Origin of the sequence: Pseudoxanthomonas sp. GW2 (assembly GCF_000283075.1) — a bacterium.
In the GTDB taxonomy this organism is placed as follows: Bacteria; Pseudomonadota; Gammaproteobacteria; order Xanthomonadales; family Xanthomonadaceae; genus Pseudoxanthomonas.
This window is the reverse complement of the sequence record NZ_ALIP01000156.1, coordinates 1-55123: the sequence shown is the minus strand read 5'-3', so window position 1 is coordinate 55123 and position 55123 is coordinate 1. Positions and strand designations below refer to the sequence as shown.

Sequence of the window (55123 nt, the reverse complement as noted above, 5' to 3'; positions counted from 1 at the left end):
CCAGCACCACCTCGCCGCGGTCGGTGAACTTGACCGCGTTGCCCAGCAGGTTGAGCAGGATCTGGCGTACCCGGCCCGGGTCGCCACGCACCGCCGGCGGCATGTCCGGCGCCACCCGCAGGTGGAAGGCCAGGCCGCGCTGCTCGGCCACCGGCGCCATCAGCCCGCCGACCTCGGCGGCCAGCGCGTGCGGATCGAAGTCCTGCGAGTCCAGCTGCAGCTTGCCGGCCTCGATCCGGGCCAGGTCCAGGGCGTCGTTGACCAGCCGCAGCAGGTGGTCGCCGGCGCGGCGGATGGATTCGACGTAGCTGCGCTGGCGCGCGTCCAGCGGCGTCTCCAGCAGCAGTTCGCTCATGCCCAGCACGCCGGTCATCGGCGTGCGCACCTCGTGGCTGAGGGTGGCCAGGAACCGGCTCTTGGCCATCGACGCCTGCTCGGCCAGCTCGCGCTTGTGCATGACCAGCTGCCACTGGCTGCGTGAACGCACCCGGCGCCGGTACAGCCAGGCGCTGCCGACGATCGCCAGCAGCACCAGCAACAGCGCGCCCAGCAGCGCCCAGCTGGTGCGCCACCACGGCGGCGCCACCGCGAACCCGAACTCCAGCACTTCCGACCAGCTGCTGTGGTGGCCCAGCGAGGCCTGCAGCTGCAGCCGGTAGCGGCCCGGCGGCAGCTGCGAGAACAGGCGCGCGCCGCCACGCATCTCCACCCAGTCGCTGTCGTAGCCCAGCAGCCGCGAGCGGTAGCGGTGCGAGCCGGGGTCGTCGTAGGACAGCAGGCGCAGCACCACTTCCAGGTCGTGGTCGTACGGGCCGAGGGTGAAGCCGCCGGACTGCGGCAGGCCCATCCAGCCCTCGCCGCTGCGCACGCGCAGGGCGTCGACCACCAGCCGCGGCGACACCGGCGGCGGATCCGGCAGGGTGGTGTCCAGCAGCAGCAGCGAGCCGTCGCCGGTGGAGGCCACCAGCACGCCGTCCTCGTCGATCGCGATCGCGCGTTCGACGAACTCCTGGCTGGGCAGGCCCTCGCGCACGCCGAACGGGCGCACCCGCGCCGGCTGCCCGCCGGCCGGCGGGTCCACCCGGAACAGGCCGCGGCGGGTGGCCAGCCACAGCCGCCTGCGCGCGTCCACGCGCATGCCGGTGGCCTCGGTCGCCGGGATGCCCTCGGCCACGCCCAGGCGCGCCTGCCGGGTCCAGCGCCCCTGCCGGCGTTGCCACAGCTCCAGCCCGGACAGGCGCTGCAGCCACAGCTGGTCCGGCCCGTCCAGGACGAAGCCGTAGATGGTTTCCTCCTCGCCCGGCGGGTTCAGCCCCGGCAGCGGCACGAAGGCCTGGGTGCGCGGCTCCCAGCGCAGGATCCAGGCGCCCTCGGCGATCAACGGCACGCCTTCCGGGCCGATCGCCACGGCGGAGAAGTCCGCGCTGTCCAGGCCCGGGGTGCGGCCTGGGCGCAGCTCGGCCAGCACCTTGCCCTCCGAGTTGCGTTGCTGCAGGCCGGCGCCGGTGAAGGCCAGCCACAGGGTGCCGTCGGGCGCCTCGAGGATCCATTCCAGCGGACCGCGGCCCATCACCGCGTCGACCGGGCTTTGCGCCGTCCACAGCTGCGACGCACTTCCGTCCAGCCGCACCAGGGCGCCGCTGCGCCCCAGCCACAACCGGCCGCGGCTGTCCTGCAGCGCGCTGCGCACGCTGGCGTGGCTGACCGTGCCGAGGGCGCCGAGGGTCTCGGCGAACTCGGCGCGCGAGGTGTCCAGGCGGCCGCCGGTACCGGCATTGCCGGTCAACCAGATGCCGCCGCCCACGGCTGGCGCCACCACGCGGTAGGCGCCGCCGGCGAAGCCCTGGCCGGGCCCCAGCACCGCGATGCGGCGCCAGTCGGCGCGCAGGTAGCCCAGGCCCTGGGCCGGCAGGCCCACCCACAGGCCGCCGTCCACGTCGTGCAGCATGGCCTGGATCACGCTGTTAGGCCCGGGCACGTCGAAGCCGTGGCCCACCGCCACCGGCTGCCCGCCGCGCGGCACGTGCCACAGCCCGACGGTGGTCGCCACCCAGTAGCCGCCCTGGCCATCGCCGCTCATCGCGCTGACCGCGCGCCGGCCGCGGAACTCCTCGGCCCATGCCGGGGTGTCCCAGGTGCCGTCGTCGCGCATCCGGTGCAGGCCGTGCGGGGTGCCGATCCAGGTGGCCTGGCCGTCGCGCCACAGCGCCGTCACCGGCGGGAACGGCTCGGGCCCGGGCAGCGGCAGGCGCCGCACCCGCGAGGCCTTGTTCATGCAGTAGGCCAGGCCGTTGAGCGTGGCCACCAGGATGGTTTCCCCCTGCGGGTCCATGGAGATGCCCATGACCGCACGGTCCAGCGAGGCGTCGATCTCCGGATCTCGCGCGCGCATGCGCTTGAGCCGGTCCTCGCCGTCGATCCGGTACAGGCCGCCGCCGAAGGTGCCCAGCCAGACCTCGTCGCCGCGCCCGGTGATGGTGAAGACGTCGTCGCTCTCCAGCTCCGGGTGGGTCGCGCTGCGGTAGTGGCGGAAGCCGCTGCGGCTGGTGTCCATCACGCTGACGCCGCCACCCTCGCTGGCCACCCAGATGCGGTTGCGGCCGTCCACGTACAGCGCCTGGATCAGGTTGCCGGGCAGCGAGGCCGGATCCTCCGGATCGTGCTGCCAGACGCGGAAGCCGACGCCGTCGTAGCGCGCCAGGCCATCCCAGGTGGCGACCCACAGGTAACCGTCATGGTCGCGGGCGATCGCCGGGACCACGGCCGAGGGCAGCCCGTCCCCGGGCCCGAGGACCCGGAAGCGCGGCAATTCGGGCACCGCGGCGCGCAAGGCACCGGACAGCGCCAGCAACAGGCACAGCCACAACAGCCGCATGGTGTCCTCGAGGCCAACCCCGGAACGAATCGTCGCAATGGCGGCAGGCAGGCGCAAGCCACGCCGCGCCCGCTGCACCTAGAATGCGGCCGATGCCGTCCATCCGCGCCCGTGTCGCCCGCTCCGCCGCCGCCCTGCTCGCGGCCTGCGGGCTGCTGGCCGCGGCCGCCGCGGCGGCGCCGGCGCGCTATGCCCTGGACCCGGTGCATACCCGGGTGCTGTTCGCCGTGTCCCATGCCGGGTTCTCGCAGGCGCTGGGCACGGTGTCCGGCAGCGAGGGCACGCTGGAGTTCGATCCGGAGGACTGGAGCAGCGCGCGCCTGGACGTGCGCGTGCCGCTGCAGCGCCTGGACCTGGGCGACCCGGACTGGAACCGCGCCACCCTGGCGCGCAACCTGCTCGATGCCGGGCGCTGGCCCGAGGCGCACTTCGTCTCCGAGCGGGTCGAGCCGCTGGGGCCCGACCGCTTCGTCGTCCACGGCCAGCTGACCCTGCGCGGGGTGACCCGGCCGCTGGCGCTGGAGGTCAGCTTCAACGCGCTGCGCCGCCACCCCATGCCGCCGTTCCGGCGCACCGCCGGGTTCTCGGCGCGGGGCACGCTCAGCCGCAGCGCATTCGGCGTGGATGCCTGGCCGACGATGATTGGCGACCAGGTCGAGCTGCGGATCGAGGCCGAGGCCGTGCGCAGCAGCCGCGCGCCGGAGCCGGGCCCCGCAGGCGCAGCCGATCCGCCCGCGGACGCTGGTGTGCCCCCGCCGCCGTCGCCCCTGCCACCCGAACGCCCACCCGAGCCCGAGGAACCCGTCCAGCCATGAGCCTGAAGAACACCGACCGCTGGGGCGGCATCAGCCAGCTGCTGCACTGGACCATCGCCGTGCTGATCCTGCTGATCGGCGTGGTCGGCCTGGTGATGGGCGAGCTGCCGCGCTCGCCGAAGTACTTCTGGGTCTACACCGCGCACAAGTCGCTGGGCCTGACCGTGCTGGCCCTGGTGCTGGTGCGGATCGGCTGGCGCCTGTACGCAGGCGCCCCGGCCCCGGTGCCCGGCACGCCGCGCTGGCAGGCCTGGCTGGCCGGCGTGGTGCACCTGCTGCTGTATGGCATGGCCCTGGCCATGCCGCTGTCCGGCTGGCTCTACGACTCGGCCAGCGGGCTGCGCCCGTTCCGCTGGTTCGGCCAGGTCGAGGTGCCCAAGCTGGTGGCCCCGGACCGGGCCCTGGCCGATGCCGCCCACGGCTGGCACGAGTGGCTGTTCTGGCTGCTGGTCCTGCTGGTGCTGGTGCACGCCGGGGCCGCGCTGTACCACCATTTCGTCAGGCATGATGCAACCCTGGCGCGGATGCTGCCGCGCCGGATGACCACGCAACCCCCGCGCGAGGACGCCCCGTGAAGCCGATGCTGACCACCCCTGCCGCCGTCGCCGCCCTGCTGGCCGGAATGCTGGCCGCCGCACCGGCCATCGCCAGCGAATACGTCCAGGCCGAGGGCTCGACCCTGGCCTTCGCCAGCCGTTACGACGGCGAGCTGTTTACCGGCCGCTTCCACGAGTTCAACACCCGCCTGCGCTTCGACCCGGCCAAGCCGGCCGAGGGCAAGCTGGAGGTGAGCATCAACCTGGCCAGCGCGGCCACCGGCAACACCGACCGCGACTCGACCCTGCGCACCGCCGACTTCTTCGACATCGGCCGCCATGCCCAGGCGCGCTACACCGCCAGCGGCTTCCGCAAGCTGGCCGACGGCCAGTACGCCGCCGATGGCACCCTGGAACTGCGCGGCGTCAGCAAGCCGGTGACCCTGACCTTCAGCTGGGATGCCTCGGGCCCGCAGCCGGTGCTGACCGGCCGCGCCGTGGTCCAGCGCCTGGACTTCGGCGTCGGCGGCGGCGACTGGGCCGACACCGACCTGATCCCCAACGCGGTCAACGTCAGCACCAAGGTGGTGTTCAAGCAGCCGTGACCGGCCCGCGCGCGGCCGCTCAGCCGGCCAGCCACTGGCGCAGGCGGGCCACGTCGAACGGCCAGTCCAGCTCGCGCCCGCCGGCGTCGCGCAGCACCGGCACGCGCGTGCCGTAGCGCGCCTCCAGCGTGGCGTCGTCGTCGATGAACACGCTCTGCGGCTCCGGCGCGCGCGCCGCGGCCAGCACGGCCAGCGCCTGGTCGCAGAGGTGGCAGTCGTCGCGCTGGTAGAGCACCAGGCCCATTCCCGATCCCCGTGAGGCTGCGTTGGGCGGCTACCTTAGCCGCTGGCCCGCGGCGCGTCATGTCCGTTTCTCCGGCAACCAATACAATGACGGCCCGTTCCCGTGGTTGCCGCGATGGCCGTCAGCACCTTCGACCTGTTCAAGATCGGCATCGGTCCCAGCTCCTCGCACACCGTCGGCCCGATGCGCGCCGCCGCGCGCTTCGTCGGCCACTGGCTGGTGGAACCGGGGCGGGTGGCCGAGGTGGCGCGGATACGCGCGGAGGTGTTCGGCTCGCTGGCCCTGACCGGCCGCGGCCATGGCACCGACAAGGCGCTGCTGCTGGGCCTGGAGGGCCACCAGCCGGACACCGTCGACCCGGACGCCATCCCCGGCCTGCTGGCGCGCATCCGCGGCGAAGGCAAGGTGCGCCTGGCGCCCGGCCATGCGGTGGCGTTCGACGAGAAGCGCGACCTGGTGATGAACAAGCGCCAGAAGCTGCCGTTCCACACCAATGGCATGCGCTTCACCGCCTACGACGCCGATGGCGCGGTGCTGGCCACGCGCGACTACTACTCGGTCGGCGGCGGCTTCGTGGTCAACCCGGACGAGGCGGCCGAAGACCGCATCGTGCCGGACGACACCGCCCTGCCCTACCCCTTCTCCAGCGGTGAGGAGCTGCTGCGGCGCTGCGCCGACAGCGGCCTGAGCATTGCCCGGGTGATGTTCGCCAACGAACTGGCCTGGCGCGGCGAGGAAGAGATCCGCGACGGCCTGCGCGCGATCTGGAACGCGATGCAGGCCTGCGTGGCTCGCGGCATCCGCGCCGAGGGCACCCTGCCCGGCGGCCTGCACGTGGCCCGCCGCGCGCCGGGCCTGTACCGCGAACTGTCGTCCAAGCCGGAGGCGGCCATGCGCGATCCGCTGACCACGCTGGACTGGGTCAACCTCTACGCGCTGGCGGTGAACGAGGAGAACGCCGCCGGCGGGCGCGTGGTCACCGCGCCCACCAACGGCGCGGCCGGGATCATCCCCGCGGTGCTGCACTACTACGACCGCTTCTGCCCCGGCAGCAGCGAGCAGGGCGTGTTCGACTTCCTGCTCACCGCCGCCGCGATCGGCATCCTCTACAAGGAGAACGCCTCGATCTCCGGCGCCGAGGTCGGCTGCCAGGGCGAGGTCGGGGTGGCCTGCTCGATGGCCGCCGCCGGCCTGGCCGCGGCGCTGGGGGCCACCCCCAACCAGGTCGAGAACGCGGCCGAGATCGGCATGGAGCACAACCTCGGCCTGACCTGCGACCCGATCGGCGGACTGGTGCAGATCCCCTGCATCGAGCGCAACGCGATGGGCGCGGTGAAGGCGATCAACGCCGTGCGCATGGCCATGCGCGGCGACGGCCAGCACAAGGTCTCGCTGGACAAGGTGATCCGCACCATGCGCGACACCGGCCGCGACATGCAGGACAAGTACAAGGAAACCAGCCGCGGCGGCCTGGCGGTCAACGTCATCGAGTGCTGAGCCGCGCGCGGCGGCTCAGGCGGCGATGCGCAGCACGTCGTCCAGCAGCGCCGCCGCGGTGATCTCCGCGCCCGCACCCGGGCCCTGGATCAGCAGCGGCTGCTCACGGTAGCGGTCCGAACGGATCGCCACGCGGTTGTCGGTGCCGGCACCGGCGGCCAGCGGATGTGCGGCCGGCAGCACCTGCAGCGAAGCCTGGGCGCCGTCGGCGTCGAAGCGGCCGACGAAACGCAGCACCCCGCCCTGCGCGCGCGCCTGCTGCAGGCGCGCGGCCAGCGCCGCGTCCAGCTGCGGCAGCGCCGCGGCCACCGCATCGGCCGGCAACTGCGCCAGCGCCGGCGGCACCAGCGATTCCACCTGCACCTGCCGCACCTCCAGCGCCAGGCCGGCGGCGCGCGCCAGGATCAGCAGCTTGCGGCGCACGTCCTCGCCGGACAGGTCCACGCGCGGATCCGGCTCGGTGTAGCCGGCGCTGGCGGCCTCGGCCACCAGCGCCGAGAACGGCCGGCTGCCGTCGTAACGGTTGAACAGCCAGGCCAGCGAGCCGGACAGCACGCCTTCCACCGCATGGATATGGTCGCCGCCGGCCACCAGCCCGCGCAGGCTGCGCAGCAGTGGCAGCCCGGCGCCGACCGTGGCGCTATCGCCGTAGCTGGCACCGGTGTGCGCCTGCGCCTCGCAGATCGCCTGCGAGCGCGCCAGCAGGCCACCATGGCCCAGCTTGTTGGCGGTGACCACGTTGACCCCGCGCGCCAGCCACTCCGGATGCCAGTTGGCCACCAGCTCGCTGGCGGTGGCGTCGACCAGCACGTCGCCGGGACGCAGGGCCTCCGCCTCGGCCCAGCCCTGCAGTTCGGCCGCGCGCGGCGGCGCGGCATTGGCCACCGCCAGCGCAGCCTCCAGGTCGCGCCCGGCCTTCAGCACCGCGCGCGAATTCGCCAGCCACGCCACCGGCGGCAGCGCCAGGCCGCGCTGCTGCAGCAACCGGTAACGGGCCACGAAGGCGCTGCCGACCGCGCCGGTGCCCAGCAGTGCCAGGCGCCGCGTGGCAGGCGCGGCGCGCGGACGCGGCGGCTGCAGGCCAGGACCGGCCAGCGCGCTCATGCGCTGGCCCGTTCCGGCTGCGCCGGGATCGCGGCCTCGGCCGCGGCCAGCGCGGCGGCCACGTCGGCAACCAGGTCGGCCTCGGCCTCGATGCCCACCGACAGCCGCAGCAGGCCGTCGGAGATGCCGGCCTTGGCGCGCGCCTCGGGCGTCATCGCCGCATGGGTCATGGAGGCCGGATGCGCGACCAGGCTCTCCACCCCGCCCAGCGATTCGGCCAGGGTGAACCAGCGCAGGCTGTCGACGAAGGCACGCACCGCCGGCTCGCCGCCGCGCAGCTCGAAGCTGAGCATCGCGCCGAAGCCGGCCTGCTGGCGCGCGGCCACGGCATGGCCCGGATGCGAGGCCAGGCCCGGGAAGTACACCTTCTCCACCGCCGGATGCCCGTCCAGCAGGGCGACGATCGCCGCCGCGTTCTCCTGGTGCACGCGCATGCGCGCATCGAGCGTGCGCAGGCCGCGTAGGGTCAGGAAGCTGTCGAACGGCGAGCCGGTCAGGCCCAGCGCATTGGCCCACCACACCAGCTGCTGGTGGGTTTCCGCATCGGCCGCCACCACCGCGCCGCCGACCACGTCGCTGTGGCCGTTGACGTACTTGGTGGTCGAATGCAGCACCAGGTCCGCGCCCAGCGCCAGCGGCTTCTGCAGCGCCGGCGACAGGAAGGTGTTGTCGACCACCACCCGCGCGCCGGCGCGGTGCGCGGCGTCGATCACCAGGCGCAGGTCGGTGATGCGCAGCAGCGGATTGGACGGGGTCTCCACCAGCACCAGCTTCGGCGAGGTCGCCAGCGCATCGGCCAGCGAGCACGGATCGGTGAGGTCGGCGGTGACCAGCTCGAAATGGCCCTTGGCGGCCAGCGCGTTGAACAGGCGCCAGCTGCCGCCGTAGGCGTCGTGCGGCACGACCAGGCGGTCGCCCGGCTGCAGCAGCGCGTGCAGCACCAGGCAGATCGCGCCCATGCCGGTGGCGGTGACCACGCCGCCGGCGCCGCTTTCCAGTTCGGACAGGGCCTCGGCCAGCAGGTCGCGGGTCGGATTGCCGCTGCGGGTGTAGTCGTACTGGCGCTTGTTGCCGAAGCCGTCGAAGCTGAAGTTGCTCGACAGCACGATCGGCGGGGTCACCGCGCCGTAGGCGGTGTCGCGGTCGATGCCGGCGCGCACCGCGGTGGTGGCCGGACGACAGGGGGAGGAAGGGGCGGGGAAGGACTGGGTGCTCATGCGGCGGCTCCGGTGCCGCGCAGGACGGCGGCGAGAATGAGGTCGATGCGGTCGGTTTCCTTGAGGAAGGCGTCGTGCCCGTACGGCGAGCGCAGCACGCGCAGCTGGCCGCGCCCGGCCAGGCCCTCGACCAGGTTCACCGAATCGGTCAGCGGCACCAGGCGGTCGCCTTCCACGGCGACCACGGTGACCGGCACCTGCACCGCGGCCGGATCGATCCGGTGCAGGTCGATGGACTCGGACAGGCGCAGGAAGGCGGTGACCGGGGTACGCGCCACGTACTGCGCGCCGGCGGCATCGAGGTAGTCCTCGGCGGCGCAGCGCACGCGGCCGTTGACGATTTCCGGCGCACTGTCGAAGCGCTCGCCGAACTCCTCCGGCGTGCGGTAGCTGAGCATGGCGAACTGCCGCGCCAGGGCCAGGCCGGCGGCATCGGCGCACTGCAGCTGGCCCAGCGCCACCGCGCGCCGCTGCAGCGCGCGCCAGGCACAGGCGTACGGATGCGGGCGGTGCACGCCGCTGACCGCCACCAGGTGGCGCAGGCGCGCAGGATGCCGCGCGCCGAACTGCAGGCCGACCATCGCCCCGTAGGAATAACCGACGAATGCGTGCAGCCGCCCGATCTCCAGCGCGTCCAGCAGCAACGCCGCGGCATCGGCCTGGTCGGCGGTGTCCACCGGCACGTCCAGGCGGCCGTCGGCGGCGACGTAATCGAACGCCAGCACGCGGAAGCGCGCCGGGTCCAGGGTGCGACCCGGCGCCACCAGCTCGTTGGCCCAGCCCTTCTCCGGGAACTGCGCGCTGGCCGAGACATGGCGGTGCGCGGAAATGCCACCGGCCACCAGCACCACCGGTGCGTCGGCCGGTCCCTGCAGCTCGTAGCGCAGCGCCACCGCCTGCACGCCGGCATGGCGCATCGGCAGGGCCACGGCGATCTCGCCGCGCTGGGCGGTGGTACAGGGAGGTTCGCGGGTGGCGGCGGAGGCGGTGTTCACGGGCGTGGCGGATCCGGGAAAGGTCACGCCACCGAGCCTGCGCGGCCCGCGTTCGACATGCCTGGCGGCACGTTCGAACCATCTTCCGGTGGACGCGGAGGTCCCCGCAGGATTTGGCACCGTTGCGCAACGCTTGCGCGTCCGCTGGCTGCCCCGGCATCAAAGGGCCTGTCCCTCCGCCGGTCTCGATGGCGCGGCCAGATTGCCACCCCCTCCCGGGCGTGTCAATCGCTTCATCTTGATGCAGAGATGAAACTAATTGCGCGTCGCGTCGGAAGCGTGCGGATAATCACGCCCATGCCCCCAGCCCGCCCCGCCCCGCTCCTCCCGCAGCTCGCCGGCCGGCACGCCGGAGGCAGCCGGTGAGGCGGCTACGCGCACGGCGCTGGCTGTTGCTGGTGCTGGCCGGCCTGGCCCTGGGCGCCAGCCCCGCCGGGGCTTCACGCTTCTGGCGCGGCGACCAGGGCGGCGCCGGACATTACCGCGAGGTTCCGCCTGCCGACGCCGCCGCCAACGAGGCCGGGCCGCGCTACCGCGGCGAGGACGGCCCGCCGGTGCAGCTGCGTCTGGTCGACCGCGGCAGCCACCACGAGGTGCGCGCCGGCAACCGCCTGCCCGGACCGGTGGAGGTGGTGTTGCGCCTGCGCGAGGGCGAGAACGTCACCAGCGCGCCGGCGATGCCCGTGCGCACGGTGGTGCCGGCGCATGCCGAAGCGGTGGTCGCCCGCCTCTATGCCAGCGACCCGCGCCGCGGCGGCAGCTTCGACGTGGTACTGGAACAGATGCCGGGCGACCCGCGCGCACGCCCGCTGGACTACGAATACCGCCTGCCGTTCGAGCACCCGCGGGTGCGGGTGGACCAGGGTTTCGGCGGCAGCTTCAGCCATGCCGACGCGCAGAACCGCTACGCGGTGGATTTCGCCATGCCCGAGGGCACCCCGGTGCTGGCCGCGCGCGAGGGCGTGGTGATGCAGGTCGAATCGGACCATGCCGGCACCGGCCTGGACCTCGGGCGCTACGGCGGCCGCGCCAACTACGTGCGCATCCTGCATGCGGACGGGAGCATGGCCCTGTATGCCCACCTCAAGGCCGACGGGGTGCTGGTGCGGGTCGGGCAGCGGGTGCGCCAGGGCCAGCGCATCGCCCTGTCGGGCAATACCGGTTTCAGCACCGCCCCGCACCTGCACTTCGCGGTACAGGTCAACCGCGGCATGCGCCTGGAATCGGTGCCGTTCCGCATGTTCGCCGGCCCCTCGGAACTGCGTTTCGCCCGCGACGCCGATAGCGACGGCCACTGATCCGGCGCGGGCCCTGCCCGGCCCCACTGCATCCCCCATCGAGCCCACCGCGCGTTGCATGGCTTGACACGGGCCAAGTGTATTGTTGCATTGATACACATGGATGCCTCCTCGCTGCACATCAACCCGGGGCTGCCGGACCCGATCTACCGGCAGATCGCCGAGCAGATCCGGCGCCTCGCCAGCGCCGGCCACCTGCGCCCGGGCGATGCCCTGCCCTCCGTGCGCGAGGTCGCCGCGGTCCATGCCATCAACCCGATGACGGTCTCCCGCGCCTACAGCCAGCTCGAGGCCGAAGGCGTGCTGGAGCGCCTGCGCGGGAAGGGCATGGTCGTGGCCCACGGTGCCCGCCCCATCGGGAGCGTGGCCGCACGCATGCAGCAGCTCGAGCCCGCCCTGCGCGAGGCCGCCCGCCACAGCCGAGAACTGGAACTCCCCGTCGACCGTGTGCTCGCGCGGTTGCGCCAACTCCTGGAAGAGGACGACGCATGAATGCCCTGGCCGTGCCCGCACCCGTACTGGACACCGGAATGCCGCTCTCCGCGCGTGGCATCCACCTGGCCTATGGCTGCCACGAGGTACTGCGCGGGATCGAACTGGACGTACCGCAGGGCGAGGTGCTGGCCCTGGTCGGCCGCAACGGCGCCGGCAAGAGCAGCCTGATCGGCTGCCTGCTGGGCCTGCTGCGGCCGCAGGCCGGCGAGGCGCGGGTGATGGGTGCCCCTGCGCTGGCCCTGGACGAGGTGCGCAAGGCGCGCCTGGGCTACGTGCCGCAGCAGCCGCAGGCGTTCTCGTGGATGAAGGTCGGGCAGCTGTTCGACTACCTGTCGCAGCTGTATCCGGACTGGGATCCGGCGCACGCCGCGGGCCTGTTGCGCCGCTGGGACATCGACCCGTCGCGGCCGATCGGCAAGCTCTCGCCCGGCCAGGCGCAGCGCCTGGCGATGGCGCGTGCCTGGCCCCGCGCCCGTGGCTGCTGGTGCTGGACGAGCCGGCCTCGGCGCTGGACCCGGTGGCGCGCCGCGAACTGCTGCGCGAGCTGGTGACCCAGGCCATGGACTCGGGCACCACGGTGCTGTTCTCCAGCCACATCGTCAGCGACCTGGAACGCGTCGCCTCGCGGGTGGCCTTCCTGCAGGAGGGCCGGCTGCTGCTCGACCGCGCCCTGGACGAGGTCAAGGACGAAGTCGTGCGCATCCACGTGCCGGCCGCCGCGGCCGCACGCGTGCCGGCCGCGCTCCCGGGCGAGCTGGTGCGCCGCCAGACCGCCGGCGGCGAGCTGCAGCTGGTCGTGGCCGGCCGCAAGGGCTGGCAGGACCTGCTGCTGGTGGAAGGCGTGCGCGTCGACCGCCTGGGCCTGGAAGACCTGTTCATCGAGGTGGCCGGATGAGCGCCGCCCCGATCACCCCCCGCACCGTCTTGCGCGTGCCCGGCCCGATGCGCAGCGCCGTGGCCACCGGCGGCTGGACCTGGGCCATCATCGCCGCGGCCAGCGCCATCGGCCTGGTGCTGGCGCTGCTGGGCGATCCCTCGCCCCGGGCGCTCCTGGTGCCCGTCATGCTGGCCGCGTGCCTGACCGCGTTCTGGTCGTTCCTGGCCGGCGGCCGCCTGGTCGCCCAGGCCGTGGCGGCGTCGCGGCTGCGCCTGCCGCATGCGCTGCGCCATGCGATCGCCACCGGCGTGGCCATGATGGCGCTGGCAGTGCTGCCGCCGGCCGCGGTGCTGGCGCTGGCAAGCGGCGGCGGCTTCGCGATGGCCGCGTCGATCCTGGCGATCGGCGTGGCGACCGGGTTGCTGTGGGCCAGCATGCCGCCGTGGACGATGCTGCTGATGATCAACCTGGGCCTGTTCGCACGGTGGCTGCCGGAACCCATCGCCGCAGCGCTCGCCGAGCTGCTGCGCAGCCCCGCCGGGCTGGGCATGGTCGCGCTGGGGATCCTGCTGGCCTGCCCCTTTGCTGGCTGTGGATGCCACGCGATCCCGAAGGCGGATCGCCCTGGCAGGTCCCGGTCGCGGTGCAACTCGGCCGCGGCACTCCTTTCGCCTCGAACGCCGGCCAGCAGGCCGGCGCCCCGACCCCGCACACCCCGGTGGGGCGCGACCTGGCGCGGGCCCCGGAGCAGGCCCTGGGCATCGCCCTGGGCCCGGGCTTCGGCCGCAACTCGGCGCGCAACCTGCTGGTGGCGCAGGCACCGATCCTCATGGTGATGCTGCTGTGGCTGCTGCTCGGCGCCGTGGTGGTCGGCGGCAAGCTGAACATGGCCCTGGTCTTGGCGCCAACCCTGGTCTTCGCCAACGGCATGACCCCATTGGCGCGGCGGCTCGTCCTGTTCTGGCAGCCACGCCGGGGCCTGCACGAACTGGCGCTGCTGCCGGGCCTGCCGCCGCAGCCGGTGCCGGCGCTGGCCAGGGCCCTGGCGAAACAGGTCCTGGTCCATGCCCTGCCCGCGCTCGCCCTGGTGCTCGCCGTCGCCGTGGCCAGCGGCGCGAGCGCGGAGTATTGCGCGCTGCTGGCCTGGGCGAGCCTGGGCAGCCTGTCGCTGGCCTGGGGCTGGACCCTGGTGGCGCTGCACAGCCACGCCGGCCGCTGGTCGGTCCTGGTGCTGTCGATCCTGCTGCTCCTCGGCGAGCCGGTCATGCTGGTGGCCAACGAGGTGGCTGGGCCGATCCGCTGGCTACCGCCGCTCTGCGCCGCCGCGCTGGTCGCCGGCCTGGTCCTGCAGGCGCTCGGCATCCGCCGCCTGCGCGCCCTGCCGCATCCCTGGCTGGGCAACTGAACCCGCCCGCGCGGGCCTGGCGGCGACGCCCGGCCCGCGACGGCGGCGGCCCGTATAATTGCCGGCTTCCTGCCCGACCCTGCGCCTCCCGGCGCCATCCCCCATGTCCGATGTCCCAACCGAAGCCGCGCGCCGGCGCACCTTCGCGATCATTTCGCACCCCGACGCCGGCAAGACCACGCTGACCGAAAAGCTGCTGCTGTTCGGGGGCGCGATCCAGATGGCCGGCTCGGTCAAGGGCCGCAAGGCCGCCCGCCACGCCACCTCCGACTGGATGGCGCTGGAGAAGGAGCGCGGCATCTCGGTGACCTCCTCGGTGATGCAGTTCCCCTACGAGGGCCGCATCGTCAACCTGCTCGACACCCCCGGCCACGCCGACTTCGGCGAGGACACCTACCGCGTGCTCACCGCGGTGGACTCGGCGCTGATGGTGATCGACGTGGCCAAGGGCGTGGAGGAACGCACGATCAAGCTGATGGAGGTCTGCCGCCTGCGCGACACGCCGATCATGACCTTCGTCAACAAGCTCGACCGCGAGGGCAAGGACCCGATCGAGCTGCTCGACGAGATCGAGACCGTGCTGGGCATCAAGTGCGCGCCGGTGACCTGGCCGATCGGCATGGGCCAGCGCCTGAAGGGCGTGGTCCACCTGGTCAGCGGCGAGGTCCACCTGTACGAGCCGGGCCGCAACTTCACCCGCCAGGACTCGACCATCTTCCCGTCGCTGGACGCGCCGGGCCTGGAGGAGAAGATCGGCGCGGACATGCTCGCCAGCCTGCGCGAGGAACTGGAGCTGGTGCAGGGCGCGGCCGATCCGTTCGACAAGGACAAGTACCTGCGCGGCGAACAGACCCCGGTGTTCTTCGGCTCGGGCGTGAACAACTTCGGCGTGCAGCCGCTGCTGGACTTCTTCGTCGAGCACGCGCCGCCGCCGCAGCCGCGCGCCACCACCGGCCGCGAGGTCGCCCCGCAGGAGGAGAAGCTGACCGGCTTCGTGTTCAAGATCCAGGCCAACATGGACCCGCAGCACCGCGACCGCGTCGCGTTCATGCGCGTGTGCTCGGGCCGCTTCACCGCCGGCATGAAGGCCTTCCACGTGCGCAGCGGCAAGGAAGTGAAGCTGGCCAACGCCCTGACCTTCATGGCCTCCGACCGCGAGATCGCCGCCGAGGCCTGGCCGGGCGACGTGATCGGCATCCACAACCACGGCACCATCTCCATCGGCGACACCTTCACCGAGGGCGAGGCGCTGTCGTTCACCGGCATCCCCAACTTCGCCCCGGAGCTGTTCCGCCGCGCGCGGCTGAAGGACCCGCTCAAGCTCAAGCAGCTGCAGAAGGGCCTGGCCCAGCTGTCGGAGGAGGGCGCGACCCAGTTCTTCCGCCCGCTGATGAGCAACGACCTGATCCTCGGCGCGGTCGGCATGCTGCAGTTCGACGTGGTCGCCTACCGCCTCAAGGACGAGTACGGCGTGGACGCCAGCTTCGAGCCTGTCGGCGTGGCCACCGCGCGCTGGATCCAGTGCGACGACGCGAAGAAGCTGGAGGAATTCCGCGAGAAGAACGCCATGAACCTGGCGATCGACGCGGCCGGCGAGCTGGTCTACCTGGCCCCGACCCGGGTCAACCTGCAGCTGGCGCAGGAACGCGCGCCCTCGGTGCGCTTCCTGGCCACCCGCGAGCATGCGCACAGCGTGAGCGTGGACTGACCACGGCAACGGCGGCCGGCCTTCCCGGCCGCCGTTCGATGGCGCGCCTTACCGTACGGGTGCAAAACGCGCTGCGTTTGCTATAACGTGCGCGCCATGCCGGTCGCCCCTTCGCCTGCGCCAGACTCCAACCAGGACGCGACGTCGCTGCGCGACGAGATCGCCAATGCGCTGACCCACGGGCTCGGCGCCGCCGCGGCCCTGGCCGCCGGCGCGGTGCTGATCACGCTGGCGGCAATCTACGGCGACGGCTGGCAGCTGGCCAGCGCGATCGTGTTCGGGTTGGCGCTGCTGCTGCTGTACACCGCCTCCACCCTCTACCACGCGATCCAGCACCCGGTGGCCAAGGGCCGGCTGAAGGTGTTCGACCACTGCGCGATCTACCTGCTGATTGCCGGCACCTACACGCCCTTCACCCTGATCGGGCTGCGCGGCCCGTGGGGCTGGAGCCTGTTCGCCGCGATCTGGACCCTGGCCGCGGCCGGGGTGGTGTTCAAGCTGTTCTTCACCGGCCGCTTCAAGCGCCTGTCCACCGCGATCTACATCGCCATGGGCTGGCTGGTGGTCGTGGCGGCCAAGCCGATGCTGTCCTCGCTCGACGGCTGGACCCTGGGCTGGCTGCTGGGCGGCGGCGTCGCCTACACCCTGGGCACGGTCTTCTACCACCGCGAGTCGATCCCCTACTCGCATGCGATCTGGCACCTGTTCGTGATCGCCGGCAGCGTCTGCCACTTCGTCGCCGTCAGCGCCCAGGTGCTGTCGCCGCGCCTGCACGCGCTCTGAGGTCCCGCGCGGCCCCCGCGTTCGCGTGCCGTGCACGGCGCGCGCCGATACTGGGCGCATGGAACGCGCGCCTCCCCCACCGTCGCGCTTCGCCCGCCTGCGCCGCTGGCGGCCCTCGCGCACGGCCGGCTACGTGCTGGGCGCGCTGGCACTGGCATTGCTGGTGCTGGTGCTGCTGTTCGACTGGAACTGGTTCAAGCGCCCGCTCGAGCGCGCGGTGGGCGCGGCGACCGGACGCGAGTTCCGCATCGGCGGCGACCTGGACGTGGACCTGGGCCGCACCATCACCGTTTCCGCCGACCGGCTGAGCCTGTCCAACGCGGCCTGGTCCAAGCAGCCGCGCATGGCCGCGGCCGAACGGGTGGAAGTCGACATCGCGCCCTGGCCGCTGCTGGCGCTGCGCCTGCGGATGAAGGAGATCCGGGCGGTGCGCCCGGACATCCTGCTGGAAACGGATCCGGACGGCGAAGGCGGCAACTGGGAGCTCGGCGACGGCGACGACGAACCCGATCCGGATCCGCGCTGGCGGCTGGAGCGGCTGTGGATCGAGGACGGCCGCCTGCGCTTTGCCGACGCGGCCGCGCGCACGGACATCGACATCACCCTGGACAGCGTCGAAGGCGGCGACCGCGGCCAGGCGCCGGTCGCGGTCGCCGGCAAGGGCCACTGGCGCGGCGCCGCGTTCCGGCTGCAGGGCCAGGCCGCCTCGCCGCTGGAACTGGCCGACAGCGACACCCCCTACCGGATCGACCTGGACGCCCGCGCCGGCCGCACCCGGGCCAGTGCCAGCGGCACGCTCACCAACCCGTTCCGCTTCCGTACGTTCGACCTGCGCATGAAGCTCTCCGGCGCCGACCTGGAGGAACTGTACCCGCTGCTGGGCCTGGCCCTGCCGCCCTCGCCGCCGTACGCACTGGACGGTCGCCTGCGCCGCGACGGCGAGCTGTGGCGCTACGAGGGCTTCAAGGGCACGGTAGGCGACAGCGACCTGTCCGGCGACGTGCGGATCGACGCCTCCGGCGAGCGCCCGCTGTTCACCGCGCAGCTGCTCTCGCGCAAGCTTGATTTCGACGACCTGGCCGGCTTCCTCGGCGCGCCGCCGTCCGCGGGCGGCGACGAGACCGCCACCCCCGAGCAGGCGGCCGAAGCCGCACGCCGCGCCGCCAGCCCGCGCCTGTTCCCCGACAAGCCCTACGACCTGGCCAAGCTCAACGCCATGGACGCGGACGTGCGCTGGCGCGCGCAGGCAATCCACGCCCCCAGCCTGCCGATGATCGAGGACATGGACGCGCACCTGGTGCTGCAGGGCGGCCTGTTGCGGCTGCAGCCGCTGGATTTCGGCGTGGCCGGCGGCAAGGTGCGCGCGGACATCCGCATGGACGCGCGCAAGGCACCGATCCGCACCCGCCTCCAGGCCAGCCTGCGCGGGCTGGAACTGCCGAAGCTGTTCGCCAATGCCGAACTGGCGCAAGGCACGGCCGGGCGCATCGGCGGCGAGGTGCGGCTGGCCGGCGCCGGCAACTCGGTGGCTGCGCTGCTGGCGCAAGCGGACGGCGACGTCGCCGTGGGCATGGGCCGCGGCCGGGTCAGCAACCTGGTGATGGAACTGGCCGGGCTGGACATCGCCGAATCGCTTAAGTTCCTGCTCACCGACGACCGCCAGGTACCGATCCGCTGCGTCTTCGCCGACTTCGCCGTGGACGACGGGCTGATGACCTCGCGCGCGCTGGCGTTCGACAGCACCGACACGATCATCGTCGGCGAGGGCACGATCAGCCTGAAGGACGAAAGCCTGGACCTGCTGCTGCGCCCGCGCCCCAAGGACCGCAGCATCCTCAGCCTGCGCTCGCCGCTGCGGCTGGGCGGCACGCTCAAGGATCCCTCCTTCCGCCCGGACATGAAGGCGCTGGGCGTGCGCGGCGCGATCGCCCTGGCGCTGGGCAGCATCACCCCGCCGGCCGCGCTGCTGGCGACCTTCGAGACCGGCCCGGGCGAGGACAGCGACTGCGGCGGCAAGTACGCGCGCTGAAGCCGCGCGCTCAGCCTGCGATGTAGCGCTGCAGCTGCTCCAGTTCGACCTGCTGGTCGGCGATCACCGCCTTGACCAGGTCGCCGATCGAGATCACCCCGGTCACCCGGCCCTGCTCGACCACCGGCAGGTGGCGGATGCGGCGCTCGGTGACCAGCTGCATGCAGGCCGGCACCGGGGGTCGGGCCTGACCGTGACCACGTCGCCGGTCATGATCGCGCTGACCGGGGTATCGGCCGAGGAACGGCCCTGCAGCACGATCTTGCGCGCGTAGTCGCGCTCGGAAAGGATCCCGGCCAGCTCGTCGCCACGCATCACCAGCACCGCGCCGATCGACTTCTCCGCCATCAGCCGCACCGCCTCGATCACCGGCGCGTCGGGGGTTACGGCGAATACCTCAGCCGGCTTCTCCGCCAGCAGTTGACGTACCGTGCGCATGGACGCCTCCGTCCGCGGACTGTGGGGCCAAGGATACTCCCGCCGGCGCGTGCCAGGCGTCGACCAGGTACAGCGGCCGTTGCTTGGCCTCCTCGTACAGCCGGCCCAGGTACTCGCCGATGGTGCCCAGCGCGATCAGCTGCACGCCGCCGAGGAACAGGATCACCACCATCATCGTCGGCCAGCCGGCCACCCGGTCGCCCCACACCAGGGTCTTGAACACCACCGCGATCCCGGCGAAGAACGCCACCAGCGCGGTGAGCAGGCCCAGGTAGGTGGCGATCCGCAGCGGCGCGGTGGAGAAGCTGGTGATGCCTTCCAGGGCGAAGTTCCACAGCCGCCACAGCCCGAACTTGCTGCGCCCGGCCACGCGCGCGCCGCGCCGGTACGGCAGGGCCACGCGGCGATAGCCGACCCAGCCGAACAGCCCCTTCATGAAGCGGTGGCGTTCGCGCAGCTGGCGCAGCGCGGCCAGCACGCGCGGCGACAGCAGGCGGTAGTCGCCGGTGTCGGCCGGCACCGGGGTGTGCGACAGGCGCCCGATCACGCGGTAGAACGCGGCGGCGGTGCCGCGCCGCAGCCAGCTGTCGCCCTCGCGCGCGACCCGGGTGCCGTAGACGTCGTCGTAGCCCTCGCGCCAGCGCGCGACGAACTCGGGGATCAGCTCCGGCGGATCCTGGCCGTCGGCGTCGAGGATCATGGCCGCGCCCTCGGTGACCTGGTCCAGCCCGGCGGTCAGCGCGATCTCCTTGCCGAAGTTGCGCGACAGCCGCAGCAGCGCCACCTCCGGGTCGGCGGCGGCGATCTCCTGCAGCCGCTGCCAGGTGGCGTCGCGGCTGCCGTCGTCCACGTACAGGATGCGGCTGGCCACGCCCTCCAGCCCGTCCAGGGCACGGCGGATGCGCGGGTGCAGCAACGGCAGCGAGTCGGCTTCGTTGAAGCACGCCACCACCACGGTCAACAGGTCATGCCGCTGGTTGTCCATCCTGCCCATCGTACAGGCCCGCGCGGCGTGGCTCAGTCCAGCCGTTCCAGGTAGGCGGGGCCGCCGAGCTGGCGCACCTGGCGCTGGATCCACGCCGCGCGCCGCTGCACGTAGGGGCCGGGGCGCACGGCGTTGTAGCGGCGCGGCGAGGGCAGCACCGCGGCCAGGCGCGCGCACTCGCCTGGCGACAGGCGCGAGGCGTCCTTGCGCCAGTAGCTGCGCGCGGCGGCCTGGGCGCCGTAGATGCCATCGCCGAACTCGGCGATGTTGACGTAGACCTCCAGGATCCGGCGCTTGGGCCACAGCGCCTCGATCAGCACCGTGTACCAGGCCTCCAGGCCCTTGCGCACCCAGCTGCGGCCCTGCCACAGGAACAGGTTCTTGGCCACCTGCTGGCTGATGGTGCTGGCGCCGCGCACCCGGCGGCCGCGCGCGTTGTTCTCCATCGCCTTCTCGATCGCGTCCAGGTCGAAGCCCCGGTGGCGGGCGAAGTTCTGGTCCTCGGCCGCGATCACCGACATCGGCAGCGCCGGGGCGATGTGCTCCAGGTCGCGCCAGTCGTAGGCCACCCGGAAGTCCCGTTCGCCCGCGCGCCAGGCCTCGGCCTGGCGGGCCAGCATGAAGGCCGAGGCCGGCGGGTCGATGAAGCGCAGCAGCGCCACCTGGGCCGTGGTCGCGGCCACGAACAGCACCGGCAGCCACAGCAGCACGCGCAGCCAGCGACGGCGCCTGCGGCGGGGCGGATTGGAGGCGGGCTCAGCGATGGCGGCGGTTCCGGTGACGCGGTGGATGCGCGGCGCGATGGTAGCGGCTCCGGCGTGAGCGTCCAGCACCGCTTGGAAACCGCGGCCGCCGGGCGCATTGTGTGGCGATGGATACCAACAGCCCCTCCCCCGTCCCCGCCGCCGGTGACCTGCGCGGCCGCTTCCTCCTGCCCGCCGCCGGCGTTCGCGGCGTCTACGTGCGCCTGGCCGGCAGCTGGCGCGAACTGCTGTCCCATGCCGCCTACCCGTCCGGCGCCACCGCGCTGCTGGGCGAGGCGGTGGCCGCCGCGGCGCTGTTCACCAGCCATGTGAAGGTCGACGGCCGGCTGTCGGTGCAGCTGCGCGCCAGCGGCCCGCTGCGCTCGCTGTTCGCCGAGTGCACCGCCGCCGGCACCGTGCGCGGCATCGCCCGCCTGGAGGACGGGGCCGACGCCCCGCGCGCGCCCTCGCAGCTGGGCGAGGACGCGCTGCTGGCAGTCACCGTGGAGAACCCCGGGCTGGACCCGCGCGAACCGCTGCGCTACCAGAGCCTGGTGGCCCTGGGCGGCGCCGAGTCCCTGGCCGAGGCCTTCGAGGACTACTTCCGCCAGTCCGAGCAGCTGCCCACCCGCCTGCTGCTGGCCGCCGACGGCGAGCACGCCGCCGGCCTGATGCTGCAGAAGCTGCCCGGCGAGGAAGGCGACGCCGACGCCTGGAACCGCGTCGGCGCCCTGTTCGAGACCCTGGGCGAGGCCGAGCTGCTGGCGACCCCGCCGCGGCTGCTGGTGCACCGCCTGTTCCACGAGGAAGACCCCCAGCTGCTGGAGGAGCACGCGGTCGCCTTCGGCTGCTCCTGCTCGGTGGAGCGGGTGGAGGGCATGCTGCGCAGCCTGGGCGAGGAGGAGTTCCGGGCGGCCGCCGCGGCCACCGGCCAGGTCGACGTCCGCTGCGAATTCTGCGGCCGCGAGTACCACTTCCCCCTGGACCGGATTGGGGTATTGTTTGGGTCGCCGGCGCAGCCCAACGCACCGGCGCCGGAGCGCCTGCAGTAGGGGCATGACGCTGCTCCACCGACGAGCTGGCTGTCCACGGGGAGGAACGGCGCTTGTTAATCATTCGTAAAGCCCATACGATGCAGGCTCTGACCGCACGGGAACTCCCGTGCCGTCCGCTGGTCTGAAAGGAAGCCATGTCCCTGCGCCGTCCGCCCCTGCTGGCCCTTGCCCTGTCCGCGCTGATCGCGGCGGCGGGCGCGCATGGCCAGGTGCGGGCGGGTTCCGAGCAGGCCGTGCTGCCGGTGTGGAACAAGGGCAGCGGCAAGGTCGAGGCCCTGCTGCTGCTGGAGCCGGCGCGTGGCAACCGCCCCGGTTCGCCGGGTTCGACCTGGCGCTTCGGCAGCGAGTCGCTGGACGCGGCCTTCGGCCTCGGCGCCGGCGACTCGCTGGGCCTGCTGTGCAGCAATACCAGCGGCACCAGCGTGAACAGCCTCGCCAGCAGCTGCCTGCTGGCGTCCCTGGGCAACGACCACGAGGCCAGTGGCCGCCGCCTGTCGGCCAGCGCCAGCGTCGGCCGCCAGGGCAACCGCCTCGGCGTGGCCGCCGGGACCGTGCGCGATGCCTCCCTGCCGGGCTGGCTGTCGGCCGAAGCCTCCGGCACCCCGCTGGCCGGTGCCGGCAAGCTCGAGCAGAACGACCTGCAGGTGTTCGGCCAGAAGGACATCGGCAGCGAGGCCTACGTCTCCATCGCCGGCACTTATGCGCGCGCGCGTCTGGTACCGGTAACCGAAGCGCCGGGCCTGGCCCATCGCTGGGACAGCAAGTCGCTGAGCGTGGGCGGCGGCTACGGCCCGTTCAGCGCCAACATCATCGGCCGCGTGGTCGAGGTCAACGGCCAGCCGGGCAACAAGTGGGAAGGCCTGGGCCTGGGCCTGACCTGGCGCACGCCGTGGAGCGGCCAGCTCACCGTCGGCGCCGAGAACGTGGTCACCCGCGGCAAGAACCCGTTCGCCCCGTCCAACCTCGACGCCGAGGAAGGCACCGTCCCCTACGTGCGCTACGAGCAGGGCCTGTGACCTGCTGAGCGGGCAGTTGGCGCCACGGCGGCGCGGCGCGCAGGCTCCCGGCGCACGCAACCATCGATCCATTCCTTCCCTGTCCGGATGACCGGCACGTCCGCGTGCGCGATCGGCTGCGGACCTGCCGCACGCACGTCCGGGGTGCCCGGCGCGCATCCGCATGCCGATGCGTGCTCCTGCCCCGGCGTCCGCCGGTCGCCTCACGGAAGAAGCCGGCCACCGCGCTGCGATGGCCGGCTGTGGACTGCGTTCCGGGTTACTGCCGCAGCGCCTCGATCGGGTCCAGCTGCGAGGCCTTGCGTGCCGGGTAGTAGCCGAAGAACAGCCCGGTGGCCACCGAGAACGCCGCGGCCAGGGTGATCACCTTGCCGTTGAGCTGGATCGGCAGGTCGGTGTTGAAGTGGCCCACCAGCAGCGCGCCGGCGATGCCGAACAGGATGCCCAGCAGGCCGCCGCCCAGCGACAGCAGCATGGCCTCGGCCAGGAACTGCCGGCGCACGTCCGAAGGACCGGCGCCCACCGCCAGGCGCAGGCCGATTTCCTTGATCCGCTCGGTCACCGACACCAGCATGATGTTCATGATGCCGATGCCGCCGACGACCAGCGAGATCGTCGCCACCGCGCCAAGCAGCCAGGACATCTGCCGGGTGGTCTCGTTGCGGGTGGCCACCAGCTGCGACACGTTGCGCACCTGGAAGTCGTCGGCCGCGCCCGGGTCGATGCGGTGGCGCTGGCGCAGCAGCGACTCCACCTCGCCCTGCACGTAGGCCAGGTCGTCGGCATGGGCCACGGTCAGCGAGATGTCCATCACCGCGCCTGGCGGCAGGCCCATGGCGCCCATCAGGCGGCGGCGCGCGGTCTCCAGCGGCACCATCACCACGTCGTCCTGGTCGCGGCCGAAGCCGCTCATGCCCTTGGGCCTGAGGGTGCCGACCACGGTGAAGTTGGTGCGGCCGATGCGCACCGTCTCGCCGATGCCGGTGCCGGCGCCGAACAGCTCGCGGCGCACGGTCTCGCCCAGCAGCACCACCTTGTCGCCGTTGAAGTGCTGCGGCTCGAACGCGCTGCCGCTGGCGACCTGCCAGCCGTTGATCTGCAGGAAGTCCGGCTGGATGCCCTGCCAGCTGGTGGACCAGTTGTTCTCCGCGTACACGATCTGGCTGCTGCCGCGCAGCGAGGCGGAGACCAGCTGCACCTCGGGGATCTCCTCGCGGATCGCCTCGGCATCGCCCTCGGTGAGGGTGTAGAAGCTGCTGGCGCTCATGCGCACGCCGCCCATGGCGCGCTGCACCTGCGGGCCGATGTCCAGCTTCTGCGCGCCCAGGCCGGCAAGCTGGCGCTCGATCTCCGCCTGCGTGCCCTGCCCGACCGACACCATCACGATCACCGCGGCGATGCCGATGATCACGCCCAGCGAGGTCAGCGCGCTGCGCATCCAGTTGCCGCGCAGCGCGAAGACCGCGGTGCGCAGGATGTCCATGAAGGTCATGGGCCCACCTCCTCGTGCGTGGCCTCGTGCAGCTGGCCGTCGCGCATCACGCAGATGCGGTCGGCATGGCGGGCGACGTGCGCGTCGTGGGTGATCAGGACCACGGTGTGGCCTTCGTCGCGCAGGCGCTTGAACAGGGCCAGGATTTCCTCGCCGGTGCGGCTGTCCAGCGCGCCGGTGGGCTCGTCGGCCAGCAGCAGCGGCGGGTTGTTGATCAGCGCGCGGGCGATCGCCACGCGCTGCTGCTGGCCGCCGGACAACTCGTTGGGACGATGGTCCACGCGCGTACCCAGGCCCACCGCCTCGAGCGCCGCGCGCGCCCGCTCGTGGCGTTCGGCCACAGGCACGCGGGCATAGCCCAGCGGCATGGCCACGTTCTCCAGCGCGGTCATGCGCGGCAGCAAGTGGAAGCCCTGGAACACGAAGCCGATCTTCTCCCGGCGCAGGGTCGCCAGTTCCTCCGCGTCCAGGGTGGACACGTCCACCCCGTCGCACAGGTACTGGCCGCCGCTGGGCGTGTCCAGGCAGCCGATCAGGTTCATCAGCGTGGACTTGCCCGAGCCGGAGGGGCCCATGATGGCGAGGAACTCGCCCGGCATGACCGTCAGGTCCACGTCGCGCAGGGCCACCACCTCGGCCTCGGTGCCCGGCGAGTACACCTTGCGCAGGCCGCGGGTCTCGATCACCGGGGTGACCGCGGCGCCCGCCGCCTTCGGGGACTGCGCGCTCATCGCGAGGCCGCCCGCTCGCCGGTCACCAGCAGGTCGCCTTCCTTGACGCCGCCGGCGATCTCGGTGCTGCTGCCGTCGCTGGCACCGACCCGGACCACCACCGGGACCGGCCGGTTGTTCTGCAGCCGGTAGACGGTCACCCGGCGCGCGCCGGCAAGGTTGGCCAGCTCGCGCTCCACCGCCTGGCGCTGCACCTCGTCCAGGGTGGCGAAGAAGCCGGCGAAATCCTGCTGGAAGCGCTCGAGCATGCGCTGGCGCATCTGCCCGCCGGCGTTGGCCTGCTGCTGGCGGGCGCCGCCCATCATCATCATCGGCGGGCCGCCAGCGCCCGGGCGCTGCTGCGGCGTGGCCTGGCGCGAGGCCTCCATCGCTTTGCGCATTTCCTCCTGGCGCTGGCGCGCGGCGGCCAGGTCGGCCTCGAACGCGCTCTTCTGCGCCGGGGCCAGGTCCATGCCGGCCACGAACGCTGCCAGGTCCTCGAGCATGCCGGCGCCGCGCGGGCCGCGTCCCGGGGCCGCGGCGGCGGCGGGCTGGTCGGCCGGCTTGTAGCGCAGCGCGGCGTTGGACACCTTGAGCACGTCGTCGCGGCGGCTGACTTCGATCTCGGCGTTGACGGTCAGGCCCGGCAGCAGGGTGCCGTCGCTGTTGTCCACGCTCACCACCACCGGGTAGGTCACCACGTTGTTGTTGGTGGTCGCCGCCAGGCGCACCTGCTGCACCTCGCCACGGAACTGGCGGTCGGGGAAGGCGTCGACGGTGAAGCTCACGCGCTGGCCGGGCTTGACCTGGCCGATGTCGGCCTCGTCCACCGACAGCTCGATCTTCATCTTCGACAGGTCCTCGGCGATGGTGAACAGCTCCGGGGCCTGCAGGCTGGCGGCCACGGTCTGGCCGGGCTCGATGCTGCGGGTCAGGACCACGCCATTGACCGGCGAGCGGATCACGGTGCGCTCCAGGTTGACCCGGGTGGTCTCGGTGGAGGCGGCCTGCTGCCGGATCTGGGCCTGGGCCGAGGCGACCTGGGCCCGGGCCTGGTCCAGCGCCGCCTTGGCCAGGTCCACGTCGCTGCGCGCGATCAGCTGGCGCTCGACCAGGGCGGCCTTGCGCTGGTAGTCGGCCTCGGCGTTGGCCAGGGCGGCCTGGGCCTGGCGCAGGCTGGCCTGGGCGCTGGCGACCTGGGCATTGCCCTGGGCGATCTGCGCCTCGTAGGTCTTCGGGTCGATCCGGGCCAGCACCTGGCCCTCGGTCACCCGGTCGTTGTAGTCGACCAGCACCTCCAGCACCTGGCCGGAAATCTGGCTGCCCACGGTCACGGTCGAGGTGGCGCTGAGGGTGCCGGTTGAGGAGATGGCCACGCGGATGTTGCCGCGCTCCACCGGCGCGGTGCGCCACGCCGCTTCGGCGTCGCGGCTCGCGCCCCCCCAGTACCAGGCAGCGCCTCCGAGGAGGGCCAGGACGAGCACGCCGCCGGCCAACGGCAGCCAGCGGGGACGGGAATTCGGACGCGAGGTTCGGCTCATGGGCGCATGGATGGGAGGACTACCCCGGTTAACGCACGACCCGGGGATCGGTTGACGCCCGCCGGTGGGAAACGTTCAGCCCTGCAGGTACGGGTCGGTGCCCGGTGGCGGCTGGCTGCTGAAGCGGACCCGGGCAGTGGTGCCGCTGTCCAGGGTGCTCTCCAGCTCGATGGTCCAGCCGAAGCGCTCGCACAGCCGGCGCACGATCGACAGGCCCAGGCCGGTGCCGACCGGGTACTCGGGGCGGGCGCGGTAGAACGGCTCGAACGCCCGCGCCAGGGCCTCGGCCGACATGCCGATGCCGGTGTCGCGCACCTGTACCAGGCCCTCGTGTACGGTGACTTCGACCAGGCCGCGGTCGGTATAGCTGCAGGCGTTGCGCAGCAGGTTGCCGAGCACCACGTGCAGCACCCGCGGCGGGGCGTAGATGCGCGGCGCGCCCTCGCAGGCCACCTGCAACTCCACCGGCTTGTCGCCCAGCAGCATGCGCGCCTTGAGCGCCTCCTCGTGGACCACCTCGCACACGTCGAACCACTCGCTCTGCGGGACCACGTCCGGCTCGCGGGCCAGGATCAGGAAGGCATCGACCACCGCCTCCATGTCGCGCCCGGCGCGCTGGATCCGGCGCAGGCTGCGCGCCAGGCGCGGCTCCAGGGTCTCGTCGGCCAGGGCCATGTCGCTGGCCACCCGGATCACGGTCAGCGGGGTGCGCAGCTCATGGCTGGCGTCGCGGGTGAAGTTGCGCTCGCGGGTCAGCTGCGCCTCGACCCGCTCGCCCAGCGCGTGCAGCGCCCCGGCCAGCTGCCGCGCCTCGCCCTGCATGTCTGCCGGCAGCCGGTCCGGCGCCAGCGCGGCGATGTCCGGCCGCCGCGGATCCCAGCGCGAGACCTGGCGCGCCAGCCAGGCCACCGGCGAGACCAGGCGCTTGGACGATTTGTAGGTAAGCCAGGTCGCGCCGTAGATCGCGAACAGCGCCAGCATCGCCGGCAGCACCGCGAACCACCAGGCCAGGCGGTTGGCCTGCTCGCGCAGGAAGGCGACGTACAACGTGCCCTGCGGTTTGCGCTCGACCCAGACCATCTGGCCTTCGGACTTGAGCTCGTGGAAGCCCGGGGCGAGCCCGCGCAGGTAGGCCGGCAACGCTTCGGCCGAGCCACCCGGCTCGACCAGGTAGGCGCGCAGCGAGAAGGTATTGGGCGGCGGCTGTGCGGCCGCGGATTCGCGCAGTTCCCAGTAGTGGCGGGCCTCCTCCTGCAGCGAACTGCGGATGAAGCTGTACTTGAACAGCGTGCCGACCACGAAGAAGGCGATCACGATCGCCAGGCTCGCCATCACCACCTGCAGGATGAAGGCGATACGGATCTTGCGGGAAAGGCCGTGGGGCATGGGGGCATTCAACACGGGACGGCGCGAGTGTAGGCCCGCGCGCATCGCCGTTCCGTGAGTGGGTGGACCGGGCCCCGCGCCCCCGTGGCCAAGGCGGCCGGACAGCCGGCCGCCGTCTTGCGTTCCATTCCCCCTGTTTCCCCTTCGGCTACCTGGTCACGCGGTGACCGGCTGCGCGATGTCCGCCACCCGGTACCCGGCGCTCTGCACGGTATGCAGCAGCGGGCGGTCGAACGGCTTGTCGATCACCTTGCGCAGGTTATACAGGTGGCTGCGCAGGGTGTCCGAATCGGGCAGGCTGTTGCCCCAGATCTCGCGCTCGATCTCCTGGCGGCTGACGACCCTGGGCGACTCGCGCATCAGGATGGTCAGCAGCTTCAGGCCGATCGGCGACAGCTGCAGCTCCACGCCGCCGCGGGTCACGCGCATGCTGACCGGATCCAGCACCAGGTCGGCCACGGTCAGCACCTCCGAGCCCACCTGGCGGCGCTCGCGCCGGATCAGCGCGCGCAGGCGCGCCTCCAGCTCCTGGATCGCGAACGGCTTGGTGAGGTAGTCGTCGGCGCCGTGGCCGAGGCCGGTGAGCTTGTCGTCCAGGGTGTCGCGCGCGGTCAGCATCAGCACCGGCGTCGACTTGCGCGCATCGCTGCGCAGCCGGCGGCAGACCTCGATGCCGTCCAGGCGCGGCAGCATCAGGTCAAGCACCACCGCGTCGTAGCTGTTCTCGGCCGCCAGCCGGTAGCCGTCCAGTCCGTCGGCGGCGTAGTCGACTTCGAAGCCACGGCTTTCCAGGTATTCCCCGATCATCTCGGAGATGTTGCGGTTGTCTTCGACGACCAGCACCAGCCCTGAGGTTTCTTTGCCCTGACGCATGTTTCGGACGCTCCGTATCGGGTTTTCAGCTTTGTGAAACATGCCGCAGCCCCGGTGGATGGGGCGTGAAGGCGGCGACCGCTACAGCAACGGCCGCAGCGCCGGCCAGACATTGTCCAGCAGCCGCGGCTGGGCCGCGGCGGTGGGGTGCAGGCCGTCAGCCTGCATCAGCCCTTCTTCCAGGGCCACGCCCTCCAGGAAGAACGGGACCAGGGCCACGCCCTGGCGCTGGGCCAGGCCCTCGTAGGTGCGGCGCAGGCGCTCGCGGTAGGCCGGGCCGTAGTTGGGCGGGACGTCGATGCCCAGCAGCAGCACCCGGGCGCCGGCGGCGGTGCCAAGCTCGACCATGCGCCGCAGGTTGGCCTCCAGCTGGGCCGGGGCCAGGCCGCGCAGGGCGTCGTTGCCGCCCAGCTCGATCACCAGCACCGAAGGACGGTGTTTTTCCAGCAGCGCAGGCAGGCGGGTCAGGGCGCCGGCGCTGGTCTCGCCACTGATGCTGGCGTTGACCACCGGCCGTGCCAGGGACGGCTCGGCCTGCAGCTTCCGCTCCAGCAGGCTGACCCAGCCGGTGCCTCTGGGTATGTTGTGCTCTGCGCTGAGGCTGTCACCGACCACCAGCACCGGGCCCCTGGCCCGGGCCTGCGGCGCGGCCAGCAGCGGACCTGGCAGCAGCAGCGCCGCCAGCAGGACCGCCAGCGCGCGGCCCATGGCCGTCCCCCACCTGAACTTGCGCATCCGGAGCCTCCCATCGATACCCACACCCTGACCAGCATAGCCAGCGCCATCGAGGTCCGCGGCGTGGGCAAGTCCGCGGCCGGCCCCGAGGGCGAGGTCCGCATTCTCGACAGCGTCGACCTGAGCGTGGCTGAAGGCGACAGCGTCGCCATCGTCGGCGCCTCCGGCTCGGGCAAGACCACCCTGCTGGGCCTGCTGGCCGGGCTGGACCTGCCCACCCGCGGCAGCATCGCCCTCGCCGGCCAGCGCCTGGACCAGCTGGACGAGGAAGCCCGCGCCGCGCTGCGCGCGCGCGAGGTCGGCTTCGTGTTCCAGAGTTTCCCCCTGCTGCCCTCGCTGCCCGCCGAGGAGAACGTGGCCCTGCCACTGGAACTGGCCGGGCGCGAGGATCCGGCGCGGGTGGCCGAGGTGCTGGCCGCGGTCGGCCTGGAGCACCGCCGCCGGCACCATCCGCGGCAGCTTTCCGGCGGCGAGCAGCAGCGCGTGGCCCTGGCCCGCGCCTTCGTTGCCAGGCCGCGGATCCTGTTCGCCGACGAGCCCACCGGCAACCTCGACCAGGCCACCGGCCAGCACGTCAGCCAGCTGCTGTTCGAGCTCAACCGCAGCAACCGCACCACTCTGGTCATGGTGACCCACGACCTGGCCCTGGCACGGCGCTGCCACCACGTCTACCGGCTCGACCCCGGCCGCCCGGTGCGGCTGGGCGAAGGCGGGGAAGGCGCATGAACGTGCTGCGCCACGCGGCGCGCTCGCTGCGCCGCGAGTTCCTTTCCGGCGACCTGCTGACCCTGTTCGCCGCGCTGGTGCTGGGCGTGGCGGCGATGACCGCGGTCGGCACCCTGGTCGACCGGGTCACCCTGGCGCTGGCCTCCAGCGCGGCCGAGGTGGTCGGCGGCGACCTGGGCGTGCAGGGACGCACCGACCCGCCCGCCGAATTCACCGCCGAAGCGCGCGCGCGTGGCCTGGCGGTCGCGCGTCTGGTGACCTTCCCCAGCGTGCTGTTCCATGGCGATTCCAGCCAGATGGCCACGATCAAGGGCGTGGACGGTGCCCATCCGCTGCGCGGCCGCCTGCGCGTGGCGAGCGATACGGCAGGCCTGCAGGTTGCCGATGCCGGCGGCCCACCGCCGGGCGAGGCCTATGCCGATCCGCGCATCCTGGTCGGCCTGGGCGTGGAGGTGGGCGACAGCATCGAGCTGGGCAGCAGCCAGGTGCGCATCACCCGCGTGCTGTTGTCCGAACCGGATGCCTCCGGCGGGCTGATGGAGATGGCGCCGCCGCTGCTGGTGCACCGCGACGACGTCGAGGCCGCCGGCCTGCTCGGCCCAGGCAGCCGCGCCGGCTACCGGCTGATGTTCGCCGGCCCGCCGGCGGCGATCGCGGGCATGCGCGAATGGCTGCAACCGCGCCTGCAGCCCGGCCAGCGCCTGGTCGGGGTGGAGGACGCGCAGCAGGGCCTGCGCAATGCCTTCGACCGCGCCGGCCGCTTCCTCGCCCTGGCCGCGCTGCTGGCAGTGCTGCTGGCCAGCGTGGCCACCGCGCTGGCCGCCAACCGCTTTGCCCTGCGCCGGGTGGACGCGGTGGCGATCCTGCGCTGCCTGGGCGCGCGCCAGCGCGACATCCTCGCCTCGCTGGCGGTGCAGCTGGTGCTGCTGGCCATCCCCGCCTGCGCCCTGGGCGTGGGCCTGGGCATGCTCGCCCAGGTCGCCCTGGTCGAGGTGCTGGGCAGCCTGGTGCCGGCGCGGCTGCCGCTGCCGCAGGCCGCGCCGATGCTGGCCGGCGCCGGCATCGGCCTGCTGATCCTGCTCGGCTTCGGCCTGCCGCCGCTGCTGCGCCTGCGCGGGGTGCCGCCGATGCGCGTGCTCAACCGCAGCTTCGCCGCCCTGCCCGCGACCTCGCTGCTGGCCTACGTGGCCGCGCTCGCCGCCACCGTGGCGCTGGCGGTGTACGCCACCGGCGATGCGCGGCTGGCCGCCTGGGTGCTAGGCGGCCTGGCGGTGCTTGCCCTGCTCGCGGCCGCCGCGGGCGCCAGCCTGCTGTGGCTGCTGGGACGGCTGCAATCGCGCCTGCATGGCCCGTGGCGGCTTGGCCTGGCCGCGCTGGCGCGGCGCCGCGGCCTGGCCGTGGTGCAGCTGGTGGGCCTGTCGCTGTCGCTGTGCGCGCTGTTGCTGCTGGCGGTGGTCGGCCCCGGCCTGCTCGGGCAATGGCGCGAGCGCCTGCCGCCGGACACGCCCAACCACTTCCTGCTCAACGTGCAGCGCGACCAGGCCCAAGCGGTGGAACAGGCACTGCGCGGAATGGGCGTGGCCGATCCGGACCTGCAGCCGTTCGGCACTGGTCGCCTGGTCGCGATCAATGGCAAGCCGCCGCAGCGGACCGCGGTGGACGAAGGCGACGACGGCAACGACGCCGACCGCCCGGTGAACTTCTCCTGGCGCCACACGTTCCCGCCGGCCAACACCCTGCTCGAAGGCGCGTTCTGGAGCGAGACCACCGACGCCGCCGAGGCCTCGATCGAACAGGGCTGGGCCGGCCGCTACGGCATCGGCCTGGGCGACAGCCTGACCCTGCAGCTGGGCGAACAGGAACGCACCTTCACCGTCACCAGCATTCGCAAGGCCGACTGGGATTCGTTCCGGGTCAACTTCTTCGTCCTGCTCAATGCCGGCGCGGTGGGCGATGCGCCATACAACCTGATTTCCAGCTTCCACCTGCCCTCCGGCCGCACCGCGGCGCTGGCGCCGGTCGTGCGCGAGTTCCCGAACGTCTCGGTGCTGGAGATCGAGGCGTTGCTGGAGCGGGTGCGCGAGGTGATCGAACGCGTGGCCCAGGCGGTGCAGCTGGTGATGGGCTTCAGCCTGGCCGCCGGCGTGCTGGTGCTGCTGGCGGCGCTGCAGGCCACCGCCGGCGAACGCCGCTACGACAGCGCGGTGCTGCGCACGCTCGGCGCGCGCCATGGCCAGCTGCGCGGCGCGGTACTGGTGGAGTTCGGGATGCTGGGGCTGGTCGCGGCGCTGCTGGCGGTGTCGGCGGCGGCGGTGATCGGCGCGCTGGTCTCGCGCCAGTTGTTCGAGCTGGCGCTGTCGCCGCCGTGGCCGGCGCTGCTGGGCGGCGGCGCGATCGGCATCGCGCTGAGCCTGGTGGCCGGCTGGTCGGGCACCCGCGCCATCCTGCGCACGCCGCCGATGCTGGCGTTGCGCCAGTACTGAGGCCACTGCCGCGGCCCGCCCGGGCCGCGGCGGTGGATTATCCTGCGCGCCTCATCCCTGCCCTGCGGCCCGACGATGCCCGCCCTGCCCCTGTCGAACTACCTCGTCCCGGTGCTGTTGCTGCTGGCCAGCAACGTGTTCATGACCTTCGCCTGGTACGGCCACCTCAAGTACAAGAGCGCGCCGCTGTTCATGGCGATCGTGGCCAGCTGGGGCATCGCCTTCTTCGAGTACAGCCTGATGGTCCCGGCCAACCGCATGGGCAGCGGGGTGTACTCGGTGGTCCAGCTCAAGACCATCCAGGAGATCATCACCCTGGTGGTGTTTGCCGGCTTCTCGGCCTGGTACCTGGGCCAGCCGCTGAAGTGGAACCACTACGCGGCCTTCGCCCTGATCGTGGGCGCGGCCTTCCTGATGTTCTACGACGGCGGCAGCGCGGCCTCGCACTGAACCGCATGCGGCGTACTCAGGCCTGCCTGGGCGCGAACATGATCACCGCCATCCCGGCCAGGCACAGGGCCACGCCCAGCAGGTCCCAGCGGGTGGGGCGCACGCCGTCCACCGCCCACAGCCAGGCCAGCGCGGTGCCGATGTAGCCCCCGCCATAGGCGGCATACACCCGACCCGTCGCGGTCGGGTGCAGGGTCAGCAGCCAGGCGAACACCGCCAGGCTCAGTGCCGCCGGCAGCAGCAGCCAGGCGCTACCGTCATTGCGCAGCCATGACCACACCAGCCAGCAGCCGAGGATCTCGGCGATGGCGGTGGCCACGAACAGCGCGAAGGTGGTCACGCCGCCCCCGCGCCCTCGCGTTCGGCCTGCTTGACCTGTTGCCACAGCGCTTCCTGTTGCTCCAGGGTGAGGGTCGGCAGCGGCGTGCCGGCGGCCGCGGCCAGTGCCTCCATCGCGCGGAAGCGGCGTTCGAACTTGTGGTTCGCGCGGCGCAGCGCGGCGCCCGGATCGACCTTGGCGTGCCGGGCGACGTTGGCGGCGACGAACAGCAGGTCGCCGATCTCGTCCTCCAGGCGCTCGCGGTTGGCGGCCACGTCGCCGCGCGCGAACTCGGCGCGCACCTCGGCGATCTCCTCCTGCAGCTTCTCCAGCACCGGCTCCGGGCCGGGCCAGTCGAAGCCGGTGCGCGCGGCGCGCGACTGCAGCTTCACCGCGCGCTGCCATTCCGGCAGGCCGCGGGAGATGCCGGCCAGGGCCGAGGTGTCCTGCTCGCCGGCTGCTTGGCGCTCGGCGCGCTTGATCGCCTCCCAGTTGAGGGTCTGCTCCTCGGCATCGGCGAAGCTGGCCTCGCCGAACACGTGCGGGTGGCGGCGCACCATCTTGTCGCTGATCGCGTTGGCCACGTCGTCGAACGCGAACGCGCCCTGTTCGGCGGCCATCTGCGCATGGAACACCACCTGCAGCAGCAGGTCGCCCAGTTCGTCCTTCAGCGCGGCCAGGTCCTTGCGGTCGATCGCGTCGGCGACTTCGTACGCCTCCTCGATGGTGTACGGGGCGATGGTGGAGAAATCCTGTTCCAGGTCCCAGGGACAGCCGCCCTGCGGGTCGCGCAGGCGGGCCATGATCGCCAGCAGGCGGTCGATTGGTCGTTCGGTAGGCATGGCGCGAACTCTAGCAGGGAACCTGGCCGGCTCCAGCTCCAGCTCCAGCTCCAGCAACAGCAAGAGCAAGAGCAAGAGCAAGAGCAAGAGCAAGAGCAAGGGCAAGGGCAAGGGCAAGGGCAAGGGCGCTGGCTTCGGAGGGGGCCGCCGCATCCACGCATGCCGGTGCACCGCGCGGACGGACGTCCTGTCCGTACGCGCGGCCGTGGCACGTCCATGTGCCACTTGCCCCGGCATGCGCGGATACGGCGTCCTCGGTGAGCGTCAGGTCGGCCAGCTTCGTTGACGCCCGGTCAAGTTCCGCAGGCCTGGCGAGACCGTAGGCGCCATTTGGCCAGGAGTGGCCGGGCCAAGCCCCCCGAAGCGCCAGCAGGACCTGCCAGGCCGGGCAGGCCTTGGCCGCGGTAGCGGGTGCGCGCATGGACGTGCGCCCGGGCGGCCACCGCAGGCCTGGCCTGTCGCGGCGCCGTCCGAAGCTACGCGCCCGGAGAACGCATTCGGCGGGAGCAGCGGATAAAAAGTCCGGTGCGCAAAAGGAAAAGCCGGCGCCTTCGCGGCGCCGGCTTCCGGTCACAGGGGGCGCTGGGTCGCGCCAGGCCTCAGCCGCCGCGCGCCTGCAGGGCGGCCACGGCCGGCAGGGTCTTGCCTTCCAGGAACTCGAGGAAGGCGCCGCCGCCGGTGGAGATGTAGCTGACGTCCTTTTCGATGCCGTACTTGTCCACCGCCGCCAGGGTGTCGCCGCCGCCGGCGATGGAGAACGCCTTCGATTCGGCGATGGCGCGGGCCAGGGTCTCGGTGCCCTTGCCGAAGGCATCGAACTCGAACACGCCCACCGGGCCGTTCCAGACCACGGTGCCGGCGGACTTGATGAGCCCGGCGTACTGCGCGGCGGTCTGCGGGCCGATGTCCAGGATCATGTCCTCGGCGCCGACCTGGTCGACCGGCTTGACCGTGGCCGGGGCGTCGGCGGCGAACGCCGGGGCCACCACCACGTCCACCGGCAACGGGATCTGCGCGCCGCGCGCCTGGGCATCGGCGGCGATCTTCTTCGCCGTCTCCAGCAGGTCGGCCTCGTACAGCGACTTGCCGACGTTGTAGCCGGCCGCGGCGATGAAGGTGTTGGCGATGCCGCCGCCGACGATCAGCTGGTCGACCTTGCCGACCAGGTTGGTCAGCAGCTCCAGCTTGGTCGAGACCTTGCTGCCGGCGACGATGGCCAGCAGCGGGCGCGCCGGGTTGTCCAGCGCCTTGGCCAGTGCATCCAGCTCGGCCATCAGCAGCGGCCCGCCGGCGGCCACCGGGGCGAAGCGGATCACGCCGTGGGTCGAGGCCTGGGCGCGGTGCGCGGTGCCGAAGGCGTCCATCACGAACACGTCGCACAGCGCCGCGTACTTCCTCGCCAGCGCCTCGTCGTCCTTGCCCTCGCCGACGTTCATGCGGCAGTTCTCCAGCAGCACGACCTGGCCAGGCTTGACCTCGACGCCGTCGACCCAGTCCTTCACCAGCGGTACGTCCACGCCCAGCAGCTCGGACAGGCGCGCAGCCACCGGCGCCAGCGAATCAGCCTCGCTCCACTGGCCTTCCTTGGGCCGCCCCAGGTGCGAGGTGACCATCACCGCGGCGCCCTTCTCCAGTGCCAGCTTGAGCGTCGGCACCGAGGCGGTGATGCGCTGCTCGGAGGTGATGCGACCGTTGTCGATCGGCACGTTGAGATCCTGGCGGATCAGCACGCGCTTGCCGGTCAGGTCGAGGTCGGTCATCCGGATGATCGTCATGCTCACGTCTCTGTGTGGGGGATCAAGGTGGGTCGCGCCGGCGCGGCGCGCGGGTGCGGGCATTTTCCGGGACGGGACGTGGCGGCGGCAAACCCGGCGCTCAGGGCGCCCGCGGCGGCTGCCGTAGCAGGCTCATTCCCAGCAGCGCCACCAGCACCGCGCCACCGACCAGCAGCGCCCACAGCAGCCAGCTCTTCCAGTCGTGCTCGACCAGCGGCTCCAGGGCGCGCTCGCCGGCCAGCTCCTGGGCCTCGCCGGCCAGGTAGGCCGGGGCCGGCTCCCAGTCGGGGCCACGCTGGGCGCGCAGCGCGTCCAGCAGCGGCTTGATTGGCGCCTCGCCGCGCTGGCGGCGGGCACTGCCGGCGGCCAGGGTGTAGGGCGGCTGGCCCTGGGCCAGGAACACCAGTACCTCGGACCGGTAACCCAGGCGCAGCACCGGCATGCCCTCGCCCACCGGGGTCGTCGGGACCAGTCGCCAGTACCGGTCGCGCACCGCCGCGGCCAGCGTGCGCGGTTCCGAGCGCGCCCCGGCGCGGTCGTCGCCCACCTGGTAGGCAACCCAGGGGCCGGCGCGCCAGGTCCAGGAAGCGTCGGGGTCCTCGCGGCTGTACAGGGTCCACTGCACCGCGGCGTTGTCCGGCAGGCGCACGTCGGCGCGCTCCACCGGGAAGCGTCCGGGCAGGCGGAACTCGAAACCCTCCCGCCCGGCCACGCTGCGACGCTCGCCGCGCAGCTCCTGCCAATCCCACTGCAGCTGCGCCTCCGCCGGCGCCAGCTCGGCCGCGACCCCGGTAAGCTCCGGCCCGGGGCCGGCGCGCAGCGGCAGCAGGCGCAGGTAGCGGGCCTGGCCATCCAGGGCGATGCGGCCCTGGCGCAGGCGTTCGCCGCCGCGCTCCAGGTCCAGCAGGGTGGTGCTGCCGTTGAGCGTGCGCCAGCTGCGCAGGTCGTCGCTGCCCTCGACCTTGTAGCCGGCCTGCAGCGGCTGCGATGGCGTCTTCCACTCCAGCAGCAGCGCGCGCACCGGCTCGCGCACGCGGCTGGCATCGACCAGCCAGCTGCCGGCGCCGCCGGCGGGCGTACGCGCCGGGAACCCCGCCTGCACCCGGCGGATGTTGCCCTCGTCGTCGCGCTCGGCGATCAGGTGGATGTCGTTGCCGGCGCCGTCCTGCGCCGGCAACGGGAACCAGGGCAGCCCCGTGGTACGCGGCGCCTGCGCCAACGGCTGCGCCGGCGACAGCACCGCCGCGGCCACCGCCTGGCCCTGGGCGTTGAATACCTCCACGTCGCGCAGGCCGCGCTCGTGCGCCCCCAGGTACACCGCCTCGTCGAGCAGTACCCGGTAGGCCCCGGCGTTGTCCTGGCCCAGGGCCAGCGGCCACTGCCGCGCATAGTCCTGCGCCGGGGCGCTGGCCTGTGCGCCTCCGGCCAGCACGGAAACCAGCGCCAGTGCGTACCAGGATCGTTTGCTCATGCGTCCGTCTCCACGTTGTCCCCGGCGCGCGGCGGCGCCGGGGCGAGGTAGCCGACGATCATGCACAGCACGCCGTAGGCGATGAAAGACACGATGCCGGCCAGGTTGCCCAGGTGGGTGCGGTCGACCAGCACCAGCTTGGCCAGGACCACACCCATCAGCACCGCGCCGGCCAGCCACAGGCCGCGCTGGCCGCGGCGCGAACCGAGCACCCAGCCGAGCACGCCCAGCACGCTCCAGGCCACGGTCAGGCTGGTCTGGGCCAGGGCGCTGGACAGCAGGCCCGGGGTCCAGCCGATGCCACCCCAGTAATGCACGCAGCGCAGGGTGGAGGCGCTCAGCAGCAGGAAGCCGCCGCCGGCCAGCAGCGCAGGTCGCCAGCGCGGCAGCAGCGCCCCGGCATGCCTGCTGCCCAGCCAGGCCGCACCCAGGCCCAGGGTCGCCAGCTGCACCAGCTCGCCCGGGTTGAGCAGTGGCAGCCAGGGCAGCGGCGCCGGGGACAGCGGGCGCTTGAGCATCGCCAGCCAGATCGCGGCGGCGACCGCGAAACCGGACCACGACACCGGCGTGCGCATCGGTGCGGCGACCGCGGCATCGCGCGGCAGCGCCAGCCAGTCCCAGCGCCACTGCGCGAGCGCGATCAGCACCAGCCACGGCAGGGCCGCCAGCGCGAACTCCCAGCCCTGGCCGAGGCTGGCCTCGAGCGCGACCCAGCGCCCCTCCAGCGATGCCAGCAGGGCCCACAGCAGCCACCAGGCCAACTGCGCGGCGCCAGCACTGCGGCCGGCATCCAGGCGCAGGCAGGCCAGCCCACGCAGGCCCAGCAGGCCGAACACCAGCCACGCCAGCGCACCGAAGCTCCCGCCCAGCGGATGCTGGTGCCGCTCCGACTGCCAGAACAGCACCGGCGCGGCCAGCACGACCGCCGCCAGCAGGGTCTGGGCCAGCAATGCGGCCGGGCGGCGGCGATGGACTTCCGCCGCCAGCCAGCCGGTCGCGCCGGCCAGCACCAGGGCCAGGTCGGCGCGCAAGGCCGGAGCGGCGAAGCGCGAGATCTCGTGCGCGCAGTCGCCGGCCCACCACGCCGTGCCCCACAGGAAGAACAGTGCCGCCGGCACGGTCCGGCCATGGGCACGTGCCGCCCAGGCGCTGGCCCAGCCGCCCAGCGCCAGCAGGAACATGCCCATCGCCGTCGGATTGGACACGGCACGCAGGTCCCCGTGCGCATTGTCCAGCCCGGGCAGCAACGCCAACGCCGCCAACAGCTGCAGCGCCACGCCGCTGGCCTGCGGCAGCCAGCGCTGCCGGCGCAGGCCCAGCCACACCAGCCCGGCGCCCTCCAGCGCGAACACGCTGGCGGTGGCGCGCGCGCTCAGGCACAGCGGCACCGCCAGGGTGGCGAAGCCCACTGCCAGCACCGCCCAGGACTGCGCCAGCAGCTCGTAGCCGGAGCGCCGCAACAGCGCCCGCGCCAGCATCGCGTACAGCACGGCCAGGCCCAGCGCGCAGAACGCCAGCGGCATGCGCTGGCCTTCCAGCAGCGCCGCCTGCAGCGAGAACGCCACCAGCGGGGTGCCGAACACCAGGCAACCGTCGACCAGGTCGCGCCGTCCCGCCGGCCGGCGCCGCGCGAACAGCAGCGGCACCACCAGGTAGAACGCGAAGAACAGGGCGAGGAACGGCTGGGTGCTGGCGTACTTCTCCGGCACGTAGGCGCTGGCGCCCCACAGGCTGCCGATGCCGAAGGTGGACGCGAAGCCAAGCAGGTTGAGCAGGCGCCAGGACCTGAACCAGGCGATCGCCACCACCGCGGCGTTGACCAGCGCGTAGTAGGAAAACAGGGCGACGTGGTTGCCGCCGCCGGTGGACAACCACACCGGCGCCAGGAAGCCGGCCAGCAGGGCGAACGCGGCCAGCGCCTGCGCGTTCTGCAGCACCGCCAGCAGGGCCGCGCCCGCGACCAGGACCACGCTCAGGGCGAACGCCGGGCCGGCGTCGACCAGGCCGTAGAGCCTGGACGACGCGAACACCACCAGCAGCAGGGTGCCGATCGCCCCGCCCTGCACGCTCAGGGCAAAGACCCGGTTGCCCTCGCGCCGGCGCCAGGCAAAGCCCAGTGCGAGCAGCGCCGCCGCGGCCACGGCGGACAGGCGCAGCGCCACCGGCAACTGCAACAGGCCCTGGTCGGAAGCGTACTTCAGCAGCGCCGCCACGCCGGCCAGCGCCACCAGCACGCCGATCTTCACCGGCACGTTGCCCACGGTGAACCAGCGCTTGACCACGCGCAGCAGCACGTTCTCCGCGGGGACGCGCGGCGCGCCCGCGTCGCCGCCGGCATGCGCCGCTGCCGTTTCGGCCGGTGGCAGCGGTGGCGGTGCCGCGGACGCGCGTAAGCCGGCCGCGGTGGACGGCACGGGCGCCGCCACGGAACCCGCCGCGGCCGCCGGTGCATGCGCGGCTTCCGCGCGTGGTGGCGAGGCCGCCATGCCCGTCGGCGCCGGCGGGCGCAGGGCGGCAAGCGCACGCTCCAGTTCCGCCACCCGCCGGCGCAGGCCGAGCACTGCAAGGCCCAGCACGCCCAGCAGCACCGGCACCGCCAGTACCGCCAACACCACCAGCACGATGATCGCTTCCAAGCTATCCCCCGTCATGGATGGGCCGCCCCTCCCCGGCAGGCGCTGCGGGCATGCTACCGGAGCGTCCTGGCTTGCCGGCGGCCCGGCTCAAGTCCGGTCGCGGCGGGCCGATGAAGCCCGGTCATCTTTCATATGAAACCGTCCCCCATCCCCGCATGAACACGCCAGCCACGCCTGCCCAGGCCAGTGTCGACGACCACATCCGTTCCGTGGCTGGCCTGTCCGGCCGCATGCTGGGCGAGCTGCGGCAATCGCTGCGGCGGATCGAGGAAATCAACCGCACCACACTGGTGATCTCGATGAACGCGCGCGTGGAATCGGCGCGCATGGGCGCGGCCGGGCGTGGCTTCGCGGTGATCGCGCAGGAGATGGATGCGCTCTCGCGCCGGGTGGCCGAGACCGCCGGCGAGATCGACCGCCGCGCCGAGGCCACCCGCGCCGACATGCAGGCCACCCTGGCGCGGCTGGAGGACGAGGTGCGGCATACGCGCCTGGCCGGGCTGGCCCTGGTCAACATCGACCTGATCGACCGCAACCTCTACGAACGCAGCTGCGACGTGCGCTGGTGGGCGACCGACGCGGCGGTGGTCGCGGCCGCGCGCCCGGGCGCCACCGCGGAGGAACTGGCGCACGCCTCGCGGCGCATGGGCCAGATCCTGGATTCGTACACGGTGTACTTCGACCTGGTGCTGGTCGGCCTGGACGGGTGCGTGCTGGCCAACGGCCGCCCCGGCCAGTACCGCTCCGCCGGCATGGACGTGCGCGACGCGCCCTGGTTCGAAAGCGCCAGGCGCTGCGCCAGCGGCGAGGAATTCGGCTTCCAGGAGGTGCATGCCAGTGCGCTGGCCGGCGGCGAGCGGGTGCTGGTCTACGCCTGCGGCGTGCGCGAGGGCGGACGCGTCGACGGCCGCCTGCTGGGCGTGCTCGGCATCGTGTTCCGCTGGGACGCGCTGGCGCAGACGGTGGTGCAGCGCACTCCGCTGTCGCAGCAGGAATGGACGCGCAGCCGGGCATGCATCGTCGACGGCCAGGTCCGGGTGCTGGCCGACTCGGCCGGGCGCATCCTGCAGGAGGTGATCGACTTCCCCGGGCGCGACGAACTGCTGCGCCAGCCGCTCGCGGCACGGGTGGTGGAGTTCCAGGGCCGCCCGCACTGCGTCGCGCACGCGGCCTCGCCGGGCTACGAGACCTACCGCAGCGGCTGGCACTCGCTGATCCTGCAGGCACTCTAGGCAGCCGCCGCCGGCGCAAAAAACAAGCCCCGGCAGGGCCGGGGCTCGTCCTTTGCAGCGCTTGCGGTGCGGCTTACTTGCCGGCCACCACGCGGGCCATCTCCAGGCACTTGTTGGAGTAGCCCCACTCGTTGTCGTACCAGGCCACCAGCTTGACGAAGGTCGGGTCGAGCTGGATGCCGGCGTCGGCGTCGAAGATCGAGGTGCGGGTGTCGCCGCGGAAGTCGGTGGCCACCACCTTGTCCTCGGTGTAGCCGAGGATGCCCTTCAGCGCGCCCTCGCTCTGCGCCTTGATCTCGGCCTTGATCTCCTCGTAGGTCGCCGGCTTCTCCAGCTCGGCGGTCAGGTCGACCACCGACACGTCCGAGGTCGGCACGCGGAAGCTCATGCCGGTGAGCTTCTTGTTGAGCGAGGGGATCACCTTGCCCACCGCCTTGGCCGCGCCGGTGGAGGACGGGATGATGTTCTCGAGGATGCCGCGGCCGCCGCGCCAGTCCTTGTTGGACGGGCCGTCGACCGTCTTCTGGGTGGCGGTGGCGGCGTGCACGGTGGTCATCAGGCCGCGCTTGATGCCCCACTTGTCGTGGATCACCTTGGCCAGGGGCGCCAGGCAGTTGGTGGTGCAGCTGGCGTTGGAGATGATCGCCTCGCCGGCGTAGGTGTCGTGGTTGACGCCGTAGACGAACATCGGCGTGTCGTCCTTGGACGGGGCCGACATGATCACCTTCTTCGCGCCGGCGGCCAGGTGCTTGCCCGCGCTGTCCTTGTCCAGGAACAGGCCGGTGGACTCGATCACCACCTCGGCGCCCACCTCGTCCCACTTCAGGTTGGCCGGGTCGCGCTCCTGGGTCAGGCGGATCTTCCTGCCGTTGACGACCAGGGTGTTGCCCTCGACCTGCACCTCGCCCTTGAAGCGGCCGTGCACGGAGTCGTACTTCAGCATGTAGGCCAGGTAGTCGGGCTCCAGCAGGTCGTTGATCGCCACGATCTCGATGTCGTCGCCGAAGTTCTGCACGGCAGAACGCAGAACGTTGCGGCCGATGCGGCCGAAGCCATTGATGCCTACCTTGATCGCCATTCTGATGACTCCTGACGCCGCGCCGGGGCGCGGCCCGTGGTGGATGAAGGGGGTAATGCAGCGGATGGCCATTCTAGCGCACCGGCACCGGCGCCACCTGCGCCCGGCTTGACTGGAATCAAGGCGCGCCCCGGGGACCGGGCGGAGCCTCCCCGCCACACCCAACACGCAGAGTGTTACCGATGAAACACAAGCTTCTCCCGCTGCTTGCCGCTTCCCTTGCCGCCGTCGCCGCCGCCCCGGCCTTCGCCCAGTCCGCCGGCGACTGGACCCTGGGCGTGGGCCTGCACCAGGTCGACCCGAAGTCCGACAACGGCAAGCTGGCCGACGGTACCCTGCCGCTGGCCATCGACAGCGACGCCAAGCCCAGCGTGACCTTCGAGTACTTCGTCAAGGACAACCTCGGCGTCGAGGTCCTGGGTGCGCTGCCGTTCAAGCACGAGATCGCGGTCAAGGGCGTGGGCAAGGTCGGCCAGACCAAGCACCTGCCGCCGACCATCACCCTGCAGTACCACTTCAACAGCGCCGGCAAGGTCTCGCCGCTGCTGGGAGTGGGCATCAACTACACCACCTTCTTCAGCGAGGACACCACCGGCGCCCTGGCCGGCACCAAGCTGAAGCTGGACGATTCCTTCGGCCTGGCCGCGCACGCCGGCCTGGACTTCAAGGTCAGCGAGAAGGCCTCGGTGCGCGTCGACGTGCGCTGGGCCGACATCGACACCGACGTCAAGGTCGACGGCGCCAAGCTCGGCACCGCCAACATCGACCCGCTGGTGTACGGCGCGTCCTACGTCATGAAGTTCTGAGCGACAACGCTTCCCTTGGCGGGGAAAGGCGGTGGTGCGGGACAGTCGGTTAAAGTTGGCCGATGACGTCCCGCACCGCTTCCACCCGTCCGATCCGCGCCCGGCGCCACTCCGCGTGGCTGCCGGGCTTCCTGTTGCTGCTGTCCGTGGCCCTGCCGGCGCAGGCCTGGGGACCGCTCGGCCACCGCCTGGTGGCGCGCCTGGCCGAGGAACAGCTCTCGCCGGCCGCGCGCGCCGAAGCCCAGCGCCTGCTGCGCGGCGAGCCCGAACCCGGCCTGGCCGGAATCGCCAACTGGGCCGACAACCTGCGCGGGTCCGATCCGGTGCTGGGCCGGCGCACCGCCGCCTGGCACTACGTCAACATCGGCGAGGCCGACTGCCATTACGAGCGCCAGGCCCATTGCCCCGACGGCAACTGCGTGAACGAGGCGCTCGAGGCGCAGGCGCGCATCCTCGCCGACCGTAGCCGCAGCGACGCGGAGCGCCTGCAGGCGCTGAAGTTCGTCGTGCACCTGGCCGGCGACGCGCACCAGCCGCTGCACGCCGGCTACCGCCACGACCGCGGCGGCAACAACTACCAGGTCAACTACCGCGGCAAGGGCAGCAACCTGCACTCGCTGTGGGACAGCGGCCTGCTCGCCACCCGGCGGCTGGACGAGGAGGCCTGGCTGCAGCGCCTGCGCACCCTGCCCGCGCCGGCGGTCGAACCGGTCGGCCGCCCGCCGCGCCCCGGCTTCCCGCTGCCCTGGGTCGAGCAGTCCTGCCGCACCGGCCTCGCCCCCGGGGTGTACCCGCAGGGCCACGTGGTCGACGATGCCTACGTGGACGCGCACCTGCCGACCCAGGAGGCGCAGCTGCGCCTGGGTGCGGCGCGCCTGGCCGAGGTGCTGGAAGCCACCCTGGGCGATCCCGGATAACCCGGCCGCCGCCCGGCCCGACCGCATCGCTTTCGCCGCAACCCCACCGGAGAAACGCCATGTCCAAGCCGAGCCTCCTGCTGCGCCTGTGTACCACCACCGCGCTGGCCGTCGCCGGCCTGGCGGCGGGCAGCGGCGCATCCGCGGCCGGCGACGCGCCGCTGACGGTGTTCGCCGCGGCCAGCCTGCAGGAATCGCTGGACGAGGCGGCCGCCGCCTACCGCCAGGCCACCGGCGTGCCGGTGCGCGTGTCCTACGCGGCCAGCTCCACCCTGGCCCGGCAGATCGAGCAGGGCGCGCCGGCGCAGGTGTTCTTCTCCGCCGACGATGCCTGGATGGACTACCTCCAGCAACGCGGGCGGATCGATCCCGGCAGCCGCCAGGAACTGCTAGGCAATACCCTGGTGCTGGTCGCCCCGCGCACCGCGGCGGCGCCGGCGGTGGACCTGGCCCGGCCCGGCGCCCTGGCGGCGGCCCTGGGCAAGGGCCGGCTGGCGGTCGCGCAGACCCAGACGGTGCCGGCCGGCAAGTACGCGCGCCAGGCGCTGCAGGCGCTGGGCCACTGGCCGGCGGTCCAGGGCCGGCTGGCCGAGGCGGAGAGCGTGCGCGTGGCGCTGATGCTGGTGGCCCGCGGCGAGACCCCGCTGGGCGTGGTCTACGCCTCCGACGCCCGCGCCGAGCCGCGGGTGCAGGTGGTGGCGACCTTCCCCGCCGACAGCCATCCGCCGATCATCTACCCGGTCGCCGCGGTGGCGCCGGCCACGCCCGCCGCGCGCGGATTCGTGCGCTGGCTGGCCGGGCCGCAGGCGCGGGCGATCTTCGCCCGGCACGGTTTCCATCCCCAGGACTGAGCATGGCCCTGCCCGGCTTCACCCAGGACGAGATCACCGCCATCGCGCTGAGCCTGAAAGTGGCCGCCGTGGCCGCCCTCGCCAGCCTGCCGTTCGGGGTGGCGGTGGCGTGGCTGCTGGCGCGCCGGCGCTTCCCCGGCAAGTCGCTGCTGGACGCGCTGGTGCACCTGCCGCTGGTGCTGCCGCCGGTGGTGATGGGCTACGCGCTGCTGGTGCTGTTCGGCCAGCAGGGCCCGGCCGGGCGCTGGCTGGAGGACACCTTCGGCATCAGCCTCGCCTTCCGCTGGACCGGCGCGGCGCTGGCCTGCGCGGTGATGGGCTTCCCGCTGATGGTGCGCGCGATCCGGCTGTCGATCGAGAACGTGGACCGGCGCCTGGAGCAGGCCGCGGCCACCCTGGGCGCGGCGCCGTGGCGGGTATTCCTCACCGTGACCCTGCCGCTGGCCTGGCCGGGCCTGGTGGCCGGCGCCGCCCTGGGCTTCGCCAAGGCGCTGGGCGAGTTCGGCGCCACCATCACCTTCGTCTCCGCCATCCCCGGCGAGACCCGCACCCTGTCCTCGGCGATCTACGGGCTGATGCAGGTACCGGGCGGCGAATCGGGGATCTGGCGCCTGGCCGCGGTGGCGCTGGTGATCTCGCTGGGCGCGCTGCTGTTCTCCGAATGGCTGGTGCGGCGCCAGCGCGGGGGCGAGGAGGAATGAGCATGGACCAGCCCATGCGCGGAGCCGCGCCATGCTGAAGGTCGACATCCATCTGCGCCGCGGCCGCTTCCAGCGCCACGTGCGGATCGACGAGCAGGCGCGGGTGCTGGCGCTCGCCGGCCCGTCCGGTGCCGGCAAGACCAGCGTGCTCAATGCCATCGCCGGGCTGGTGCGGCCGGAATCGGGTTACATCGAGATCGACGGCCGCGTGCTGTACGACAGCGCGCGCGGCATCGACGTGCCCACCCATCGCCGCCAGGTCGGCTACGTGTTCCAGGACGCGCGCCTGTTCCCGCACCTGGACGTACGCCGCAACCTGCTCTATGGCCGCCACCGCGGCGGCCAGGCCGGCTTCGCCTTCGACGCGGTGGTCGAGTTGCTGGGCATCGGCCACCTGCTGGACCGGCGCACCCGCCACCTGTCCGGCGGCGAATCGCAGCGCGTGGCGATCGGCCGCGCCCTGCTGTCGCAGCCGGCGGTGCTGCTGTTCGACGAGCCGCTGTCGGCGCTGGACCCGGCGCGCCGCGAGGAACTGATCCCGTGGCTGCGGAAGGTGCGCGACGAGGTGCGCCTGCCGATGCTCTACGTCAGCCACCATCCCGACGAAGTGCGGCGCCTGGCCGACGCCATCCACGTGCTGGATTGACGCGCCGTTGCCGCGCGCGTGCGCAGGCTGGCGGCGTCCACGAAGGAGCCGAGCATGGCCCTGCCCCGCAAGACCGCGTTCCCGGTGGAGAAGATCCGGCGCTTCCTCGAGCCCGGCCCGGTGGTGCTGGTCACCACCGCGTGGAAGGGCCAGCGCGCGATCATGACCTGCGGCTGGCACATGATGCTCGGCTACGACCTGGTCGGCACCTACATCTGGGACGCCAACACCAGCCATGCGCTGGCACGGCGCAGCCGCCAGTGCGTGATCAACCTGCCCACCGCGCCGCTGCTGGACGCGGTGGTCGGCATCGGCAACTGCAGCAGCGCGCAGGTCGACAAGTTCCAGCGCTTCGGCCTGACCGCGCAGGCGGCCGAGCTGGTCGGTGCGCCGCTGATCGGCGAATGCCACGCTAGCTTCGAATGCCGCCTGCGCCGCACCCACCTCAACGACGACTACCCGCTGTTCGTGTGGCAGGTCGTGCGCGCGCACGTGGCGGCGCGGCCGCAGCGCCCGCGCACCGTGCACTACCGCGGCGACGGCCGCTTCATGCTGTCCGGCGATGAAACCAGCCGGCGCCGCCTGTTCCGCCCGGAAATGCTGGGGCAGTAGTCAGGGCGAGGACCGCCGGTTGGAAACCCGCGCCTGGCCCTGCTGCAGCTCGAAGGTGAAGGCCCAGGCCAGGGTGACCGGCACCGGCTTGACCGCGCTCACCGCGCCGGTGCAGCCGCCCCCGTTCCAGTCGCGGTTGCGGGTGGCCGCGTCCGGGTATTCGCACAGCAATGCCGGCTCGAATTCCCAGGCCGCGACCGCTTCGAGCACCGCCGTGCCCAGCGGTTCCGGTGCTTCCTCGGGCGCGATGCAGCCCGGCGCGCCGACCAGGTGCACGTTGCGCACCTCGCCGTCCTCGCCCACCGCCAGCGACACGCACAGGGTCGCGGAGAACGGACTGGGCGGGCGGTAGTGCGCCGGGAACGCCGGGCTGTCGTTGGCCAGGATCCGCGGGAACACGAAGCCCTGGTGGGGTGCCAGCTCGTAACGAGTGTCGGTAGTCGGCATGATCATGCGCTGGCCCACGCCGGCGCTGGCATCGGGTTGGGCCTCGTCGATCCCGCCGCGGCTGGCGCAACCGGCCGCGGCCAGCGCCAGCAGGCCACCGCACAGCCACCGCGCGGCACGTCCGCCGCCGCAAGCGTGATGGAACCACATCGTCATTCCTGGCCTCCCTGGTCCGTGGCCCGCTTGTCCGGGGCAAAACTGATCGGCACGCGCACGCGGCGGACCCTGGCCACGCCGTCGTCCGCGTCCGGCCTGAACTTCCACTGCCGCGCCGCTTCCACCGCCGCGGCCTCGAACACCCCGGCCGGCGCGGCGCGCTCCACTTCCACCGCCGCCACGCTGCCGTCGGCGGCCAGGTCCAGCAGCAGGCTCACCTCGCCGGCGATCCCGGCCTCGGCGGCCTCCTTCGGATAGCGCGGCGGCGGCATGAACGCCGCCGGTACCGGCAGCCAGTCCCCCTCCTGCGCGGCGGCCGCGGCCGGCCGCGCGGCCCAGGCCAGGCCGCCGATGCCGCAGGCGAGCGCGCACGCCACCAGCGCGGCGGCAAGCCGCTGCCGCGGTGACGCCGCCGGGCGCCGCAGCAGTTCGATCCGCTCCCTGAGCGCATGCAGCGGCGGCCAGTGGCAACCCAGCGGCAGCGGCGCGTGCGGCAGCTGCGCCTTGAGCATGGCCTCGCCGTACACGCGCCGCTGGCGGGGATGGCGCGCGATCACCGCGGCATCGCAGGCCAGTTCCTGGTCGTGGCGGAAGCGCCGCAGCGCGGCCGGCAGCAGCGGGTGGAACCAGAACAGGCAGCGCAGCAGCGCGGCCAGTGCATTGGCCGGCAGGTCGCCGCGGCGCACGTGCAGGCGTTCGTGCTGCAGGACCAGCTCGCGCTCGGCCGCGCTGTAGCGCCGCTCGAAATCGGCCGGCAGCACGATCCGCGGCCGCAGCAGGCCCACCACCGCCGGCAGCGCCGGGTGGGTGCCGCGGGCCTGGAACAGCCCGTCCGGGCGCGCCTGCAGCGGCCCCAGCGCGCGCCGGAAACGCCACTGCTGCCAGGCCATGAGCGCGGCGCTGGCGAGCACGCCGGCCAGCCACAGCGGCAGCAGCCAGGCCCGCCAGGCCGGCGACGTGGCTGCGGCCGCGGCGGCCACGCCGGCCTGCACCGGCTCCAGCCAGGCCGCGGCCACCGGCAGCGGCAGCGTGGTGCCCTTCGGCAACGACGCGGCCAGCACCGCGACCGGGACGCAAGTCCACAGCAGGTAGGCTCCCTGCGCGCCCCACAGCGCGCGCGCCGGACGGCGCAGCGCCAGCACCAGCGCGCCGGCCACGGTCAGGGCCAGGGTGGCGCGCAACAGCAGGACCAGCTCAGCGTCCATCGTCCCCGCCCTCCTCCAGCCGCGACACCAGGCGCTTGAGCTCGGCGATGTCGGTGGCCGACAGCCGGCCGCGCTCGCTGAAATGCGCCACCAATGGCGCCACCCGGCCGCCGAACAGGCGGGCCAGCAGGCCTTCGCTCTGCTGCTCCACCCAGGCCTCGCGGCTCAGCACCGGCGAATAGAGGTAGCGCCGGCCCTCGCGCTCGGCGCTGATCGCGCCCTTGTTGAGCAGGCGGTTGAGCAGGGTCTTGATGGTGGGCTCGGCCCAGCCGGTGGCCGGTGCCACCGCCGCGACCACGTCCTCGGAGCTGCGCGGGCTGGACTGCCACAGCACTTCCATGACCGTGGCCTCTGCATCGGTTACGGGGATCGGTTCGTGCGCCATGCGGACCTCCGTTTACGCCTGTAATCGAGATTGGATTACAAGCGTAAACGCAAGCCCGCGTCAAGCCCTCGGGCGCTGGCATGATCCCCCCGTACCGGGGATGGAGAGAACGCATGCGCTGGAACCCGAGTCGGCCCCTGCTTGCGGGCCTGTTGCTGCTGGCCTGGCACGGCGCGGCCGCTGCCACGGCCGGTGACGAGGCCCGCGACTGCCCGGTCCTGCCACCCGCAGCCGGCCTGCAGGCGGAACTGCCCGATCCGCTGCGCCTGCCCGATGGAAGCCGCGCGCATGAACCGGGGCAATGGCACTGCCTGCGGCAGCAGACCCTGCATGCGCTGGAGGCCCAGGTCTACGGCAGCAAGGGGCCGGCACCGGAGGCGGTGGCCGGCACGGTCACCCCGGAGCGGATCGAGGTCGAGGTGCGCCACGGCGGCCGCGGCGAGCGCTTCGCCGCGCGCCTGCACCTGCCCCCAGGCGAGGGACCTTTCCCGGCCATGCTGGTGATGGCCGGGGTGGCCGGGGTCAGCCCGGAACTGCTGGCCAGCGAGGGCGTGGCCTGGATCGAGTTCCCCAGCACCGACATCGGTGCCGAGACCGGCCAGGGGCGGCGCAAGGAGGGCGCGTTCTACCGCCTGTACGGCGACGAGGTCGCCGGCACCGGCACGCTGATGGCCTGGGCCTGGGGCGTGAGCCGGGTCATCGATGTGATCGCCGCCGACGACGGCCGCCTGCTGCGCGCCGATGCGATCGGCGTCAGCGGCTGCTCGCGCCACGGCAAGGGGGCGCTGGCGGCCGGCGCCTTCGACCCGCGCGTGGCCCTGACCGTGCCGATCGAATCCGGCGCTGGTGGCGTGCCCACCTGGCGCCACGCACCGGAGGGCGCGCAGCCGGCCACCAGCGCCTTTGGCGAGCAGCCCTGGCTGGGCGACGCGTTCGGCACCTACGCCGACGACCCGCGGCGGCTGGCGGTGGACCAGCACCAGGTGCTGGCCCTGGTCGCGCCACGCGGCCTGCTGGTGCTGGACAACCCACATATCGCCTGGCTGGGTGCGCCGGCCGCACGCGCCAGCGTGCTGGCGGCACGGGAGGTGTACGGACTGCTCGGCGCCACTGGCAACCTTGGCTACCACGCGGAGGTGGAGAGCGCGGCGCACTGCGCCTGGCGCCCGGAATGGGACGCGCCGGCACGCGCTGCGGTCCGCCGCCACCTGCTGCGCCAGCCGGCACCCGACCTGCCGCTGCCGGCGCCCTGAAGCTGCCCGGGATGCGCCTTGCCGCACGCCCCCCGCGCCGGCAGGGCGGCCGTCCGCTTGAACCCGGCCAATCCGCCTCCATCCTGTTAGCGACTTCCACCACGCCACCGCCCATGAGCACCCGCGCCGACCAGATCCGCCAGGCCCTCGCCGCCCTGCAGCCCCTGCACCTGGAGGTGCTGGACGAGAGCCACATGCACAGCCGCGGCCTGGAGACCCACTACAAGGCGGTGATCGTCAGCGAGGCCTTCGCCGGCAAGCGCCCGGTGCAGCGCCACCAGGCGGTGTACGCGGCCATGGGCGGGCTGATGCAGCAGATCCATGCACTGGCCCTGCACACCTACACCCCGGCCGAATGGGAGGCCGACGCCAGCGTGCCGGAGTCGCCGCGCTGCCGCGGCGGCAGCAAGCACGACAAGCCGGCCGCGCACTGAGCCGCGCCCGCATCCGCGGGCAGGCAAGCCACCGGCACGTGGTGGCGGGCGGGCAGCGCCGGCGGCATGTCCGCCGGCGCCGGCTTCGGCCACAATGCGCACGCCCCGGACCGTTGTTCGTGGCCTTGCCCGCAACGCGAACCGTGTCCGCATCCGCACCGATCCCCGTCCCCGAACCGCCGCCCTGCAATGAGCGCGGCGAAGTGCTGCTCGCCGCCGGCCGCGGCCGGGCGCCGGGCGCGGCGCCGGACTTCGTCCTGGTGTTGGCGGTCGACCTCGGCCGGATCCTGCTGGTGCGCAATGCCGCGCGCCAGGTGCTGGAACTGCCCGGCGGCTGGGTCGATCCCGGCGAGCCGCCGCTGCGCGCGGCCGCGCGCGAACTGCTGGAGGAAACCGGCCACGCCGCCGGCGCGCTGGAGCCCGCCGGCTGGCTGCGCATCCGCTCGCCTCGCTCGCCGTGGCCGCTGACCGGCCTGCTGTTCGCGACCCGCGGCCTGCAGCGGCGCCACGGCCACGCCCTGGACCCGGAGATCGAGAGCCTGCACTGGGCGCGCCTGCCGGCGCTGCCGGGCGGGGTTTCCGCGATCGACGCCTGGCTGGTCGCGCAGTTCGGCCGGCGCTGACCGGAAACGGAAAGGGGACGCCTGCGCGTCCCCTTCCCTTTGCATCGCGGTTCCGTCGGGCGGGCACGTGGCCCGGCCGACGGATGGCCAGGACTCAGAGCGCCCTGGCCGCGGCCACCACCGCCTCGGTGGTGATGTTGAAGTACTTGTACAGCTCGCCGGCCGGGGCCGAGGCGCCGAAGCGGTCCAGACCGATGACCGCGCCGTCCAGGCCCACGTACTTGCGCCAGAAGTCGGTGACGCCGGCTTCCACCGCCACGCGCTTGCGCACGGACTTCGGCAGCACCGACTCGCGGTAGGCCTCGTCCTGGCGGTCGAACACGGTGGTCGAGGGCATCGACACCACGCGCGCCTTGATCCCGGCCGCGTCCAGCTGCGCCTTGGCCTCCATCGCCAGCGACACTTCCGAACCGGTGCCGATCAGGATCACGTCGGGGTTGCCGCCTTCGGCGTCGGCCAGCACGTAGCCGCCGCGCTCGACCAGCTTCACCTGCTCCTCGCTGCGTGCCTGGTGCGGCAGGTTCTGGCGGCTGAACACCAGCACGCTGGGGCCGTCCTTGCGCAGGATCGCCTGCTTCCAGGCCACCGCCGACTCGACCGCGTCGCACGGGCGCCACACGTCGTTGTTGGGGATGTAGCGCAGCGAGGCCAGGTGCTCGACCGGCTGGTGGGTCGGGCCGTCCTCGCCAAGGCCGATGGAGTCGTGGGTGAACACGTGGATCACGTGCGCCGGGACCAGCGCGCTCATGCGCAGCGCGTTGCGCGCGTAGTCGCTGAACACCAGGAAGGTGGCGTCGAACGGCAGGAAGCCGCCGTGCAGGGCGATGCCATTGGCAATCGCGCTCATGCCGAACTCGCGCACGCCGTAGTGCACGTAGTTGGCCTCGCGGTCGGCCACGGTCACCGACTTGCTGGCCTTCCACTGGGTCAGGTTGGACGGGGCCAGGTCGGCCGAGCCGCCGATCAGCTCCGGCAGCAGCGGCGCGAACGCGGCGATCGCGTTCTGCGAGGCCTTGCGCGAGGCGATGGTCGCGCCCTCGGCCTGGACCTTGGCGATGAAGGCGTCGGCCTGGGCCACGAAGTCGGCCGGCAGTTCGCCGCGCGAGCGGCGGACCAGTTCCTCGGCCTCGGCCGGGTACTGCCTGGCGTACTTGTCGAACAGCTGCTCCCACTCGGCCTGGCGCAGCTGGCCGGCGCCGTTGGCGCGCCAGCCGTCGTAGATCTCCTGCGGGATCTCGAACGGCGCATACGGCCAGTCCAGGGCCTTGCGGGTGGCCTCGACCTCGTCCTTGCCCAGCGGCGCGCCGTGCGATTCCTCCTTGCCGGCCTTGTTCGGCGAACCGAAGCCGATGGTGGTCTTGCAGCAGATCAGGCTCGGCTTGTCCTCCACCGCGATGGCCTGCTCGATCGCCGCCTTGATCGCCTCCGGGTCATGGCCGTCCACGCCGCGCACCACGTGCCAGCCGTAGGCCTCGAAGCGCGCCGGGGTGTCGTCGGTGAACCAGTCGTGCACCTCGCCGTCGATCGAGATGCCATTGTCGTCCCAGAAGGCGGTGAGCTTGCCCAGGCCCCAGGTGCCGGCCAGCGATGCGGCCTCGTGGGACACGCCTTCCATCATGCAGCCGTCGCCCATGAACACCCAGGTGCGGTGGTCGACGACCTCGAATTCGGGGCGGTTGTAGCGCTGCGCCAGCAGCTTCTCCGCCAGGGCGAAGCCCACGGCGTTGGCGAAGCCCTGGCCCAGCGGGCCGGTGGTGGTCTCCACGCCCGGGGTTTCGTAGCGCTCCGGGTGGCCGGCGGTCTTGCTGTGCAGCTGGCGGAAGCGCTTGAGCTCCTCGATCGGCAGGTCGTAGCCGCTCAGGTGCAGCAGCGCGTAGTGCAGCATGGAGCCGTGGCCGTTGGACAGCACGAAGCGGTCGCGGTTGAACCAGTCCGGGTTGGACGGGTTGTGGCGCAGGTAGTCGTTCCACAGCACTTCGGCGATGTCGGCCATGCCCATCGGCATGCCGGGGTGGCCCGACTTGGCGGCCTCGACCGCATCGGCGGCGAGGAAACGGATGGCATTGGCGAGCTGGCGGCGGGTCGGCTTCGTCATGTGGGATTCGGCTAGTTCGATGGCAACCGCGGGATGCGGGCCGGCCATTGTTGCATCCCGCGCCCGTCCTGTCCCGTCGCAAGCCCTTGATTTGGCGCCCTGAACGCAGCGTTTCCCGACATTTCCGGCGAGGGAACGTTCCCGCCACGGTTTTGCCTGCAACCGTCGCCCTCAGGTGGCCGCCTCCGGGCCGGCCGCGGCGCCGCCGTCCTCCGGCTCGCCGGCGGCCACCAGCGCGGCCAGGGTCAGGTCGCCGCTGACGTTGAGCGTGGTCCGGCACATGTCCAGGAAATGGTTCACGCCCAGGATCAGGCCGATGCCGATCGGGTTCACCCCGACCATGGCGCAGATCAGCGCCACCACCGGCAGCGAGCCGGAGGGCACGCCGGCGGTGCCGATGCCGCCGAGGATGCACACCAGCATCACCATGAACTGCTGGCCCAGGCTCAGGTCCACGCCGAAGAACTGGGCCAGGAAGATCACGGTCACGCCCTCGAACAGCGCGGTGCCGTTCTGGTTGGCGGTGGCGCCGACGGTCAGCACGAAGCGCGATACCTTGTGCGGCAGGCCGATCTCGTCGGCCACGCGCAGCGCGGTCGGCAGGGTGGCGTTGCTGGAGGCGGTGGAGAAGGCCATCACCGCCGCTTCCTGGATGTCGCGGAAGAACTTCAGCGGCGAGCGCCCGGCCATGCGCACCGCCAGGCCGTAGCCGACGAACATGTGCAGGCCCAGCGCCAGCACCACCACGCCCACGTACGCGCCCAGCCGCAGCAGCAGGTCGAAGCCGAAGATCGCGGCCAGGTTGAACATGAAGCAGAACACCGCGTACGGCGCCAGCCGGATCACCAGCCCGATCAGGGTCATGGAGATCTCGAAGATGCCCTCGATGCCGCGCTTGAGGGTGGCGACCTTGTCGTCGTCGGTCAGCACCATGCCCACGCCGAACATCAGCGCGAAGAACATCAGCGCCAGGATCGAGCCGTTGTCCGAGGCGGCGGCCACGACGTTGCTGGGCACGATCGACAGCAGCATGTCGATGCCGCGCGGTTGCGACTCGATGCTGGCGACGATGTCGCGGCTGCGCTCGGCGTTCTGCGCCAGCAGCTGCGAGGCCAGGGTCGGGTCGACGCCGGCGCCCGGGCGCAGCAGGTTGACCAGCACCAGCCCCAGCAGCACCGCCGCGCCGGACAGCACCACGGTGTAGGCCAGGGTCTTCCAGCCGATCCGGCCGAGCGCGCGGATGTCGCCCATCTCGGCGATGCCCAGCACCAGCGCCGAGAACAGCAGCGGCACGATCAGCATGAAGATCAGGTTGAGGAACAGCCCCGCCGCCGGGGTGGTGACGTAGCGGGTGAACGCCTGGACCCAAGCGGCATCGGCGCCGGCGGTCAGGTGCACCACCAGGCCCAGCAGCAGGCCGGCGGCAAAGCCCACGCCCATCTTCAGCGGCATGGGCCAGGGGCGTCCTTTGGAGGTCATGCGGTATTCCTGGAAACGTGCGAAACCGGCAGGTTAGCAGACGC

General features: G+C 72.6%; 52 protein-coding genes, 1 pseudogene and 1 riboswitch (1 of these 54 cut by a window edge). Of the genes and pseudogenes, 27 read left to right on the top strand and 26 right to left on the bottom strand.

What is annotated here, in order from left to right; all coding sequences use genetic code 11:
- Positions 1-2875 carry the 5' portion of a hybrid sensor histidine kinase/response regulator gene (locus tag B351_RS0114940; RefSeq protein WP_019399841.1) on the bottom strand. The gene continues 686 nt to the left of window position 1, outside the view, so the window shows 2875 of its 3561 coding nt (coding positions 1-2875); it begins with the start codon at positions 2873-2875; the stop codon falls past the left edge of the window.
- 92 nt (positions 2876-2967) lie between these two features.
- On the opposite strand from B351_RS0114940, the gene B351_RS16985 reads away from it, so the two are divergent.
- The 3 genes from B351_RS16985 to B351_RS0114925 are packed head-to-tail and all read left to right on the top strand — an operon-like array spanning position 2968 to position 4831.
- Complete coding sequence (locus B351_RS16985) at positions 2968-3690, top strand: YceI family protein (protein WP_019399840.1); 723 nt, start codon at positions 2968-2970, stop codon at positions 3688-3690.
- Positions 3687-4265 carry a cytochrome b gene (locus B351_RS0114930; protein ID WP_019399839.1) on the top strand — a complete coding sequence of 193 codons (579 nt, stop codon included), beginning with the start codon at positions 3687-3689 and terminating at the stop codon, positions 4263-4265. The genes B351_RS16985 and B351_RS0114930 overlap by 4 nt, the downstream gene beginning before the upstream one ends.
- A 5-nt stretch (positions 4266-4270) precedes the next feature.
- A complete protein-coding gene (locus B351_RS0114925; protein WP_039731778.1) occupies positions 4271-4831 on the top strand; it encodes a YceI family protein in 561 nt (186 codons plus the stop codon).
- Between the two features lie 19 nt (positions 4832-4850).
- On the opposite strand, the gene B351_RS0114920 is transcribed toward B351_RS0114925, so the two are convergent.
- Positions 4851-5075, bottom strand: coding sequence for a glutaredoxin family protein (locus B351_RS0114920; RefSeq protein WP_019399837.1), 225 nt, complete (start codon positions 5073-5075; stop codon positions 4851-4853).
- A 114-nt stretch (positions 5076-5189) separates the two neighbouring features.
- On the opposite strand from B351_RS0114920, the gene B351_RS0114915 reads away from it, so the two are divergent.
- The gene (locus tag B351_RS0114915) at positions 5190-6572 is read left to right on the top strand and encodes an L-serine ammonia-lyase (RefSeq protein ID WP_019399836.1); all 1383 of its coding nucleotides are present in this window, start codon (positions 5190-5192) and stop codon (positions 6570-6572) included.
- 15 nt (positions 6573-6587) lie between these two features.
- Here B351_RS0114915 and B351_RS0114910 read toward each other — a convergent pair whose 3' ends face one another.
- The 3 genes from B351_RS0114910 to B351_RS0114900 are packed head-to-tail and all read right to left on the bottom strand — an operon-like array spanning position 6588 to position 9888.
- Positions 6588-7676, bottom strand: coding sequence for a homoserine dehydrogenase (locus B351_RS0114910; RefSeq protein WP_019399835.1), 1089 nt, complete (start codon positions 7674-7676; stop codon positions 6588-6590).
- Entirely contained in the window at positions 7673-8893 is a 1221-nt protein-coding gene (locus B351_RS0114905; protein ID WP_026010772.1) for an O-succinylhomoserine (thiol)-lyase, read from the bottom strand. Before B351_RS0114905 ends, B351_RS0114910 begins: the two co-directional genes overlap by 4 nt.
- Complete coding sequence (locus tag B351_RS0114900; RefSeq protein ID WP_019399833.1) at positions 8890-9888, bottom strand: homoserine O-succinyltransferase; 999 nt, start codon at positions 9886-9888, stop codon at positions 8890-8892. Before B351_RS0114900 ends, B351_RS0114905 begins: the two co-directional genes overlap by 4 nt.
- Before the next feature lie 75 nt (positions 9889-9963).
- A riboswitch (SAM riboswitch) is annotated at positions 9964-10083 on the bottom strand.
- Positions 10084-10250: 167 nt separating this feature from the next.
- On the opposite strand from B351_RS0114900, the gene B351_RS0114895 reads away from it, so the two are divergent.
- The 4 genes from B351_RS0114895 (at position 10251) to B351_RS18195 (ending at position 12576) form a co-directional block, all read left to right on the top strand.
- Positions 10251-11186, top strand: a complete 936-nt coding sequence (locus B351_RS0114895) for a M23 family metallopeptidase (protein ID WP_232207944.1) — start codon at positions 10251-10253, stop codon at positions 11184-11186.
- 99 nt (positions 11187-11285) lie between these two features.
- Entirely contained in the window at positions 11286-11678 is a 393-nt protein-coding gene (locus B351_RS0114890; protein WP_019399831.1) for a GntR family transcriptional regulator, read from the top strand.
- The gene (locus B351_RS18200) at positions 11675-12232 is read left to right on the top strand and encodes an ATP-binding cassette domain-containing protein (protein WP_343202895.1); all 558 of its coding nucleotides are present in this window, start codon (positions 11675-11677) and stop codon (positions 12230-12232) included. The genes B351_RS0114890 and B351_RS18200 overlap by 4 nt, the downstream gene beginning before the upstream one ends.
- Positions 12166-12576, top strand: coding sequence for a hypothetical protein (locus B351_RS18195; protein ID WP_343202894.1), 411 nt, complete (start codon positions 12166-12168; stop codon positions 12574-12576). The genes B351_RS18200 and B351_RS18195 overlap by 67 nt, the downstream gene beginning before the upstream one ends.
- Here B351_RS18195 and B351_RS17865 read toward each other — a convergent pair.
- On the bottom strand, positions 12557-13108 hold the full coding sequence (locus B351_RS17865; RefSeq protein ID WP_198006238.1) for a hypothetical protein: 552 nt from the start codon (positions 13106-13108) through the stop codon (positions 12557-12559). The genes B351_RS18195 and B351_RS17865 overlap by 20 nt on opposite strands.
- Before the next feature lie 45 nt (positions 13109-13153).
- On the opposite strand from B351_RS17865, the gene B351_RS0114875 reads away from it, so the two are divergent.
- The 4 genes from B351_RS0114875 to B351_RS0114860 all read left to right on the top strand — a co-directional run bounded on the left by B351_RS0114875 (position 13154) and on the right by B351_RS0114860 (position 18483).
- Complete coding sequence (locus B351_RS0114875; RefSeq protein ID WP_019399829.1) at positions 13154-13963, top strand: hypothetical protein; 810 nt, start codon at positions 13154-13156, stop codon at positions 13961-13963.
- Positions 13964-14066: 103 nt separating this feature from the next.
- Positions 14067-15671, top strand: a complete 1605-nt coding sequence (locus B351_RS0114870) for a peptide chain release factor 3 (protein WP_019399828.1) — start codon at positions 14067-14069, stop codon at positions 15669-15671.
- Positions 15672-15767: 96 nt separating this feature from the next.
- Positions 15768-16454, top strand: a complete 687-nt coding sequence (locus B351_RS0114865; protein WP_019399827.1) for a hemolysin III family protein — start codon at positions 15768-15770, stop codon at positions 16452-16454.
- Between the two features lie 58 nt (positions 16455-16512).
- Positions 16513-18483: an AsmA family protein gene (locus B351_RS0114860; protein WP_019399826.1), complete on the top strand. Its 1971-nt coding sequence runs from the start codon at positions 16513-16515 to the stop codon at positions 18481-18483.
- 10 nt (positions 18484-18493) lie between these two features.
- On the opposite strand, the pseudogene B351_RS16975 reads toward B351_RS0114860, so the two are convergent.
- The 3 genes and pseudogenes from B351_RS16975 to mtgA all read right to left on the bottom strand — a co-directional run bounded on the left by B351_RS16975 (position 18494) and on the right by mtgA (position 20670).
- Positions 18494-18921, bottom strand: a pseudogene (locus tag B351_RS16975) (CBS domain-containing protein).
- Positions 18881-19906, bottom strand: a complete 1026-nt coding sequence (locus B351_RS0114850) for a glycosyltransferase family 2 protein (protein ID WP_019399825.1) — start codon at positions 19904-19906, stop codon at positions 18881-18883. Before B351_RS0114850 ends, B351_RS16975 begins: the two are co-directional and overlap by 41 nt.
- Before the next feature lie 32 nt (positions 19907-19938).
- Complete coding sequence (gene mtgA / locus B351_RS0114845; protein WP_026010770.1) at positions 19939-20670, bottom strand: monofunctional biosynthetic peptidoglycan transglycosylase; 732 nt, start codon at positions 20668-20670, stop codon at positions 19939-19941.
- Positions 20671-20777: 107 nt separating this feature from the next.
- On the opposite strand from mtgA, the gene B351_RS0114840 reads away from it, so the two are divergent.
- Both B351_RS0114840 and B351_RS0114835 read left to right on the top strand, forming a co-directional pair.
- Positions 20778-21701 (top strand): Hsp33 family molecular chaperone HslO, encoded by a 924-nt coding sequence (locus B351_RS0114840; protein WP_019399823.1) that lies wholly within the window; start codon positions 20778-20780, stop codon positions 21699-21701.
- Positions 21702-21874: 173 nt separating this feature from the next.
- Entirely contained in the window at positions 21875-22720 is an 846-nt protein-coding gene (locus tag B351_RS0114835) for a hypothetical protein (protein ID WP_026010768.1), read from the top strand.
- A 259-nt stretch (positions 22721-22979) separates the two neighbouring features.
- On the opposite strand, the gene B351_RS0114830 is transcribed toward B351_RS0114835, so the two are convergent.
- The 6 genes from B351_RS0114830 to B351_RS0114805 all read right to left on the bottom strand — a co-directional run bounded on the left by B351_RS0114830 (position 22980) and on the right by B351_RS0114805 (position 29457).
- A complete protein-coding gene (locus tag B351_RS0114830) occupies positions 22980-24212 on the bottom strand; it encodes an ABC transporter permease (RefSeq protein WP_019399821.1) in 1233 nt (410 codons plus the stop codon).
- Entirely contained in the window at positions 24209-24943 is a 735-nt protein-coding gene (locus tag B351_RS16970) for an ABC transporter ATP-binding protein (protein WP_019399820.1), read from the bottom strand. The genes B351_RS0114830 and B351_RS16970 overlap by 4 nt, the downstream gene beginning before the upstream one ends.
- On the bottom strand, positions 24940-26463 hold the full coding sequence (locus tag B351_RS0114820; RefSeq protein WP_026010767.1) for an efflux RND transporter periplasmic adaptor subunit: 1524 nt from the start codon (positions 26461-26463) through the stop codon (positions 24940-24942). Before B351_RS0114820 ends, B351_RS16970 begins: the two co-directional genes overlap by 4 nt.
- A gap of 75 nt (positions 26464-26538) precedes the next feature.
- A complete protein-coding gene (locus tag B351_RS16965; protein ID WP_019399818.1) occupies positions 26539-27849 on the bottom strand; it encodes a HAMP domain-containing sensor histidine kinase in 1311 nt (436 codons plus the stop codon).
- A 156-nt stretch (positions 27850-28005) separates the two neighbouring features.
- Positions 28006-28722, bottom strand: coding sequence for a response regulator transcription factor (locus B351_RS0114810; RefSeq protein WP_026010766.1), 717 nt, complete (start codon positions 28720-28722; stop codon positions 28006-28008).
- An 81-nt stretch (positions 28723-28803) separates the two neighbouring features.
- On the bottom strand, positions 28804-29457 hold the full coding sequence (locus B351_RS0114805; protein WP_026010765.1) for an arylesterase: 654 nt from the start codon (positions 29455-29457) through the stop codon (positions 28804-28806).
- 63 nt (positions 29458-29520) lie between these two features.
- Between B351_RS0114805 and B351_RS0114800 the strand changes: the two genes are divergently transcribed.
- The 3 genes from B351_RS0114800 (at position 29521) to B351_RS0114790 (ending at position 33116) form a co-directional block, all read left to right on the top strand.
- Positions 29521-30183 (top strand): ATP-binding cassette domain-containing protein, encoded by a 663-nt coding sequence (locus tag B351_RS0114800; protein ID WP_019399815.1) that lies wholly within the window; start codon positions 29521-29523, stop codon positions 30181-30183.
- The gene (locus B351_RS0114795; protein WP_019399814.1) at positions 30180-32666 is read left to right on the top strand and encodes an ABC transporter permease; all 2487 of its coding nucleotides are present in this window, start codon (positions 30180-30182) and stop codon (positions 32664-32666) included. The genes B351_RS0114800 and B351_RS0114795 overlap by 4 nt, the downstream gene beginning before the upstream one ends.
- A 75-nt stretch (positions 32667-32741) precedes the next feature.
- Positions 32742-33116: a DMT family protein gene (locus B351_RS0114790; RefSeq protein ID WP_019399813.1), complete on the top strand. Its 375-nt coding sequence runs from the start codon at positions 32742-32744 to the stop codon at positions 33114-33116.
- Positions 33117-33132: 16 nt separating this feature from the next.
- Here the strand turns inward: B351_RS0114790 and B351_RS0114785 are convergent, their stop codons facing one another.
- The 5 genes from B351_RS0114785 to B351_RS0114765 form a co-directional block, all read right to left on the bottom strand.
- Positions 33133-33456, bottom strand: a complete 324-nt coding sequence (locus tag B351_RS0114785; protein WP_019399812.1) for a YnfA family protein — start codon at positions 33454-33456, stop codon at positions 33133-33135.
- Complete coding sequence (mazG, locus tag B351_RS0114780) at positions 33453-34277, bottom strand: nucleoside triphosphate pyrophosphohydrolase (protein ID WP_019399811.1); 825 nt, start codon at positions 34275-34277, stop codon at positions 33453-33455. The genes B351_RS0114785 and mazG overlap by 4 nt, the downstream gene beginning before the upstream one ends.
- A 599-nt stretch (positions 34278-34876) precedes the next feature.
- On the bottom strand, positions 34877-36052 hold the full coding sequence (locus B351_RS0114775) for a phosphoglycerate kinase (protein ID WP_026010763.1): 1176 nt from the start codon (positions 36050-36052) through the stop codon (positions 34877-34879).
- A 100-nt stretch (positions 36053-36152) separates the two neighbouring features.
- Positions 36153-37523: a DUF3999 domain-containing protein gene (locus B351_RS0114770; protein WP_037035351.1), complete on the bottom strand. Its 1371-nt coding sequence runs from the start codon at positions 37521-37523 to the stop codon at positions 36153-36155.
- Complete coding sequence (locus B351_RS0114765; protein ID WP_019399808.1) at positions 37520-40159, bottom strand: DUF2339 domain-containing protein; 2640 nt, start codon at positions 40157-40159, stop codon at positions 37520-37522. The genes B351_RS0114770 and B351_RS0114765 overlap by 4 nt, the downstream gene beginning before the upstream one ends.
- A 155-nt stretch (positions 40160-40314) precedes the next feature.
- Between B351_RS0114765 and B351_RS0114760 the strand changes: the two genes are divergently transcribed.
- Positions 40315-41391: a methyl-accepting chemotaxis protein gene (locus tag B351_RS0114760; protein ID WP_019399807.1), complete on the top strand. Its 1077-nt coding sequence runs from the start codon at positions 40315-40317 to the stop codon at positions 41389-41391.
- A 73-nt stretch (positions 41392-41464) separates the two neighbouring features.
- Here B351_RS0114760 and gap read toward each other — a convergent pair whose 3' ends face one another.
- Positions 41465-42469, bottom strand: a complete 1005-nt coding sequence (gap, locus tag B351_RS0114755; protein ID WP_019399806.1) for a type I glyceraldehyde-3-phosphate dehydrogenase — start codon at positions 42467-42469, stop codon at positions 41465-41467.
- Positions 42470-42651: 182 nt separating this feature from the next.
- Here gap and B351_RS0114750 point away from each other — a divergent pair, with 182 nt between their 5' ends.
- The 6 genes from B351_RS0114750 (at position 42652) to B351_RS0114725 (ending at position 47002) form a co-directional block, all read left to right on the top strand.
- The gene (locus B351_RS0114750) at positions 42652-43275 is read left to right on the top strand and encodes an OmpW family protein (protein WP_019399805.1); all 624 of its coding nucleotides are present in this window, start codon (positions 42652-42654) and stop codon (positions 43273-43275) included.
- Positions 43276-43337: 62 nt separating this feature from the next.
- Positions 43338-44192, top strand: a complete 855-nt coding sequence (locus tag B351_RS0114745; RefSeq protein WP_019399804.1) for a S1/P1 nuclease — start codon at positions 43338-43340, stop codon at positions 44190-44192.
- Positions 44193-44251: 59 nt separating this feature from the next.
- Positions 44252-45043, top strand: a complete 792-nt coding sequence (modA, locus tag B351_RS0114740; RefSeq protein WP_019399803.1) for a molybdate ABC transporter substrate-binding protein — start codon at positions 44252-44254, stop codon at positions 45041-45043.
- A gap of 2 nt (positions 45044-45045) precedes the next feature.
- The gene (gene modB / locus B351_RS0114735; RefSeq protein ID WP_019399802.1) at positions 45046-45744 is read left to right on the top strand and encodes a molybdate ABC transporter permease subunit; all 699 of its coding nucleotides are present in this window, start codon (positions 45046-45048) and stop codon (positions 45742-45744) included.
- A gap of 31 nt (positions 45745-45775) precedes the next feature.
- Positions 45776-46390 (top strand): molybdenum ABC transporter ATP-binding protein, encoded by a 615-nt coding sequence (locus B351_RS0114730; protein ID WP_019399801.1) that lies wholly within the window; start codon positions 45776-45778, stop codon positions 46388-46390.
- A gap of 54 nt (positions 46391-46444) precedes the next feature.
- Positions 46445-47002 carry a flavin reductase family protein gene (locus B351_RS0114725; RefSeq protein WP_026010760.1) on the top strand — a complete coding sequence of 186 codons (558 nt, stop codon included), beginning with the start codon at positions 46445-46447 and terminating at the stop codon, positions 47000-47002.
- Here B351_RS0114725 and B351_RS0114720 read toward each other — a convergent pair whose 3' ends face one another.
- From B351_RS0114720 to B351_RS0114710, 3 genes are read right to left on the bottom strand one after another with little or no spacing between them, the layout of a single operon-like run.
- Complete coding sequence (locus B351_RS0114720) at positions 47003-47599, bottom strand: energy transducer TonB (RefSeq protein WP_019399799.1); 597 nt, start codon at positions 47597-47599, stop codon at positions 47003-47005. It lies immediately after the preceding gene.
- Positions 47600-47601: 2 nt separating this feature from the next.
- A complete protein-coding gene (locus B351_RS16960) occupies positions 47602-48810 on the bottom strand; it encodes a TonB family protein (protein WP_019399798.1) in 1209 nt (402 codons plus the stop codon).
- Complete coding sequence (locus tag B351_RS0114710; RefSeq protein WP_083852469.1) at positions 48800-49195, bottom strand: BlaI/MecI/CopY family transcriptional regulator; 396 nt, start codon at positions 49193-49195, stop codon at positions 48800-48802. Before B351_RS0114710 ends, B351_RS16960 begins: the two co-directional genes overlap by 11 nt.
- Positions 49196-49308: 113 nt before the next feature.
- Here B351_RS0114710 and B351_RS0114705 point away from each other — a divergent pair, with 113 nt between their 5' ends.
- The 3 genes from B351_RS0114705 to B351_RS17430 all read left to right on the top strand — a co-directional run bounded on the left by B351_RS0114705 (position 49309) and on the right by B351_RS17430 (position 51505).
- Positions 49309-50448 carry a hypothetical protein gene (locus tag B351_RS0114705; RefSeq protein WP_039731757.1) on the top strand — a complete coding sequence of 380 codons (1140 nt, stop codon included), beginning with the start codon at positions 49309-49311 and terminating at the stop codon, positions 50446-50448.
- Between the two features lie 113 nt (positions 50449-50561).
- Positions 50562-50882, top strand: coding sequence for a BolA family transcriptional regulator (locus tag B351_RS0114700; protein ID WP_019399795.1), 321 nt, complete (start codon positions 50562-50564; stop codon positions 50880-50882).
- A gap of 143 nt (positions 50883-51025) precedes the next feature.
- Positions 51026-51505 carry an NUDIX hydrolase gene (locus B351_RS17430; protein ID WP_125076024.1) on the top strand — a complete coding sequence of 160 codons (480 nt, stop codon included), beginning with the start codon at positions 51026-51028 and terminating at the stop codon, positions 51503-51505.
- Between the two features lie 94 nt (positions 51506-51599).
- Here the strand turns inward: B351_RS17430 and tkt are convergent, their stop codons facing one another.
- Together tkt and B351_RS0114685 are read right to left on the bottom strand one after the other, a co-directional pair.
- Positions 51600-53600 carry a transketolase gene (gene tkt / locus B351_RS0114690; RefSeq protein ID WP_019399793.1) on the bottom strand — a complete coding sequence of 667 codons (2001 nt, stop codon included), beginning with the start codon at positions 53598-53600 and terminating at the stop codon, positions 51600-51602.
- Positions 53601-53771: 171 nt separating this feature from the next.
- Complete coding sequence (locus tag B351_RS0114685) at positions 53772-55079, bottom strand: dicarboxylate/amino acid:cation symporter (protein ID WP_026010757.1); 1308 nt, start codon at positions 55077-55079, stop codon at positions 53772-53774.
- Between the last annotated feature and the right edge of the window lie 44 nt (positions 55080-55123).

Bases quoted from the DNA above. Each gene is read 5' to 3' on its own strand.
- B351_RS16985 (WP_019399840.1), top strand. From the start codon at position 2,968: ATGCCGTCCATCCGCGCCCGTGTCGCCCGCTCCGCCGCCGCCCTGCTC.
- B351_RS0114930 (WP_019399839.1), top strand. From the start codon at position 3,687: ATGAGCCTGAAGAACACCGACCGCTGGGGCGGCATCAGCCAGCTGCTG.
- B351_RS0114925 (WP_039731778.1), top strand. From the start codon at position 4,271: ATGCTGACCACCCCTGCCGCCGTCGCCGCCCTGCTGGCCGGAATGCTG.
- B351_RS0114920 (WP_019399837.1), bottom strand. From the start codon at position 5,075: ATGGGCCTGGTGCTCTACCAGCGCGACGACTGCCACCTCTGCGACCAG.
- B351_RS0114915 (WP_019399836.1), top strand. From the start codon at position 5,190: ATGGCCGTCAGCACCTTCGACCTGTTCAAGATCGGCATCGGTCCCAGC.
- B351_RS0114910 (WP_019399835.1), bottom strand. From the start codon at position 7,676: ATGAGCGCGCTGGCCGGTCCTGGCCTGCAGCCGCCGCGTCCGCGCGCC.
- B351_RS0114905 (WP_026010772.1), bottom strand. From the start codon at position 8,893: ATGAGCACCCAGTCCTTCCCCGCCCCTTCCTCCCCCTGTCGTCCGGCC.
- B351_RS0114890 (WP_019399831.1), top strand. From the start codon at position 11,286: ATGGATGCCTCCTCGCTGCACATCAACCCGGGGCTGCCGGACCCGATC.
- B351_RS18200 (WP_343202895.1), top strand. From the start codon at position 11,675: ATGAATGCCCTGGCCGTGCCCGCACCCGTACTGGACACCGGAATGCCG.
- B351_RS17865 (WP_198006238.1), bottom strand. From the start codon at position 13,108: ATGCCCAGCCCGGCGGGGCTGCGCAGCAGCTCGGCGAGCGCTGCGGCG.
- B351_RS0114875 (WP_019399829.1), top strand. From the start codon at position 13,154: ATGCCACGCGATCCCGAAGGCGGATCGCCCTGGCAGGTCCCGGTCGCG.
- B351_RS0114870 (WP_019399828.1), top strand. From the start codon at position 14,067: ATGTCCGATGTCCCAACCGAAGCCGCGCGCCGGCGCACCTTCGCGATC.
- B351_RS0114865 (WP_019399827.1), top strand. From the start codon at position 15,768: ATGCCGGTCGCCCCTTCGCCTGCGCCAGACTCCAACCAGGACGCGACG.
- B351_RS0114860 (WP_019399826.1), top strand. From the start codon at position 16,513: ATGGAACGCGCGCCTCCCCCACCGTCGCGCTTCGCCCGCCTGCGCCGC.
- B351_RS0114850 (WP_019399825.1), bottom strand. From the start codon at position 19,906: ATGGACAACCAGCGGCATGACCTGTTGACCGTGGTGGTGGCGTGCTTC.
- B351_RS0114840 (WP_019399823.1), top strand. From the start codon at position 20,778: ATGGATACCAACAGCCCCTCCCCCGTCCCCGCCGCCGGTGACCTGCGC.
- B351_RS0114830 (WP_019399821.1), bottom strand. From the start codon at position 24,212: ATGACCTTCATGGACATCCTGCGCACCGCGGTCTTCGCGCTGCGCGGC.
- B351_RS16970 (WP_019399820.1), bottom strand. From the start codon at position 24,943: ATGAGCGCGCAGTCCCCGAAGGCGGCGGGCGCCGCGGTCACCCCGGTG.
- B351_RS0114820 (WP_026010767.1), bottom strand. From the start codon at position 26,463: ATGAGCCGAACCTCGCGTCCGAATTCCCGTCCCCGCTGGCTGCCGTTG.
- B351_RS16965 (WP_019399818.1), bottom strand. From the start codon at position 27,849: ATGCCCCACGGCCTTTCCCGCAAGATCCGTATCGCCTTCATCCTGCAG.
- B351_RS0114810 (WP_026010766.1), bottom strand. From the start codon at position 28,722: ATGCGTCAGGGCAAAGAAACCTCAGGGCTGGTGCTGGTCGTCGAAGAC.
- B351_RS0114805 (WP_026010765.1), bottom strand. From the start codon at position 29,457: ATGCGCAAGTTCAGGTGGGGGACGGCCATGGGCCGCGCGCTGGCGGTC.
- B351_RS0114795 (WP_019399814.1), top strand. From the start codon at position 30,180: ATGAACGTGCTGCGCCACGCGGCGCGCTCGCTGCGCCGCGAGTTCCTT.
- B351_RS0114790 (WP_019399813.1), top strand. From the start codon at position 32,742: ATGCCCGCCCTGCCCCTGTCGAACTACCTCGTCCCGGTGCTGTTGCTG.
- mazG (WP_019399811.1), bottom strand. From the start codon at position 34,277: ATGCCTACCGAACGACCAATCGACCGCCTGCTGGCGATCATGGCCCGC.
- B351_RS0114775 (WP_026010763.1), bottom strand. From the start codon at position 36,052: ATGACGATCATCCGGATGACCGACCTCGACCTGACCGGCAAGCGCGTG.
- B351_RS0114770 (WP_037035351.1), bottom strand. From the start codon at position 37,523: ATGAGCAAACGATCCTGGTACGCACTGGCGCTGGTTTCCGTGCTGGCC.
- B351_RS0114760 (WP_019399807.1), top strand. From the start codon at position 40,315: ATGAACACGCCAGCCACGCCTGCCCAGGCCAGTGTCGACGACCACATC.
- gap (WP_019399806.1), bottom strand. From the start codon at position 42,469: ATGGCGATCAAGGTAGGCATCAATGGCTTCGGCCGCATCGGCCGCAAC.
- B351_RS0114750 (WP_019399805.1), top strand. From the start codon at position 42,652: ATGAAACACAAGCTTCTCCCGCTGCTTGCCGCTTCCCTTGCCGCCGTC.
- B351_RS0114745 (WP_019399804.1), top strand. From the start codon at position 43,338: ATGACGTCCCGCACCGCTTCCACCCGTCCGATCCGCGCCCGGCGCCAC.
- modA (WP_019399803.1), top strand. From the start codon at position 44,252: ATGTCCAAGCCGAGCCTCCTGCTGCGCCTGTGTACCACCACCGCGCTG.
- modB (WP_019399802.1), top strand. From the start codon at position 45,046: ATGGCCCTGCCCGGCTTCACCCAGGACGAGATCACCGCCATCGCGCTG.
- B351_RS0114730 (WP_019399801.1), top strand. From the start codon at position 45,776: ATGCTGAAGGTCGACATCCATCTGCGCCGCGGCCGCTTCCAGCGCCAC.
- B351_RS0114725 (WP_026010760.1), top strand. From the start codon at position 46,445: ATGGCCCTGCCCCGCAAGACCGCGTTCCCGGTGGAGAAGATCCGGCGC.
- B351_RS0114720 (WP_019399799.1), bottom strand. From the start codon at position 47,599: ATGTGGTTCCATCACGCTTGCGGCGGCGGACGTGCCGCGCGGTGGCTG.
- B351_RS16960 (WP_019399798.1), bottom strand. From the start codon at position 48,810: ATGGACGCTGAGCTGGTCCTGCTGTTGCGCGCCACCCTGGCCCTGACC.
- B351_RS0114710 (WP_083852469.1), bottom strand. From the start codon at position 49,195: ATGGCGCACGAACCGATCCCCGTAACCGATGCAGAGGCCACGGTCATG.
- B351_RS0114705 (WP_039731757.1), top strand. From the start codon at position 49,309: ATGCGCTGGAACCCGAGTCGGCCCCTGCTTGCGGGCCTGTTGCTGCTG.
- B351_RS0114700 (WP_019399795.1), top strand. From the start codon at position 50,562: ATGAGCACCCGCGCCGACCAGATCCGCCAGGCCCTCGCCGCCCTGCAG.
- tkt (WP_019399793.1), bottom strand. From the start codon at position 53,600: ATGACGAAGCCGACCCGCCGCCAGCTCGCCAATGCCATCCGTTTCCTC.
- B351_RS0114685 (WP_026010757.1), bottom strand. From the start codon at position 55,079: ATGACCTCCAAAGGACGCCCCTGGCCCATGCCGCTGAAGATGGGCGTG.